This window comes from Myxococcales bacterium, from assembly GCA_016717005.1.
In the GTDB taxonomy this organism is placed as follows: Bacteria; Myxococcota_A; Polyangia; order Haliangiales; family Haliangiaceae; genus UBA2376.
Window position 1 is genome coordinate 418,356 of the sequence record JADJUF010000007.1, and the last position, 57,305, is coordinate 475,660.

Sequence of the window (57,305 nt, forward strand, 5' to 3'; positions counted from 1 at the left end):
CCAGGACACCGGCATCGGCATCGCCGGCGCGGACCAGCAGGCGATCTTCGAGGCGTTCCGCCAGGTCGACGGCACCGACGAGCGCGCCTTCGGCGGCGTCGGCCTGGGCCTGGCGCTGGTCAAGCGCCTGACCGACGTCCTGGGCGGCACCGTCGCGGTCACCAGCGCGATCGGCCACGGCTCGACCTTCACCGTGACCGTGCCCGCGACCGGCTCAGGCGGCGCGGCCGATGGCGTCGAGCTTGCCGGCGAGCGGTAGCCGGTAGAACCGGCGCAGCTCGACGAACATGTCGACCATGGCCCGCCGCGCCACGAACCGGCGCTCGAGCGACGCGGCGTAGCGCCGGGCGTTGTCGTTCGCGACCTGGTAGCGGTCGCGCTCGTCGGCGTCGAGGTCGGGCTCGTAGGTGCACTGCTCGAACAGCCGGGCCCGCCAGCGCGCGCTCGACGCGCTGGGCCGGCGTCCCCGGCCAGCAGGCAGGTCACGTACTTGTCGACCTCGGCCTGCAGCTCGAGCTCGAGCGCCGACACCGCCCGCGCCTGCTGCGCGCACACCGCGGCGTAGACGAAGTGCGACACGCCCTCGAGCGCGTACAGGAACGCCGGCAGGTTGCGATCGTCGAGGCCGCGCCCGGGGTCGTGGGCCGCCAGGCTGGCCAGGACCTCGCCGTCGACGAACAGCCCGAGATCGAGGCCGTCGTCGGACTCGACCACGACCAGCTGCTCGCGCGGCGCCCGGGCCAGCCCCAGCGAGGCGCGGCCGGCGGCGTCGATCAGGAACGCCTCGACCGCGAGCCCGGTCGCGACCCGGTACAGGCGCTCGAGCCCGCCCTGCAGCCGGCCCAGCACCGCGGTCGTCACTGGAGGATCGCCGCGTCGGGGTCGACCAGCACGCCCAGCGCGCGCAGCTTCTTCTCGATCCACGCGTCGCGGGTGCGCAGCCACTGCTCGTAGAGCTTCATCAGATCGGCGCTGGCGAAGTCGACCCGCCGCCGGACCTCGGCCAGCACCTCGACGAACTCCGGGAAGTTCTCGGCCAGCTCGCCGTAGACCTCGGTCAGCGAACCCGACAGCTGCCCGGCGAGCTGGGCGTAGGCGCCGCGGCCCAGCCCGACGTAGTAGTCGACGTCGACCAGCTTGCGCGACAGCGACTCGGCGAAGAACCCGGCCACGTAGAGCGAGGTGTCGCCGACCTCCTTGAGCGTCCGGACCCGCTCCGCGGGCGAGGCCACGCTGGCCTCGGCCAGGCGCAGCGCCAGCGGCGTGTCGGGCAGGCGGGCCCGGGTGAACTCGCCCATGAGCGAGACCAGGTACCAGCCCGCAGGCTCGGTCGCCTTGCAGCGGACCGCCTCGAGCGACTCGGCCAGGACCTCGTAGAAGTAGCCATCCACCGATGCGGCAGGTGTAACAGCGTCCATGATCCCGTTATCGTCGACATCCGCCCAGGTGCAAGTTCCTGTGGGACCTCAACACCTTGGAACACCTGCTGGAACCCGGTTCATCGCCGCGGCCCGTGTAGTGACCTGTCGCACCCGATTGGTCGACCACTCGCGAACGAAATCCGAGAACTAGCCCCTTGCGCGGTCGGCGACCGCGCTTAGTATGCGCCCGTTAGCACTCGCACGAGGTGAGTGCTAACAAACGAGCCCCGCCCGCACGGCGTCCGTGCGCGGGGCCACGAACCAACACGCTTTGAGGATCCAATGAACGTTCGTCCGCTGCAGGACCGGCTTCTGGTGCGCCGGGTCGAGGAACAGGAGCAGACCAAGGGTGGGATCATCATCCCCGACGCCGCCAAGGAGCGGCCGCTCGAGGGTCAGGTGATCGCCGTCGGCGCTGGCAAGCGCACCGAGGACGGCACGCTGGTCGCGCTCGACGTCAAGGCGGGTGATCGGGTGCTGTTCGGCAAGTACGCCGGCACCGAGATCAAGCTCGACGGCGTCGAGCACCTCATCCTGTCCGAGGACGAAGTCCTCGGCATCATCGGCTGAAGCAAGAGGAGTCCGGAACATGGCTGCCAAGGACATCATTTTCGACGAGCGCGCGCGCGCTGCCGTCGGCCGGGGCGTCGACGTCCTCGCCAACGCCGTCAAGGTCACCCTCGGCCCGCGCGGCCGCAACGTCGTGATCGAGAAGAGCTGGGGCTCGCCCACGGTCACCAAGGACGGCGTCACCGTCGCCAAGGAGATCGAGCTCGAGAACAAGTTCGAGAACATGGGCGCGCAGATGGTCAAGGAGGTCGCCTCCAAGACCTCTGACACCGCCGGCGACGGCACCACCACCGCCACCGTGCTGGCCCAGGCGATCTTCCGCGAGGGCGTCAAGCTGGTCGCCGCCGGGCACAACCCGATGGAGATCAAGCGCGGCATCGACGTCGCGGTCGCGACGGTCATCGACGCGCTCAAGGCGCAGTCGAAGGAGACCAAGAACCACAAGGAGATCGCTCAGGTCGGGACCATCTCGGCCAACGGCGACACCGCCATCGGCGACATGATCGCCGAGGCGATGGAGAAGGTCGGCAAGGAGGGCGTGATCACCGTCGAGGAGTCGAAGTCGCTCAACAGCGAGCTCGACGTCGTCGAGGGCATGCAGTTCGACCGGGGCTACCTGTCGCCGTACTTCGTGACCGACAGCGAGCGCATGGAGGTCGTGCTCAACGACTGCTTCGTGCTGACCCACGAGAAGAAGATCAGCAACATGAAGGAGCTGCTGCCGCTCCTCGAGCAGGTCGCCAAGAGCGGCCGGCCGCTGCTGATCATCGCCGAGGACGTCGACGGCGAGGCGCTGGCGACCCTGGTGGTCAACAAGCTGCGCGGCACGCTGCACATCTGCGCGGTCAAGGCGCCCGGCTTCGGCGACCGCCGCAAGGAGATGCTCAAGGACATCGCGGTCCTGACCGGCGGCCAGGCGGTCACCGAGGATCTCGGGCTCAAGCTCGAGGGCCTGACCATCAAGGATCTCGGCACCGCCAAGCGCGTCACGATCGACAAGGACAACACCACGATCATCGACGGGGCCGGCGCCAAGGCCGACATCGAAGGCCGGGTGAAGACGATCCGCCGGCAGATCGACGACACCACCTCGGACTACGATCGCGAGAAGCTCCAGGAGCGCCTGGCCAAGCTGGTCGGCGGCGTCGCGGTCATCCGCGTCGGCGCGGCCACCGAGGTCGAGCTCAAGGAGAAGAAGGCGCGCGTCGAGGACGCGCTGCACGCCACCCGCGCCGCGGTCGAGGAAGGCATCGTCCCCGGCGGCGGCGTCGCGCTGATCCGCGCGCTCAAGGCGCTCGAGGGCATCAAGCTCGACGAGGAGCAGCAGTTCGGCGTGGCGATCATCCGCCGCGCGATCGAGGAGCCGCTGCGTCAGATCGCGGCCAACGCCGGCATCGACGCCTCGATCGTCGTGTCGAAGGTCCGCGAGGGCCAGGGCTCGTTCGGCTTCAACGCCGCGACGCTCGAGTACGAGGACCTGCTGGCCGCCGGCGTCATCGACCCGACCAAGGTCGTGCGCACCGCGCTCCAGAACGCCGCGTCGGTGTCGGCGCTGCTGCTGACCACCGAGGCGATGATCGCCGAGCGTCCCAAGAAGGACGAGAAGGCGGCCGGCGGCGGCGGCGGCGGCGGCATGGGCGGCATGGGCGGCATGGGCGGCATGGGCGGCATGGGCGGCATGGACTTCTAGGTCCAGCCTCACACGCACGCGTCGACGCCGGCCTCGCGCCGGCGTCGGCATTTTCGGGTCGGCCCGGCCCCCGCGTCAGCGGCGGTCCTGTCCCCTGGGCGCGGCGCGGCGCCCCAACGGTCGCGGCGGCCCGGCCCCCGCGTCAGCGGCGGTCCTGTCCCCTGGGCGCGGCGCGGCGCCCCAACGGTCGCGGCCGCGGCTCAGCGGTGGTCTTGCACCCGCGGGCGCGGCGGCGCGGGCGGCGGCGCGGCCACGGTCGCGCTGGCGCCGACCGAGATCGTCACCCCACCGACGACCGCGCCGGCGACCGCACCGGCGACCGCGGCGGCGCCCGACGGCGGCGGCGGCGGCGCGGCCACGACGGTGGTCACGGTGGCGCCGGCCCCCGAGCCCAGCCAGTAACCCGGGGTCCACTGCCACGCGCCGGTGCGCCACTCCCAGTGACCGCTCGACCAGGCGTAGCCCGGCATCGGCGGCTCGCCGTAGAACTCGTCGACCGGCGCGGGCATCGGCGTGCGCACCGCGGCGCCGCGCGCGGTCAGCTGCGCGATCACCTGGGCGCGGGCGGCCTCGGCCTCGGCCTGCTGGCGGGCCCACGCGAGGTCAGCGGCGGCCCGGGCCGCCGCCAGGTCGGCGTCGGCGCGCACCCGCAGCTCGAGCTCGAGCGCGCGCTGGCGGTCGCGCAAGGTCAGATCGCCGCCGCGGGCGACCAGCTGATCGCGCACGTCGCGCCGGGTGCCGTGGCACTGGCCGGCGACCCAGCTCGCGTGGGCGCTGGCCTCGGCGGCGAGCCGGTACCGGAGGGTGCGATCGCCGCCGCGGAGCTCGAGCGACGCCACCAGCTCGCCGCGGATCGCCCGCGCGCGCTCGAGCTCGAGGGCGACCTGGCGCGCCGCCTCGGCCTGGGCCTGGGACCGCGCCTGCGCCGCGACCTCGGCCTGGGCCTGGCCCCGGGCCTGGGCCTGGTACCGCGCCTGCGCCGCGACCTCGGCGGCCCGCGCCCGGGCCTCGACGTCGCCGCCGCGGGCGATCAGCCGCGCCCGCAGATCGCTGCGGACGACGATCGCCTGGTCGCGCGCGCGGACGGCCTCCCACCGGGCGCTGTCGTCGAGCCGCGCTACCGCGAACGTCCCGACCAGGTCGCCGGCGAGCGGCGCCCGCGGCGCGAGCGCCATGGTGCAGGCGCCGGCGTTGGCCTCGGCCACCAGCAGGGTCGCGCGGCCGTGGCGGTTGCCGGCGCCGAGATCGCCGGGCGCCAGCGCGACGTCGGTCGACACCGTCGCCGCGCCCGCGGCCGCGCCCAGCGCCGCGCCGTCGACCGCGACGGTGGCCTGGGCGTCGGCGGTCGGGGTCGAGACCGTCGACGTCGCGGCCACCTGCCCCACCACCGCCTGGCCGACGACGCCACCGATCGCCGCCGCGGTCCGCTGGGCCCGCTCGCGCTCGGCCCGGAGCTCCGCCAGCCGCCGCGCGCGGTATGCCTCGAAGTCCTCGCCGACCACGCCCTGCGCCACGGTGGCGCCGCACTGGATCGTCCAGTCGATCTCGGTCGCCTGAGGCAGCCACACGTCGAAGTCGACCCGGTAGGTCGAGTCGCGGGCGTCGGGGGCCAGCGCGACCGCCGCGGCCATGCCGGCCACCGCCCCGCCGCCAGGGCCGACCGCAGGGGCGGTCCCGGTCACGACGGCCCGGGCGCTGCCCACGGGCTGGTAACGGACACCGGCGCCACAGGCGCTGGTCAGTGCGATCAACGAGACCAAGCGAAGCGAACCCATGCGGCGGAGTAGTGCAAGCCGGTCGCCAGCCCCGCCACCGTTCCCCGATGGCGCATCCCTTGCGATAGTCCGCCTCCATGACGCCTCGCTTCTGCCTCGACGCTGCGATCCAGCCCACTTGCTCGGCCACCCCGGGCCGCGATCGTGAACACCCGGCCACGGTCGCCTCCACCACACTGGGGCGCGCTCGCCTCGCCGCGCTGGCCCTGGCGCTGGTGCTCGGCGCCTGCGGCGGCCACCACACCGACAACTACAAGGCGGCGACCGATCGCCAGACCTCGTGCTGCGAGCACCTGGCCGGCGCCCCGCGCGATCAGTGCCTGGCCGAGATCGTCCGCGTCGACGATCCGGCCGTCGCCCAGGCCAGCGCCAACCAGCGCACGTACGCCTGCGTCCAGCGCCACTTCACCTGCGACCCAGCGACCGGGCGCGCCACCCCCGAGTCCAACCAGGCCCAGCTCGACTGCATCACCGATCTCGGCGAGTGACCGCGCGGTTTCGCGCTAGCCTTGGCCCATGACCATCGACGAACGTCGGCGGCGGGCCGGGTTCCTGGAGCAGTACCGATGGGCGCTGGCGTTCGCGATCGCCATCGCCACCACGTTCGTGGCGCTGCCGCCGCGGCCGCTGAGCGCCGGCCTCGCCTACGATCTGATCCCGGCCGGCGCGCTCGGCGCGGTGTGGCTGGCGACCGGCCTGGCGCTCGGGATCGTGGCGCGGCGCTGGGCCCGGGTCGCCGAGGACGAGGCGCTGCCGACCGCCCGCACGCTGCGCTGATCGAGTCCTCCGGCTCCGGTTCCCGCTCCGGTTCCGGCGCCCCCTCCGGTTCCGGATCCCGCTCCGGTTCCGGATCCCGCTCCGGTTCCGGCGCCCCCTCCGGCGCCCGATCCCGTTTCGGCTCCGAGTCCGGCCCCGATTCCGATTCCGATTCCGATTCCGCGTCCGACTCCCGCCCCTGTCCCCGCTCCGGATCCGGATCCGGTCACCAGGGCTTGCGGCAGGCCCGGGCCGCGGCCGCGGTGCGCGCGGCCTTCATGCACTTCACGCCCTCGAAGTCGCGCGCGGCCCGACACTGGCCGACCGCGAAGTCCAGCCCCTCCTTGATCTTGTCGTCGCGCTCGAGCAGCTTGGCCGCGCGCAGCTGCTCGCGCTCGGCCGGCGGCGCCGCGGCGATCTCGAGCTCGGCCTTCTCCCAGAACGTGAGCTGGGCGTAGTTGCGCAGCGCCTCCTCGCACGACTCGACCGACGGGCGCTTGCAGGCCGCGGTGACGGTCAGGGCGAGGACGAGGACGAGCAGGCGCGCGCGCATGGGCGTGACGTAGCACGCCGCGGTCATCGCTCCCAGGTCATCCCGGCGTAGATCAGCTGGCGGCGAAACGACGCGGCGTCGGCGCCGAGCGCGCCGACGTGGAGCGACCAGCGCAGCTCGGCCTGCCAGCCGCCGCCGAAGCCACGCCCCAGGCGCACCGCCGCGCTCGAGCGCGACTCGTCGTCGAGCGTCGTGAACAGCTGGTTGGCGATGTCGCGCGCCACCAGCTGCGGCTCGGGGTAGCGATCGAGCTGCCCGGTCACGGTCGCGGTCGCGAACACGTGCGCCGGCAGCGGCGTCGTCACCGACCCGATCAGCCGCTGCCGCACGAGCGAGCTGCCGAAGCTGGTCGAGTCGTCGACGGTCAGCTCGTAGGTGAGCGAGGCGGCGCGGACGCCGGCGTAGCTGACCCGGGCCGACGCCACCTGCACCAGGTCGACGCGGGCGCGATCGCCGGGGCCGAAGCAGCGGATGTCGGGCATCGCGCCCGGCGGGCAGCTGTTGCCGTAGGCGAGCCCGCGGTAGCCGCGTCGCTCGACGCGGTAGCCGGCGGTCAGATCGACGGTGCGGTCGTCGGGCCCGCGCCACAGCCGCTGCGCGAGCGTCGCCGTCAGCGTCGCCCCGGTCCAGTCGAAGTCGCGATCGGGCTTGTAGACCAGGCGCCGCAGGCCGACGGCGACGGTCGCGGTGCGGCCGCGATCGTCCGCCAGGATGGCCGAGAGATCCGCGCCGCTCGACGCGAACGCCCGGGCCGAGGTCGCGCCGTCGACCGGGAACACCTCGTAGTGGGTGGCGCGGGCGCCCAGCGCCAGCTGGTCGCTCGAGCGCCGCAGCGCGGAGGCGTCGACCGAGCCGGTGAGCGCGCTCTCGCTGGCGCCGGCGTCGGTCACCGCCGAGCGGGTGCCGCCGCCCAGGGCCACGGTCCAGCGCACCCGCCGGGCCCGGCCGCCGCGCACGTCGGCGCCGACCCGGGCCCGCAGCATCGGCGCCGCGACCGGCGGGGCGTCGACGCTGGTCTCGATCCGCCCGACGTTGGTGTCGTACTCGAGCCCGGCCTCGCCGGTGCCGCGCCAGGTCTCGGCGACGACCGGCGCCGGCGCGCTCACCGCGCCCGCCACCAGCACCGCCGCGACGACCTGCGCGCGCACGGTCACGGCCGGCGCAGCTCGCGCGCGCGGGCCTCGATGGCCTGGCGGCGCTTGCGCAGCGTGTCGAGCCGGGTGGCCACCGCGTCCTTGGCCTGGCGCGCGGCCGCGGCCCAGGTGCGCGGATCGTTCGAGCGATCCGACTGCCGCAGCACGTCGACGGTGCGGGCGTCGACCACCGCCGACAGCGCGGTCGCGAGCTCGCGGCCGCTGGGGCCCTCGGTGGTCACGCCGTCGGTCGGCGCCGCGGCGCCCGAGTCGACGTTCGCGAACGCGCCGCCCGCGCGCACGGCGACCCGGCGGACGTCGTCGTCCTCGGTCAGCGCCATCGCCTCGGCGCGCTCGTGTTGCCGGCGCAGCTCGGCGGCCTCGTCGAACTTGTGCGCGCGCTTGTCGAGGCGCGCGACCTCGCCCGCCAGCGCGGCCTCGGCCTCGCGCAGGGCCGCGACCTGATCGTCGAGCTCCTCGGGGTCGGCCAGCGGATCGAGCGCGTCGTCGGGCAGGACGATCTTCTTGGTCGGCACCGGCGCGGCGTAGGCGGCCCGGCGCCGCTCGAGCTCGGCCCGGAGCGCCGGCGGCGCGGTCGCGAGCGCGCGGTCGAACGCGACCACGGCCGCGGCCTTGGCGCGCGCCAGCTCGCCGTCGGCGCGACGGACCTGGTCGGCCAGCGCGGTGAGCGCCTTGGCGGTCTCGAGCGAGGCGGCCAGCTTGCTGCGCAGCGCCCGATCGCGCCGCCACGACGCCTTCTGGCGCTTGAGCTGATCGATCTCGCCGAGCTCGGCCTCGTAGCGCCGGGTCGACGCCGCGCGCTCGCCAGCGAGCCCGGTCAGGGTCCGCTGGGCCCGGGCGACCGCGGCGACCGCGACGTCGACCTTCGACGGCGCCTGGGCCACGCGCGGCCGCGGGCCGCCCGCCGTCGCCGCACGCGGAGCGGCGACCGCGAACGCGGCGACGAGCAGCCAGAGGGACCAGGACCGACGCACGCCTCGAGTCTAAGCAGCCCGTGTGCCACCGACAACCCCCGAGAACGACGCGCGTTCCGGCCCGCCGCCGCGGAAAAATCCTGGGCGGGGCGGGCGATCACTCAGAAAACTGTGGGCGCGGGGATCGGGCGCCGGTTCGCTGCCAGGTCCGGAAACGGCCAGACGGCGCGCCGGTCACCCGCTAGAACCGACCCGTGCTCCTCGATCCAGCGGCGTGTCGGCAGGCGGTCATGGCGCGCGATCCGCGCTTCGACGGCCGGTTCGTCGTCGCGGTCGCGACCACCGGGATCTACTGCCGCCCGGTGTGCCCGGCGCGGACGCCGCGCGCCGATCGCTGCGCGTACTTCGCGCTCGCGGCCCAGGCGGAGGCCCAGGGCTATCGCGCGTGCCTGCGGTGCCGGCCCGAGGTCGCGCCCGGCACCGCGGCGGCGGCGGTCGACGCGCGCGCGCAGCTCGTCGCCGACGCCGTGGCCGCGATCGATCGCGGCTTCCTGATCGAGCGCTCGCAGGAGGAGCTGGCCCGGGAGCTCGGGGTCACCGCGCGGCACCTGCGGCGCGTGGTCGTGGCGGAGCTCGGGGTCACGCCCAGCCAGCTCGATCGCACGCGTCGGCTCGCGGTCGGCAAGCAGCTCCTGCACGACTCGCGCGCGAGCCTGGCCGACGTGGCGCTGGCGTCGGGCTTCCGGCAGCGTCCGCCGCTGGAACGCCGCGTTCCGGACCCAGTTCGCGACCACGCCGTCGAGCTTCCGCAAGCGCGCCGCGACCGCCGCCGCCGACGTCCCGCTGACCGTGCGCCTCGACGCGCGCCCGCCGTTCGCGGGGCGCGCCCTGCTCGACTTCCTGCGCGGCCGCGCGATCGCCGGCGTCGAGGAGGTCGGCGCCACGACCTACTGGCGCACGGTCGCCGACGGCCCCGGCGGCTGGCTCGAGGTCGAGGTCGTCGACGACGCCGTCCGCCCGGGCGTGCGGCTGACGATCGCCGCGTCGCTGGCGCCGCGGCTGCTGGCGCTGGTCGCGCGGGTCCGCGCGCTGTTCGACCTCGACGCCGAGCCGATGGCGATCGGCGCGCACCTCGGGCGCGATCCGCGCCTGGCCGCGGCGCTCGCGGCGGCGCCGGGCCGGCGGGTGCCCGGCGCGTTCGATCCGTTCGAGGTCGCGGTCCGCACCGTGCTCGGCCAGCAGGTGTCGGTGGCCGCGGCCTCGACCCTGTGCGGCCGGCTGGTGGCGCGGTTCGGGCGGCCGATCGCGACGCCGCGCCCGGCGCTCACCCACGCCGCGCCCACCGCCGCCGCGCTCGCCGCCGCCACCGTCGACGAGCTGGCCGCGATCGGCCTGCCGCGGGCCCGGGCCGAGACCGTGCGCGCGCTCGCCCTCGCGGTCGTCGACGGCCGCGTCACCTGGGCCCGCCCGCGCGATCCGGTCGCGGCGATGGCGGCGCTGACCGCCGTGCGCGGCATCGGCCCGTGGACCGCCAGCTACCTGGCGATGCGCGCGCTCGCGTGGCCCGACGGCTTCCCGGCCGGCGATCTGGTGCTGCAACGCCAGCTCGGCGTGACCACCGCGGCGGCGGCCGCGGCGGCGGCCGCGCCGTGGCGACCGTGGCGCGCCTACGCGGCGATGCACCTGTGGGCCGGCGCCAGCGCCGGTCGCGCCCGAGGAGGATGATCATGCTCGCCCACGCCACCCTGCCCTCGCCGATCGGCCCGATCACCGTCGTCGCGTCCCCCGACGCGGTCGTCGCGATCCACCTCGGCGCCGGCCTGCCGCGCCTCGCCTCCCAGCCGACGCCAGGGCACCCGCTGCTCGACGCCGCGGCCCGCCAGCTGCGCGAGTACTTCGCCGGGGCGCGCCGGGCGTTCGAGCTGCCGCTCGGCGGCGCCGGCACCGCGTTCCAGCGGGACGTGTGGCGCGCGCTGTGCGCGATCCCGTTCGGCGTCACCTGCGGCTACGCCGAGCTGGCGGCGCGGCTGGGCCGACCCACCGCCGCCCGCGCGGTCGGCGCCGCCAACGGCAAGAACCCGATCGCGATCGTCGTGCCGTGCCACCGGGTCATCGGCAAGGACGGCACGCTCACCGGCTACGCCGGCGGCGTCGCGATCAAGCAGTGGCTGCTCGAGCACGAGGCCCGCGTCGGCCCGTGACCGTGGCGACCGCGCCGCGGGCCGCTCGATCGCGCGGCCGGCGGCGGCCCGCGGCGATCACGCCGCGGGCCGCGAAGTCGCGCGGCCCGCGGCGGCGCGTGACGCTGGTGATCACGCGGCGGCCGCGCGATCGCGAGGCTCGCGTCGCCGCGCGCGCTACTGGATGCCGTACTTCTCGAGCTTGTAGTAGAGCGCGCTGGTCTTGATGCCGAGCAGGCGGGCGGTCTCGGTCTTGACGCCCTTGGCCTTCTCGTAGGCCTTGAGGATGAGCTGGCGCTCGAGGTCGTCGAGGATGTCGGGCAGGCTGAGCTGGCGCGGCACGTCGAGGCGCTCGTCGTCGGCGGTGGCCGAGCCCTGCAGGAACGCCGGCAGCGCCGCGGTGCCGATGTCGACGCCCTCGGCGAACACCAGCGCCTGCTCGATCGCGTTCTCGAGCTCGCGCACGTTGCCGGGCCAGTGGTAGGCCATCAGCCGGCCGAGCGCGGCGTCGGACACCGCCCGCACCCGCGGGTTGGTCTTGGGCCCGAGCTTGTCCACGAAGTGCTGGGCCAAGAGCGGCACGTCCTCGCGGCGCTCGCGCAGCGCCGGCAGCCGCAGCGGCACGACGTGGAGGCGGTAGTACAGATCCTGCCGGAACCGGCCCTCGGCCACCTCGCGCTCGAGCTCCTTGTTGGTCGCCGACAGCACCCGCACGTCGACCTTGATCGGCGCCTCGCCGCCGACCCGCTCGAACTCCTGCTCCTGCAGCGCCCGCAGGAGCTTGACCTGCATCGACGGCGGCACGTCGCCGACCTCGTCGAGGAACAGCGTGCCCTGGTGGGCCAGCTCGAACCGGCCCAGCTTCTGCTTGACCGCGCCGGTGAACGCGCCCTTCTCGTGGCCGAACAGCTCGCTCTCGAGCAAGGTCTCGGTCAGCGCGCCGCAGTTGACCTTGATGAACGGCCCGTCGGCCCGCCGCGACAGCCGGTGGATCGCGCGCGCGACCAGCTCCTTGCCCGTGCCGCTCTCGCCGGCGATGAACACGGTCGTGTCGGCGACCGCGACCTTCTCGACCGAGCGCAGCACCGCGGCGATCTTCTGCGACGTGCCGATGATCTCGGTGAACCGGCTGTGCTGCTCGTCGCGCAGGTACGCGTTCTCGGCCTCGAGCTTCTTGCGTGCGCGCCGGGCCGCGCACAGCTCGAGCGCGCGCGCGACCTTGAGCCGGACCACCTCGGGCGCGAACGGCTTGGTCAGGAAGTCGAACGCGCCCAGCTTCATCGCCTCGACCGCGGTCTCGACCGTGCCGAACCCGGTGACGATCATGATCGGCACGTCGGGATCGAGCGCCGAGATCTGGCGCAGCACGTCGACGCCCGACAGGCCGTCCATCTTGAGATCGGTGATGACGAAGTCGAACCCGCCGGCGCGGGCCTTGTAGGCGGCGACGCCGGCGGCGCCCGACGGCGCGGTCACCGCCTGGTGGCCGAGCTTGCCGATCGTGTGGGCCAGCCCGTCGCGGATGGTCTCGTTGTCGTCGATGATGAGGATCGCGGGCATGCCTGCCCGGCAGCCTAGCCGATCCGCGCCGGCGCCGGTGCCGCCGCGGGCGCCGGCGGGCCGTCAGGCGGCGCGCGACCGCGGCAGCGCGATCCGGAACCGGGTCTCGCCGCGGGCGCTGTCGACGGTCACCGCGCCGCCGTGGGCGCGCACGATCTCGGCGACGAACGCCAGGCCCAGGCCGGTGCCCTTCTCGCGGGTGGTGAAGAACGGCTCGAACATCCGGGCCGCGACCTCGGGCGGGATCGTCGGCCCGCGGTTCCAGACCTCGATCGTCAGGCGCTCGCCGTCCGAGGCCACGGTCACCCGGACCGCGGCGCCGCGCTCGTCGACCTCGGCCGCGGCCGCCACCGCGTTCCCCACCAGGTTGAGCAGCGCGCGCCGCAGCTGGCCGGCGTCGGCGCTGATCGTCAAGGCCGGCGGCGCCTCGACCTCGAGCTCGAGGCCGGCGGCCGCGGCCTCGGGACCGGCCAGCTCGGCGACCTCGCGGGCCAGCGCCGCGACGTCGACCGGGTCCAGCTCGGGCGGCGGGCGGCGCGCGAAGTCGAGGAAGTCGCGGACGACCCGCTCGAGGTAGCCGACCTCGCGATCGATCTTGCCGGCGTGGGCCGCGCGCGGATCGCCGTCGAGCTCGTCGCGCAGGATGCCGGCGTAGAGCTGGATGCCGGCCAGCGGGTTGCGGACCTCGTGGGCGATGCCGGCCAGCATCTGCTGCATGTGGGCGTCGCGCTCGGCCAGCTGCCGGCGCATCGCGTCCATCGTGTCGGCCAGCACGCCCAGCTCGTCGCGCGACGCCCGCGCGACCGGCGCGGTCAGATCGCCGCCGCCGATCCGGGCCGCGGCCGCGGCCAGCTGCCGCACCGGCCGGGTGATGAACAGCGCCGCCAGGAACGTGGCCGCGAGCACGACCGCGGTCAGGCCGGCGCCCCACCACACCAGGCTGCGCCGCAGATCGCGCAGCCGATCGAAGTACGCGGCCGGCGCCTCGACCCCGAGCGCGAGGACGATCTCGGGCTCGGTCTCGGACGCGTGGATCGGGGCGTAGCCGGCCTTGTAGACCACGCCGCCGGCGCCCTCGAACGTCACCGACGACGCGGTCGCGCCCGCGAAGACGCGCTCGAGCTCGAGCCGATCGAGCTCGGCCCGGTAGTGGCGCCCGCCGATCGCCGCCGCGGGATCGCTGTCGGCCCGGGCCGCGAAGTCGCGATCGATCACGTACAGGTGCGCGCCGGTCGCCGCCGCCACGGCCTCGAGCTTGGCGGCCACGTTCTTGTACGCGCGATCCTCGGTGTCGCCGAGCGCCAGCTCGACCAGGTACTTGCCCCGCAGCTGGGTCGACGTCGCCGCCGCGACCGCCGCGAGCCGATGGCCGAGCTCGGCGTCGAGATCGCGGCGCGTCACCTCGAGCGCGATCACCGCGAACAGCGCGAACAACGCGAGCGTCGGCACGGCGAACGCGCCGAGCAGCTTGACCAGGACGGTCGCGCGGGGTCGCACCACGCGCCTACGCTACCACCGGCGCCGCCAGCACCGGCGCCGCCACCGCCTGCCACATTCGACCAGCGGCCGCGGCTTGCGACCCGCCGGCGCGGATGCGAACGTCGGGACATGACAGCTCGACCGGGACGGCCGTGGCCTCGGCTGGTGGCGATGTCGCGCAGCGGCCGGTTCGTGGCGCTGCGCGGCCAGGGGACGGTCGAGCTGGTCGACGCGCTCGGGACCGCGCCCCGGATCCCGATCGCGTGCCCCGACCTGATCGACTTCGCGTGCGTCGGCTCGATGCTGTGGCTGCTCGAGCCGGGCCGCATCCGGCGCGTGGCCCTCGAGTCGGGCCGCCCGATCGAGCCCGCGATCACGGTCCCCGACGGCGGGACCGCGCTGTCGGCCGCCGTCGGCGACACCGCCTACAACGCGGTCGTGCTGGGGCCGACGCCGGTGCTGGCCCACGGCCTCTACGATCGCACGAGCTGCGAGCCCCTCGCGATCGAGGACGCGCGCCCGTTCGCGCTGCACGGCCGTCGGGTCGCGGTGGCCGCGGCCGACGGCATCCACGTGATCGAGGCCGGCAAGGGCGAGCTGTTCCGGGTCTTGCCCGGCGACGGCGCGCAGGTGCTGCACGCGACCTCGCTGTTCTCGGGCCAGGCCATGGTGTGCCTGCAGCGCGGCGACGGCAGCGACATCTTCTGGGTGTGGCGGGCCAACGGCGCGCTCATCCACCGGATCCACGTGCCGACCGCCGAGCGCTGGGCCGTCGCCGAGAGCCGCGGCATCGGCGTGGTCCGCAACGCCGACAACGAGCTGGTCGTGGTCGACCTGCGCTACGGCCGGGTCCAGGGCGAGGCCACGGCGCCGATGCCGGTGGCGGACCTCGACGCCGACGCCGACGGCCAGTACGTGGTCATGGCCAGCGCGCCGGAGGCCGGGGCGCTGCCGCCGGTGCTGCACGTCCCGTTCACCGACCTGTTCAGCGCCGGCGCCGGCAGCCGCCGGGCCGCGCTGCACGCCGTCGCCGGCGGCCTCACGGCCCGCCCGAGCGACGACGACGACGACGACGACGACGACGATGATGTCGATGACGATGACGATGACGACGACGCGCCCCGCGGCGCCGGGCCGGCGCGGGTGCTCACGCTCAACGCGCCGCCGCTGGCGAGCGTCGGCCACGTGCTGTCCACCACCGTCGATCCGGAGGTCGCCGACGCCGCCGACGCCGAGCCACCGCCGCCGCCCGCCGACCTGCCGGCCCCGCCGCCGATCGTCGTGCCCGACCTGCTGCCGATCGCGCTCGGCACCCTGCCGCAGCCGCTCCACGTCGACGCCACCGGCGACTGGCCGCCGTACACCTCGCCGCGCGAGCACCTCGACGAGCTGCTCGATCTGGTCGCGGCCCGGGCCGCCAAGGCCATCGCCGACAACTGGAACAGCGGGCGGCTGAGCGTGCCGGCCGAGGACGGGCACCCGTTCGAGCGCGAGGTCAAGGCCATCCTCGGCCACGTCGGCGGCTACGCGGCGAACCTGATCGGCGACGCCGACCAGCGGCTCGCGGCGGTCACGGCGCGCGCCGCCGGCCGGGCCCGGGCGTCGCTGGCCCGCGGCCAGGCGCTGCCGTTCATCGACCTGTGCCGCGAGTTCAACCTGTCGTCGACCGCGGCCCAGATCCTGATGGTGGCGGTGGCGCCGATGGCGCGCGGCGAGATCGCGCGCCTGTTCGGCATCCTCGGCAACGACGAGAACCGGCCGATCGTCGACCGCTACCTGATCGAGATGGTGATCGCCGGCGACGAGCGCGACCAGCGGGCCGCGGTCGCCCGGGAGATGGCCGACGAGGCGCCGCTGTTCCGCTTCGGGCTGATCCGCGTCGGCGGCGGCGACCGCGCGGCCGCGCTGTTCGGCGCGGTCACGGTCGATCCGGTGCTGCTCGAGCGCATCCGCGGACGACCGTCGGATCAATCGAGCGTCGAGACCTCGGTGATCCGCTCGACCGACCGCACCCTGGCCGACCTGCACCTGCCGACCGAGTTCAAGCGCGACCTCGTGCTGGCCCTCGCGGCGCCGCGCACCGCCGACGATCCGGTCCGGGTCGTCCTGCGCGGGCGCCGCGGCGCGGGCCACCACACCGCGATCGCGGCGCTGGCGCGCCGGGTCGGACGCCGGGTCGCGGCGATCGACTGTCACCGCCTGCCGCGCGCCGGCAAGCTGATGGCGCTGGGCCTCCGCCAGGAGCTGTTCCGCGCGCTCCTGCGCGGCGCGGTCCCGGTGGTCAGCGGCCTCGAGATCGCCGACCCGTCCGACGCCGAGGGCCAGGATCTGATCAAGCAGGCGCTGCGCGGCCACCCGGGCCCGGTGATCATCCGCGCCGCCCCCGAGGCGTCGGTGCCGCTCGACCCTGGCTACGTCACGCTCAAGGTCACGCCGCTCACCGAGTCGCAGCGCGCCGAGTTCTGGCGCGCGGCGCTGGCCGAGGCCGGGCTCTACGCCGCCGACGTCGACGGCCTGGCCGCCCGGTACCGGGTCGGCCCGGGCGTCATCTCGCACGTGATCGCCCAGGCGCTGATCCGGCGCGGCAGCGAGCCGATCGAGCTCGACGCCGACGGCGTCGACGACGCCGGGCCGATGCTCGAGGAGGTGGCCCGCCAGCACATCGCCACCCGCCTGGCCCACATCGCGACCCACCAGACCCGCCTGGCCCGGTGGGAGCAAGTCGCGCTGCCCGACGACATCCACGACAGCATCCGCGAGTTCATCGCCCGGATCCGCCACCGCAAGACCGTCTACGAGAAGTGGGGCTTCGACGAGAAGATGGCGACCTCGCGCGGCCTGACCGCGCTGTTCTACGGCCCGCCCGGCACCGGCAAGTCGATGGTCGCGGGCCTGGTCGCGCGCGAGCTCGGGCTCGACCTGTACCGGGTCGACCTGGCCCGGATCGTGTCGAAGTGGATCGGCGAGACCGAGAAGAACCTGGCCGAGGTGTTCGACGCCGCCGAGGACGGCCAGGTGGTGATCCTGTTCGACGAGGCCGACTCGCTGTTCGCCAAGCGCACCGAGGTCAAGTCGTCGGTCGATCGCTACGCCAACCTCGAGGTCAACTACCTGTTGCAGCGCCTCGACACCTTCGAGGGCGTCGCGGTGCTGACGACCAACCTCGAGGGCTCGATCGATCAGGCGTTCAAGCGCCGCATCTCGCTGCGCCTGAACTTCCCGTTCCCCGACGAGGACATGCGGGTGCGGCTGTGGGCCGCGCACATCCCGACCGCGACGCCGATCGCCGGCGACTTCGACTTCAAGGACCTGGCGCGGCGGTTCCCGCTGTCGGGCGGCTACATCCGCAACTCGACCCTGCGCGGCGCGTTCCTCGCGGCCCAGGAGAACCGGCCGCTGGCGCAGGAGCACCTGCTGCGGGCGATCGCGCTCGAGTACCGCGAGATGGGCAAGCTCGCGACCAGCGGCCGCATGGAGTGACGCGTGGGCGGTGAGCTGGCCGCTGCGGCGCGCTGCCCGACAGCGCGCGGGCGCGCTGCGCCAGGCGAGCGCGGGCGCGATCGGGTCCGCGCGGGCCCGCTGGGATGGGCATCCGGGTCGAGCGGGACCCAGGTCGTGGCGGCCGGCGTCGGCGTGCCGCGCACTTGTGGGTGGCACGGGGCGTGAACAGGTGGGCGCGCAAGGAGTCACGCACATGAAGACCACGATCGCCCTCGCCACCCTCGCCACGCTCACCCTGACCGCCGCCGCGTGCGGCAAGAAGAAGGACGACGCCGCCGGCAGCAGCGCCAAGCCCGCCGAGGGCGGGGGCAAGGCCGCCGCGCCCGCCAAGCTCAGCTACAAGAAGGTCGGCGCCACCGGCCTCGAGGCCGAGGTCCCCGACGACGCCAACGTCGACGACAACAGCGCCAGCGCCGGCTTCCCGTCGGCGACGATCTGGGCCACGCCCACGACGTTCCTGACCGGCGCGTTCTCGGGCGACGACTGGGGGATGATCAAGGCGACCTTCGAGGAGTCCAAGACCGGCATCGAGAAGGACGCCGCGATGGTCGGCAAGCTGAAGGGCTTCACCAAGGAGGAGAAGACCGCCGACGGCTGGCAGTTCGAGTGGGAGGCGACCTCGATGACCGACTCGCCGGTGTTCGGCATCCAGATCCGCCTGGTCATCGACGGCAAGGCCTGGGACTGCGGCACCAACGCCGGCAGCCCGGCCGAGCGCGAGACGGCGATCAAGATCTGCAAGTCGGTCCGCAAGGCCAGCTGACCCACGACGTTCAGGCCGGGCGCAGCTCGGCGCGACCGCCCCGGGGTTGCGCGAGATCTCCGACCTGCTGGATCCCCGCGCCCGCGCGACCGCGACGACGTCGCGGTCGCGCGCCTCGGCGGCCCCCGGGGTGCCAGAGCGGCAGCGCGGTCAGCGCGGGCGCAGGCGCCACAGCTCGACCCGGTACTCCTGCGCCTCGCCGCCGACGCCGACCGCGCCGTCGGCCTCGCCGCGCTCGAGCTGATAGCGCCCGGGCGCCAGCGCGAGCTCGAGCACGTCGCGCTTGCGCGGCCTGGCGCCGCGGGCGGCCGCGTCGAGCAAGCGCGCGCCATCGGCGCCGACCACGAGCGTGCCCGGCGCCGCGGTCCAGCCGGCGCGGCCGCCACGGCCGAGCCGCTCGGCGGCGCCCAGCGCCGACGCCACCAGCTGGTCGCCGTTCAGGTGGCGCACCACGGCGCCGCCGTCGGGCGACGCCAGCCAGGTCGTCGGCGCCGGCCCGTCGAGGACCAGCGCCTGGGCCGCGGCCTTACCGGCGCCGACCGCGACCCAGGTCTGGCCGACGATCCGCTCGTAGTCGTTGGGCTCGCCGCGGGCGATCGCCGAGCGCCCCCGGGCGTCGAACACGCCGAGCCACGCCTGCGACGCCGCGTGATCGATCAGCAGCACCGAGGTCTCGGCCGGCGTGAGCCAGCGCAGCTTCTTGGCCTGGGCGACCTCTGCCCGCGACGCCTGGCGCACCGACGCGTCGACCGCGGGCCCGCCGCCGAGCGCCGCGCGCACGTCGGCGAGCACCGTCGCCGGGGTCGTCCCGGCGCGCGCGAACACCAGGCACTGGACCGCGAACCGGCCGACCGTGGCGTCGGCGTAGATGATCGCGTAGGTGCCGTCGGGGATCGCCGCCGGCAGGCTCCAGAACTCACCGTCGGCGCGATCGGCGCACATCGCGTACCCGGCGCCGGCGATCGGCCACGCGTCGACCAGCGGCGTCCAGGCCGCGATCGTCGTCAGCGCCTTCTCCGCGGCGACCAGCCCCTTGTGGGTGGCGGGCAGGAGCGCGGCCGTCGGCCCGCGCACCAGCACGCCGCCGCCCGGGTGCGGCAGCCACTTGCCGGTCAGCCCGCCGGGCAGGCACAGGAGCGCGGCGCCGCCGACGACGATGACCCGCGGGGCGTCGAGGCCGCGCAGCTGCCCGCGCAGCGGCGCCGCCTTGAGCCCCGCGGTCGCGGTGACCGGGCCCAGGACCATCGTCGCCGGATCGCCGCTGCCGCGCAGCCACGCGTGCCACTCGCGCTTCCAGGGCGGCTCTGCCATGCCACCATCGTACCAAGCCAACGATCGCCGCTGGCGCGCCCACGCTACGGGAACATCGGCGCGCCGTCGAGGCCCAGGGTCTCGGGCCAGCCGCGCACCAGGTTCAGGCACTGCAGCGCCTGCCCGGCCGCGCCCTTGACCAGGTTGTCGATCGCGCTCATCGCCAGCACCCGCCCCGAGCGCGGATCGTGGACGACCTGGACGTGGCACCGATTCGAGCCGCGCACGTACGCGGTGTCGGGGAGCTGGCCGGGCGGCAGCACGTCGACGAACGGCTCGCCGCGATACGCGTCGATCAGCGCGGCGCGGTAGGCGTCGGTGGTGCGGGCCGGATCGGTCGGCTCGGCGTAGACGCACGCGAGGATCCCGCGCGACATCGGCACCAGGTGCGGCGTGAACAGCACCGCCACCGACGCGCCGGCCGCGGCCCCGAGCTCCTGCTCGATCTCCGGCGTGTGCCGGTGGCTACCGCCGACCTTGTACGCGCGCAGGCCCTCGGCCGCCTCGGGCAGGTGCGTCGCCAGGCCCGGGCTGCGGCCGGCGCCCGACGCGCCGCTCTTGGCGTCGACGATCAGGCCGCGCGCGTGCACCAGCCCGGCCGCGAGCAGCGGCGCGATCGCCAGCGCCGTCGCGGTCGGGTAGCAGCCCGGCACCGCGACCAGCCGCGCACCCGGGAGCTGCGCGCGGTGGCGCTCGGGCAGGCCGTAGACCGCCTCGGCCAGCAGCGCCGGCGCCGGGTGGACCGGGTGATCGCCGCCGCCGTACCACTGGGCCCAGGTCGCGGCGTCGCGCAGCCGGAAGTCGGCCGACAGATCGAGCGTGGGCACGCCGCGGGCCACCAGCGCCGCGACCACCGTCGCCGACTCGCCGTGGGGCAGCGCCGCGAACGCGACGTCGGCCGCGGCCGCGACGAGGTCGGCGTCGAACGCCACGATCGGCAGGTCGAGCTTGCCGGTCAGGTGCGGGAACACCGTCGCCAGGCGCTGGCCGACCGCGCGCCGCGCCGCGATCATCGTGATCGTGACGCGCGGGTGGCCGAGCAGGAGGCGCACCAGCTCGGCGCCGGTGTAGCCGGACGCGCCGACGATGGCGACGCGGAGCGGACGATCGGGGGCGGACATCGGCCCGAGTGTACTCGCCCGGGCGTTGCGCGCCGCCGCCGGTGGTGCGATGAAGCGACGATGTCCACCGCCGACCTGGCGCTGCTCGCCGCGATGCTGGGCGCCGGCTTCTTCGTCGAGGCGGTCGCCGGGTTCGGCGGCACCGTGCTCGCGGTGTCGCTGGGGGCGACCCGGTTCCCGATCGCGACGGTGCTCGCGGTGTTCCTGCCGCTCAACCTGATGCTGTCGGCGTACCTGGCGCTGCGGCACCGCCACGCGATCGCCGGGCGCACGCTCGGCGTCCGGATCGCGCCGGCGATGGCGGTCGGCATGGCCGGCGGCACCGCGCTGGCCCTGGTCGTGGCCGCGGATCGCGCCAAGATCGGCTTCGCGGCGCTGGTGATCGTCGTCGCCGCCCGCGAGCTGGTGCGGCTGGCGCGCCCGAGCGCCACGGCGACCGTGCCGCTGCGCCCGACGATCGCCGCGGTCGTGCTCACCGCCGCCGGCGTGATCCACGGCTGGTTCGCCACCGGCGGCCCGCTGGTGGTCGCGGTGGCCGCGCGGATGTTCCCGGCCAAGGCGGCGATGCGCGCGACGCTGGCGGTGCTGTGGTTCTCGCTGAACCTGGTCGTGCTGACGCGCCTGATCGGCCACGGCGATCTGACCGCGACCACGCTGCGCGCGTCGCTGGTGATCGTGCCGGTCCTGGGCGTGGCGCTCGCCAGCGGCGAGTGGGTCCACCACCGCGTCAGCGAGCGCGGCTTCCGGTGGCTGGTCGCGGCGCTGTTGCTCGGCACCGGCGTGATCCTGTTCGCGCGCAGCCTGCCGCGGTGACGCGGCGACGCGGCGACGCGGCGCGCCGGGCACGACAGATCATGTCCACCCGGCCGCGCCCGGATCGGGCGATGCTCGGCCGATGCGCTCCCTGCCCTGGCTCGCGACCGCCACCGTGGTCCTGGCGTTCGGCTGCGGCCCGACCCAGACCGGCACCGGCGACGACCTCCCCGACGACACCGACGCCGCCGCCGGCGATCCCGACGCGGCCACCGGCGGCCCCGACGCCGGGTTCGACGACACCGACGCGTCGTGCGGGGCCCAGAGCGAGAACATCGCGGTCGAGAACCTCGGCGATCCGCCCGACCTGCTGATCGTGATGGATCGCTCGGGCTCGATGTCGGGGCCGATCCCGAGCTTCCCGCCCAACTTCACGCCCAAGTGGACGATCATGCGCGACGCGCTCAACAGCGTGGTCGCGCAGCGCGAGCACAACATCCGGTTCGGGCTGACGGAGTTCCCGACCAACGACGACTGCGCGGTCGACCAGGCCGCGGCCGTGCGCGTGCCGATCGATCTGGGCCAGGCGCCCGAGGTCGCGCAGTACTTCAACGTCCGCTCGCCCAACGGCAACACCCCGGCCGCGGCCGGGCTGCAGGCCGCGCTCACGCACTACAACAGCATCCCGGTCAACCCCGCCGGTCGCTACGTCCTGTTCGCCACCGACGGTGAGCCCAACTGCGCCGTCGACGACGCCACCGCCGCGGCCGACACCGTCGCCGCGGTCACCGCGCTGGCCCAGGCCGGCATCAAGACCTACGTGCTCGGGTTCGGCGGCGCGTTCACGACGGGCACCGTGCTCAACGACGCCGCGCTCGCCGGCCAGGTGCCGCGCCCGGGCGGCCCGCCCCACTACTACGCCGCCAACAACGCCGCCGAGCTGAGCGCGGCGCTGCAGGCGATCTCCGGCGGCATCATCGTGCCGTCGTGCAGCTACGCGCTCGCGACCCAGCCGCCGGTCCCCGACGACGTGACCGTGACGCTCAACGGCGTGCCGGTGCCGCGCTCGACCATGCACACCAACGGCTGGGACTACTTCCCCGACGCGATGACGATCACGTTCTTCGGCACCTACTGCCAGCAGATCACGTCGGGCGCGGTCGGCAACGTGGCGTTCGCCTACGGCTGCCCGGGCCCGGTCGTCGACTGACCCTGGCGCCGGCCGGGCCTCTGCCGGCCCCACCGCTCGCCGGCACCGCCGATCCGATCCGCGCCGCCGGTTGTGGGAGGTCGATGCGCGGCGGAGGTGGTCACCCGCGCCGACCCAGCGCGCATCCGACGACGCGATCGCGCACACGGCCGCGCAGCGGAGCCGGCGCGCCCTGGCGGTCAGGGCCACTCGCCGGTGGTCTCGTCGTCCCAGGTCCCGCTGCCGCGCGCGGCCCGGGGCGCGGTGGCCTTGACCGAGGGCGACGAGCCGGCGGCGAACAGCGGGTGGGTGCCGGACCGGCTGTGCCGCGGCTCGAAGAACCGCGCGACCTGGGTGGCGATGCCGTCGAGGTCGCGGGGATCGAGCAGGAGCGCGTCGATGCCGAGCTTGCCGGAGTGCACCGGCGCCTCGGGCCACGACGACACCCACAGCCGCGGCACCAGCGCCGGGCTGGCGTCGAGCATCGCGATCAGCTCGCGGGCCTGGACCCACGACGGATCGTCCATCACGACCAGGTCGATCGTGCCGTCGCCGATCGCGGCGCGGCCCTCGGCCAGCGTCGCCGCCGTCCGCACCGCCCACCCCCGCGCCACCAGCGCCGCTTGCATCGGCGCAGCGCCGTTGGGGGAATAGAGCAAGACAACGCGGGCCACGGCCTGCCACTATGCCCCAGGTCACCGTTTCGCACAATTCGCGTTCGCCGGCGATCTGCGCCGCCGAGCGCGATCAGCGCGGCGCCAGGCGCCAGATGTCACCGCCCAGCGACACCACGTACACCTCGCCGGCGTGGTCGACGCCGAAGGTCGAGATCTGGCTCAGCACTCCGTCGGGGTCGAGCGCCGCCTTCCAGTCCCAGTGGTCGCGGATGCCGGCCGCCGACCAGCGGAAGCTCCGCACCAGCGCGGTGCAGTAGTCGGCGTAGAAGTAGACGCCGGCCAGGACCGGCAGGGCCGGACCACGGTAGACCACGCCGCCGGTGATCGAGCAGCCCTGGGTGTGCGGGTAGTCGGTCACCGGCGCGGTGAACGGCGTGCGGTCACAGGTCTCGGCGTCGTAGCAGTGCCGGCCCTCGGCGACGTTCCACCCGAAGTTGTGGCCGGTGCGGTGGTCGGCCGGGACCACGTAGACCGACTCCCACTCGTTCTGACCGACGTCGCCGATGTACAGGTCGCCGGTGGCCGCGTCGAACGCGTACCGCCAGGGGTTCCGCAGGCCGATCGCGACGATCTCGGGCTTCGGCGCCGGCGCGTCGACGTCGAGGCGCAGCATCTTGCCCAGGAGCGCGGTCGGGTTCTGGCCGTTGCGCTTGGGATCGCCGGCCGCGCCGCCATCGCCGGTGCCGATCCACAGCGCGCCGTCGGGCCCGAACACCAGGTGCCCGCCGTTGTGGTTGGAGTACGGCTGCTCGATCCGCAAGAGCTCGCGCGCGCTGGCCGGGTCGACCGCGTCGCCGCCCGGCGCCAGCGTGTAGCCGACGACGTGGGTGTCGCCGTCGCGATCGGTGTAGTCGACGTAGAGCTGCTGGTTCTCGGCGAAGCGCGGGTGGAACGCCACGTCGAGCAGGCCCTGCTCGTTGCCCGAGGACACCAGCGCCGAGATGTCGAGGACGACCACGTCGGTGCGCCGGCCGCCCTCGATCACCCGGATGAACCCGGGCTGCTCGACCACGAACAGCCGCTGGCGCGGATCGCCCGGCGCCGCGACCAGCGCGACCGGCCGCTCGAAGCCGCTGGCGAAGGGCACCAGCGCGACCGCGCCGGCGACCGCGGCGGGCGGCGCCGACAGCGCCTCGGACGTGGGCGGCTCGGCCGCGGGATCGACCGCGGGATCGGCCGGTCGGGGCGCGGCGGGCGTGACCGGCGGCGGCGACGCGGACGGCGACGGATCCCGGCGACAGGCGAGGACGGTCAGGACGGCGAGGACGGCGACGCGATGCACGGTGGACTCCACGGCAGGGAGGACGCAGACGGGCGTCCGAGCGTGAACGAAGCGAGCGGCCAGGCGGCGCACGGGGCGGCCGGCTACGGGAGTTGCCGGCGGCGGCGGTCGTGAGTCTCCATCAGCGTAACCCCGCGAACGCTGGTCGCGCTGTGGATGGTACGCGATGTGCTCATGGGTTGAACATGCCCCAGCCGCGCGCCGAGACCAGCGTGTCCGACCTCCGCCACTTCTTCGAGTACTCGGCGGCCGGGGTGCAGGTGCTCGAGGACGGGCTCCAGGAGATCCCGTTTGGCGAGTTCCTGGTCGACCGCGGGGCCATCAACCGCTACCAGCTCCTCCGGGCGCTGTGGATGCAGGACCGCTTCCCCGGCGTGCGCCTCGGCGAGTGCGCCGCCGCGCTGGGCTACGTCCCGGTCGCCGACGTCGAGCGCCTCTACATCGCGTGGCGCGGCCTCTCGACCGTCGAGCTTCACTAGCTTCAGGGCACCTGTCGCCGGACGGCGGGCCGCCGTTCCAGAACAGGCGCGGACGCTCCGGGTCGGGTATCGTCGGGGCCGATGCGAGTCGTGGTCGCTGCGGGGCTGATGGCGTGCCTGATCGGAGGCGGGTGCAAGGCGGCGAAGGAAGCGGCGCGCCGTGAGCTGGCGCGCCAGCAGGAGCAGGCGGACGCGGCGCCGGTCGAGCCGACAGGGCCGACCGGGCCGACAGCGCCGACGGGGCCGACAGCGCCGACAGCGCCGACCGAGCCGGCGGAGCCGAGCGCGCCACCGTCCGCGCCGGGGCTGCGGCCGGGGCGCTACCTCGTGCGTGCGGTCGGCGTCAGCGCGCGGCCGCGCAAGGCGATGGGCCTGCCGTGGGACGTGGGCAGCCCACCCGACCTGCGCGTGACGATCGTCGTCGACGGCCAGCCGGCGGGATCGTGCGACGGCCCCAGCGACCAGCTGATCGCGAGCTGCGCGCCGGCGATCGAGCTCGAGCTCGGCGTCGGCACCCGGCTCGAGCTCCGGGTGGTCGATCGCGATCTGCGCAACGACGACAAGGTCGGCGACGCGCTCGCCCCGGACCTCCTCGGCGCCGGTCACGTCGACGCCAAGATCGCCCTGGCCACCTCGGGCCAGCTCGCGAGCGCGTGGGTCGAGCTGACGCCGGCGCCGTCGAAGTACGTCCACTACCGCGATCGGATCGTGGCCCTGGCGCTCGGCGCCGTGGCCGGCCTGGGGCTGGTGCTCGGCCTGCGGCGCCGCCTGGTGCGGATCATCGAGCTGCCGATCGGGCCCGACGACGAGTGGCCGTGTCGGTTCTGCGCGGCGACCAACCGCGGGCCGGTGCTGGTCTGTCACAAGTGTGGAGGTGCGCGATGAGCGGCGGCCCGCGGCGCGTCAACGCCAGCCGGTTGTTCCTGCTGGCCACGATCGTCGGGCTGCTCGGCTGCGTCGCCCAGCTCGCGGTCTCGCTCGATCTCTTGCCGCCGGCGCTCGATCCAGTGTCGACGGGCTGCGGCGCGTGCGCGCTGGTCGTGGCGATCGCCGGCTGGATCTTCGAGGGCCGCTGGCGGGTGCGCACCGCCGAGGCGCTCGGGGTCGCGATCGCCGCGCTGCTGATCGGACCGGTGGTCGCGCACCTGCACACCAGCGCGGTGGTCGTGGTCGTCGTCCTGTCCCTGGGGGCGCTGGTCCACGACCTCGACGTCGGCGAGTGAGCGCTACTGGACCCAGCCGCTGACCGCGGGCGCGCCGGTGAGATCGATCGTGTAGAAGGTGCCGCCGGGCGTCTGCCACGGCGTGTGGCCGGTCGGCACCACGGTCTTCCACTCGTTCGCCGCCGCGCCGTTGACCACGTGGCCCGCGACCCGCAGGCGCAGCGGGCAGCCGCCGAGCGCGGTCCACGGCACGCGCACCGACAGCTCGGCGGCGTCGCTCGACGCGAACACGTCGGTGCCCGGCACCAGCACGGTCGCGCGGGTGGCCCACGCGCCGGCCGGCGCGTAGACGCCGTCGTAGCTGCCAGAGCCGAAGTCGTCGACGCGGCGGATCGCGATCAGGTGCGTGGGCGTGAAGCCGAGCTCCGCGGTCAGCCCGCCGTACTCCTTGCCGGTGGCGGGCGTCGCGGTCGGCAGCGTGGTCGCCGCCTCGAGGTACAGGTGGTACGGGCGCGAGCCGTCGGCGAACACGGTCGAGTGCACCGTCAGGTACAGCGCGGTCGAGCTCCAGGTCAGGCGCACGGCGTCGTCGGCGGCGAACGGCGCGGTCACCGGCACGGCCTGGGCGGCGGGGTACGCCGCGAGATCGCCGGTGCCGTCGAGCGTGATCGCCGGGCCGCCGACGATCCCGCAACCGGCGTCGATCGGCGGCGGCGCGTCGGGCCCGGCCGCGTCGGTGGGCGCCGCGGCGTCGGTGGGCAACGCTGCGTCGGTGGGCATCGCCGCGTCGGGCGCGCTGGCGTCAGCGATCGCCGCGTCGGGCGGGATCGCCGCGTCGGGCGGGATCGCCGCGTCGGGCGTCGCCGCGTCGGGCGTCGCCGCGTCGGGCGTCGCCGCGTCAGCCGCGCCGCCGTCGGGCCGCGCGGCGTCGGCCACCGGCCCGTCGGTGGGGCTCACCATCTGGGCGGTGGAGCACGCCGAGGCGACGAACGCGAGAGCAGCCAGAGCACGCATCGCGTCCATCGGTAGCAGGGCGCGTGCCGTCGGTCGAGGCCGGCTCAGGCGCGCAACCGCGCGAGATCCGAGGTGCGCGGCTGGGCGCACGGGGCCCGACGTTGCGAAACGAAACGTCCGGAGACGCAGAAGGTCACGGCGTGCGGGTCTCGAGCGAGTCGACCGCGTGCACCGGCGGCCGGGCGCCGGCCAGCAGGTGCTTGATCGACGACAGCACCAGGCGCTGCTGGGCCAGCAGGCCCTGGCCGGCGAACACCGTCGAGGTCACCGCGATGCGATAGTGGCCGCCGCCGCCGGCGACCTGCACCTGCGCGTCGGGGATCGCGGCGCGGATCGCGGTGACGATGGCGTCGTCGATGGAGCCGACGAAGTCGGTCGAGTGATCAGACATGACGATGACTTCGCACGGGCCGGGGGCCGTGACAACTGGCGGCTACCAGGCCAGGAGCACCTTGCCGGTGGCGCCCTTGGTCTCGAGCAGCTGGTGCGCGGCCGCGACGTCGGTCGCCGGGAACACCTTGCCGACGTGGGGCCTGAGGCCGAGCGCCTCGACCTCGCCCAGCGACTGGGTCAGGCGCGTCACCCAGGTCGGGTCCTCGAGGACCTTGAGCGCGTTGAGCGCGAAGATGCCGCTGTTGGTGTCGAACAGCTTCAGGACCGAGATCCGCGGCGTCCGCAGCGCCGCCATGCCCATGCGCACGAAGCTGCGCTTGCCGTCCTTGACCCCCGAGGACAGGCCGATGCACACCATCCGCCCGGTGATCGCGAGGCGCTTGCGCTGCGGCTGGATCTCGGCGCCGCCCGAGGCGTTGAGGATGAAGTCGTAGCCAGTCGCGGTGGCGTCGGCCAGCCACTCGTCCTTGGTCAGCGCGCGCGCGCCCAGCTCCTCGATGAACGCCTTCTTGTGCGGGCTGGTCGTGAGGCCGGTGACCTCGGCGCCGACGTGGCGCGCCAGCTGGATCGCCAGCACGCCGACGCCGCCGGTGGCGCACTCGATGAGCACCTTGTCGCCGGCGCGGACCCGGGCCATCTCGGTCAGCGCCAGCTTGGCGGTGAAGTAGTTGACCGGCAGGGCGGCGCCGGCCTCGAGATCGAGGTGGCTCGGCAGCGCGAACGCCTGCCCCGCCGGGATGACCGCGCGCGAGGTGTAGCCGCCGAAGTACGTGCCGGCGACGACCGACTGCCCGACCGTCAGGCCGGCGACGCCGGCGCCGAGCGCCGCGATCGTCCCCGACACCTCATAGCCCGGGATGAACGGCTTCTTGGGCGCGTCGGGATAGAAGCCCAGGCGCATCTGGATGTCGGCGAAGTTGATGCCCGAGTACGCGACGTCGATCGCGACCTCGCCCGGGCCGGGCTCGGCGGACGGGCGCTCGCGCACCTTCAGGGTCGACGCGTTGCCGTAGCTCTCGATGGCGATCTCACGGTGGCTCATGGCGGCTCCTCTACAGTTTCAAAAATATCGAACAGAAAAGGCGCGGCGACGACGCCCGGGCGGGCGCGCCGCGGCAGGCAGGCGCGGGCCTACCGGGGGGCTTCGAACAGGGCGCGCAGCTCGCGCAGCGCGTCGGGGCGGACCGAGCAGATGAGCTGCTTGCCCTCGCGCTCGGTGTCGATCAAGCCGGCGTCGGCCAGCTCCTTGACGTGGTGCGACACCGTCGGCGCCGTGATGTCGAGGCCGCCCAGCAGCTTCGCGAGGAAGCAATCGTGGGTGCGGCCGCGGGCCAGGTCGAGCTGGCTCTCCTCGAGCAGGTTCATGAACAGCTGCAGGCGGTTGGGGTGCGACAGCGCCTTGAAGGCGCGCGCGAGCCGCTTGACGTCGGGCTGGTCCACGCCGGAGTCAATACGACGGTTGTCGAACTTTGTCAAGCCCCATCCGTGGCACGGCGCAGCCCAGGCGGCGCGCCCGCCCGGGCGGTGAGCCCGCGGATCGGGCCAGCGCTGCGCCGCGATGATGGGTGCCGAGCGCGATCTCGGTGAACCCGATCGCCTCCTGGGTCACATGACGAGCATGACCCTGCCCCTGCCCCACCGCCTGGTCGCGCACGCGCGTGCGCTGTCGACCGGCGAGCGCCCGCCGACCGACCTGGGCCCGCCGACCTTGTTCGACGAGCTGGTCGCCGGCCTGCAGCTCGATCCGCTCGACCGGGCGATCGTCGCGCTCACCGTCGGCGCGGCGCTCGATCCCGGCGTCGCCGACGCGATCCTCGCGCGCACCGGCGAGCGCGCGCTGACCATCGGCGCGGCCGGGCAGCTCCTCGCCGCGCTCTACGAGGTGACGCCGGCCGAGGTGGTGCTGCGCGGGGTCGGCGACGGGCGGCTGCGGCGCTCGGGGCTGGTCGATCTCGCCGGGGGCGGCGCGCCGGTGCGCGCGCCCCTGCTGCCGTCGCGGCGCCTGCTCGGGCTGGTGCAAGATCGCATGGAGCTGCACCCGCACGTCGCCGAGGTCGCGGCGCTGATCGCGACCGATCGCGACGCCGCGATCGGCGTGGCGCTCTTGCCGCCGATCGAGGAGCTCGCGGAGCTGTGCGCGGCGCTCCAGGCCCAGCGCCGCGGCCGCGGGCCGGTCGCGATCGTCGGCGAGGCCCGCACCGGGCGCCTGCGCGTCGCGCTGGCGATCGCGGCCCGGCTCGGGCGCCGACGGGCGCTGGTGGTCGACGCCGCGCTGGTCGCGCCGGACCCGGTGACCTGGCGCGGGCTGGCGACCGCGCTCATCGCCGACGGCGCGTTCCACCTGGCGCCGGTCGTGATCCGCGAGCCGGGCGCGGCCGGGCTGGCCGCCGCCGAGCGCATCGCCCAGGGCGGCGTGGCCTGCTTCGTGACCGCGCCCGAGGAGCCGCCCGACGGGCGCTGCCGGATCCACGCCCGCGTGGTCCGGCCCGACGAGCCCCAGCGCCTGGCGGCGTGGCGCGCCGAGACCGCTGGCCAGCCGTGGGCCGACGACGACTCGCTCACGCGCCTGGCCCGGGCCACGGTGCTGGCCCGCTCGGACATCGCGGTGGCCGCCGGCATGGCCGCGACCCCGCCGGCCAGCGGCCCGATCGAGGCCTGGGTCGAGCGCACCACGCACAGCCAGCTGCGCAGCCGGCTCGATCGGTTCGCGCAGCTCGTGACCCGGCGGGTGCGGCTCGACGAGCTGGTCGTCGGCGACGAGCTGGCCGCGCAGCTGCGCGAGCTGGTCCGGGCGCTGCGGGTGCGACCGCAGCTGGCCGAGCGCTGGCCGCTGGCGCGCGCGCTCGACGGGCTCGGCGGCGTCGCGACCCTGTTCGACGGCCCGCCCGGCACCGGCAAGTCGATGTCGGCGGCGGTGATCGCGACCGAGCTCGACGTGCCGCTGTACCGCATCGACGTCGCGACGATCGTCGATCGCTACGTCGGCGAGACCGAGAAGAACCTGCAGCGCCTGTTCCGCGAGGCCGCGGTCAGCCGCGGCGTGCTGCTGTTCGACGAGGCCGACTCGCTGTTCAGCCGCCGGGTCGAGACCAAGGACGCGATGGATCGGTTCGCGAACATGCAGGTCAACCAGCTGCTGACCTTGATCGAGGAGTTCCCCGGCGTCTCGATCCTCACGACCAACTTGAAGCAAGGCCTCGACGTCGCGTTCGCGCGGCGGTTCGCCTACAAGCTGCAGTTCGCGCTGCCCGAGCTCGACGAGCGGATCGCGCTGTGGCGCATGTACCTGCCGCCCGGCCACCTGCGCGACGACGAGGTCCAGGCGCTGGCGAGCCGCTACGATCGCGTGTCCGGCGCCGACGTCCGCAACGCGGTCGTGCGCGCGGCCTCGGCGACGTTCGCCACCGGGCGGCTCGGCGTGGACGACCTCCGCCGGGCGCTGGTCGCCGAGCTCCAGGCCGGCGGCAGCGTCGTCAGCTCGTCCCTCTGATCCCGGCGCGCCGCGCCCACCCACCGCAGGAGTCACCGATGTCCACCGGATACCTCGCCTCGTTCAAGCCAGACTCGTCGACGCTGTACGCCGCCAAGGACGCCGACGCCGCCGCCAGCGCCGATCACGTGCTGATCCCGCCGGCGATCGCGCTGACGACCGACTACGCGCTGGCGCAGCAGGACCGGTTCGCCGAGCTGATGCGCGAGGGCCGGCCCGGCGCCGACGACCTGCACCAGGTCTACGTCGACGACGAGCGCCTCCAGGACGCCGCGGGGATCGACTACGACGACTTCGTCGCGGCCGCGCGGCTGGCGACCCGGTCGGTGGTCCGCTACGACTTCTTGCTCAAGCGCTACGACAGCGACGGCGACCTCGCCAACAACTTCGCGCTCGACCCGACGACGGCCGCGCTCACGACCAGCGCGCTGCAGCACAGCGGCGCCGATCGCGGCGGCGACAGCCTGACCAAGGCCCTGGCCGACGCCCGGGCGTCGAGCCGGACCCTGGCGTCGACCGGCAAGAAGCTGCGGGGCGCCGCCCAGCGCATGCGCGCCACGGCGGCCCTGGCGCAGGTCGATGAGGACCAGGGCGCCCGCGACGACGTCGACCACACGATCGAGAAGTTCGGCGCGATCGCCGCGCTGGTCGAGGTGGGGGTCAAGGCCGCGACCGGCTCCGCTGACGTGTCGATGCTCACGGACGTCGCGAAGACCGGCACCACCCTGGCCACCGACGGCCAGGGGCCCGGGCTGGCGACCGACCCGAGCAGCCTGGCCGAGACCGGCGCCCGCCTGTACTACGCCAAGGAGATCCAGGCGCTCGAGGCCCAGATCGCCGGCGGCAAGAAGATCGCCGCGACGCTCACCGACAGCGCCGCCCAGGCCGAGGTCGACGCGCTGCTCGACGATCTCATGACCCAGGTCGCGCACCACGCGGCGATCACCAAGCACGCCGAGGCCGTGCTCGAGGACCGGCGCAAGGACTACGCGCAGGCCGGCACCGAGGTCGACGCCAGCGCCGACAGCGCCGGGACCGAGGAGGGCGAGGTCAGCGAGGCGCTGCTCCTGGGCGCGGCTGCGTCCGAGGCGCGCGTGCTCCTGACCTACGCCGAGGACGCCGCGACCGGCGCGTCGGCCTCGGTCGGCGCCGCCGTGACCAACAGCAGCGGGCGCCGCAAGTCGTACTTCACCGCCGACGACACCTTCGAGATCAACGGCCACGACCAGTACCTACCCCGCGGCCGCAGCGACGACCTGGGCGACGATCCCGACCTCGCGACCTTGTACACGATGACCAAGGCGATCGAGCGCTGGCAGGACGCGGTGCCGCAGGCGAGCGCGCACCTCGACCTGGCGACCGGCCTGTTCCAGCAGCACATCGTCGAGCCGTCGGGCGGCTCCGACACGTACTGACCGCGCCCCGCGCTCACTTCGCGGTGACGCGGACCGCGACGCGCCGGTGCTGCGCGCGGCACGCGTCGGTGTCGTTGGCCGGGCACGCCGCCGCGCCGAGGCCCTCGGCCTGGAGCCGCGCCGCGGCGACGCCGAGCCCGACCAGCGCCCGGACCACCGCGTCGGCGCGGCCCCGCGCCGCCCTCGTGCCGCCGGCGCTGGCGTCGTCGGCGTAGCCGCCGATCGTGAGCCGCAGGCTCGGGAACGCCTTCAAGATCTCGGCGAGGTTGCCGAGCTGATCGCGCGAGCCCGCCGGCTCGAGCTCGGCCCCGCCGGCGACGAACACCAGCCGATCCAGCTCGAACCAGGAGGTCTGGTCGACCGGCCGCGCGGCGTCGCCGATGACCGCGAGCAGCTGGCGCTCGACGCCGCGGGTCGCACCCTTGATCTCGACCCCGGTCGAGAGCGTGGCCGCGAACCCGGCCTGGGCCCGGGCCGCGACCTCGAGCTGCGCGAGCGCGCGCTCGGTGGTCGCGAGGTCGTCGCCGACCTCGACCAGGCCGGTGGTCACCGTGGTCGAGATCTGATCGAGCACCGCGGCGACCGGCGCCCGCTTGCCGGACTTGATGGCGTCGGTGGTCTGGCCCGGCAGCTGCGCGACCTGCTCGGACAGCGACGCCAGCGCGCCGTCGGCACGCGCGAGCGCGGCGCCGACCGGGGCGTGGCCGGGGACGTCAGGCGGGATCGCCCGCCACCGCGCCGCCAGCACCGCGGCCTGGCGCCGGAGCTCGGTGACCTGGGGCGCGTACTGCGCGGCCATCGACAGCGCCTGCTCGCGGTAGCGCGCGAGATCGGGCGCGCGGTCGCACGCGCCCGCGGCGACCAGCGCGCAGACGACCACCACCAGCGACGCGACGAACCTTGGACGCACGAGCAGCTCCTGGGACCGGGTGCTAGCCGGCGAGCGCGCGGATGACCGCGTCGGTGTACGTCCGCGTGTCGGCCTGGCCGCCGAGATCCCGGGTCCGGGTGGTGGCGTCGGCCAGCGCCACGTCGATGCCGGCGCGCATCCGCGCCGCGGCCTCGCCCTGCCCGACGTGGTCGAGCAGCATCGCCGCCGACAGCATCAGGCCGGTCGGGTTGGCGACGCCCTGCCCGACGATGTCGGGCGCGGTGCCGTGGACCGCCTCGAAGATCGCGCAGCCGACGCCGCCGCTCTCGGGCCCAGCGCCGAGGTTGGCGGCCGGCGCCACGCCCAGCCCGCCCACCAGGCCCGCGCACAGATCCGACAGGATGTCGCCGAACAGGTTCATCGTGACGATCATGTCGAAGCGCTCGGGCGCGACGACCAGCTTCATCGCGGTCGCGTCGACGATCATGTCGTCGAAGGCGATGTCGGGGTAGCGCTTCGCGACCTCGCGGCCGGTGTCGAGGAACAGGCCGTTCGACATCTTCAGGATGTTGGCCTTGTGGACCAGCGTGATCCGCTTGCGGCCGTGGCGGCGCGCGTACTCGAACGCGTAGACGATCACGCGCTCGGAGCCGTAGCGGGTGATGATCGCGATCGACTCGGCCGCGGTCCGCCGCGGGTCGACGTAGTGCTCGACCCCGGCGTACAGGTCCTCGGTGTTCTCGCGGACCATGACGATGTCGACGTCGGTGTAGCGCGACGGCACGCCGGCGATCGTCCGCACCGGCCGGACGTTGGCGTACAGATCGAACTGCTGGCGCAGCGCGACGTTGACCGAGCGGAAGCCCGACCCGATCGGCGTGCCCAGCGGGCCCTTGAGCGCGACCTGGTGGGCCTCGATCGACGCGACGGTCGCGGCCGGCAGCGGATCGCCGAGCTCCGCGGCGGCGGCCATGCCGGCCAGCTGGCGCTCCCAGGTGATCGTGCCGCCGGCGGCGGCGATGACCTCGAGCGTGGCGGCGGCGATCTCGGGCCCGATGCCGTCACCCTCGATCAGCGTCACGGTCGGTCGCGGTGCGAAGGACATGCGCCGAGGTGTACCATCGGGATACGGTCCCGACGTGCGGATCCCGCTCGCGATCGCCCTCGCCGTCACCGCCTGTGGCCACGCCGCCGGCCCGCCGTCGATCGGCAACACCGTCGAGGTGGCGCCGCCGGCGTGTCCGCCCGACGCCAACCCGTTCGCGGAGCTCGCCGGCGCCACGGCCGCCGACGACTGCGTCCGCGGCGAGCCGGCGCCGCTGCTGACGGCCTCGGCCGCGCCCCCGACCTGCCACGCCTACCAGGTGACCGGCGCGACCAGCGCGGTCGAGGCGGTCACGCTCGCCGACGGCCGCCGGGTGTGGCTGCACCAGGGCGGCTGCGCCCACGCGACGATGCGGTTCCGGGCGCGCCCGACGCGGGCGGGCGCCCCCGACGATCGCGCGGGCCTGCTCCGGGCCGCCGCCGCGCTGCTGCGCGACCTCGATCCGGTCGCCGGGGAGCTCGGGTTCGGCGGGTTCGCGACCGACCTCGAGGCCGCCGCCACCGCGCGCCCCCTCGGGAGGTTTCCGATCGGCAGCGGCGACTGGTTCGCCGAGATCGAGGTGGACGACGGCGCGATCACGGTCGAGCTCGACTTTCCGCTGTAGCCCTCCGCCGCCGCGCGGTTCGCGCTGGCATTTGCGCGCGCGGTTCAGCCATACTCCCCGCCGAGGAGGAACCTGATGTCCAAGCTTCGCCTATCGATCGCCGCGGCGATCACGATCGCGGTGGTGGGTGGGTGTGGTGGCGGCAACTCCGATGTCCCCGCCGGCCCCGACGCGGCGCCCGACGGCAGCTTCACGACCGGCACGTACACGGCCACCTGGGGCCCGTACACCGTCATGCCCGGCGAGGAGAACACCAAGTGTGTCGAGGTCAAGCTCGGCAACACCGACAACATCCAGGTGCACGAGATCAACAACGTGCTGGGCCCGGCCTCGCACCACTTCATCGTGTACCGCAAGGCCACCGGTGACGAGCGCACGACGCCCTACGACTGCAACCCGTTCACCGGGACGCTCGATCCGGCCAACGGCGCGCCGTTGATGATCACCCAGCGCTCGGACGAGACCCTGACCCTGCCCGACAACGTCGTGTTCACGCTCAAGCCCGATCAGCTGATCCGGCTCGAGCTGCACTACGTGAACCCGACCGATCAGCCGGTGTCGGTCATGGCCACCGCCGAGTTCCGCACCGTCCTGGGCGCCAACCAGGAGGCCGACTTCATCTTCGCCGGCACGCCCGACATCGATCTCGCGCCCGGGCCCCAGACCCAGACCGTGGGCCCGGTCTACCTGCCGCTGGTCGGCCTCGAGGGCGCCAACGTGTTCGCGATCACCGGCCACACCCACCAGCTCGGCAAGAGCGTGACGGTGGCGACCGCGACCAGCAGCACCGACACCGGCACCGAGGTCTACGGCCCGGCCTCGTTCAACTGGGACGAGCCCGAGACGACCTACCACACGCCCGCGTTCCAGATCCCGACCAGCGGCGGCTTCCGGTTCAGCTGCACCTACGTCAACGACACCGGCGCGCAGGTCGGGTTCGGCGAGGGCGTCGCCGACGAGATGTGCTTCTTCTGGCTGTACTACTACCCGAGCCAGGGCGCGAAGGTGTGCGCGCACAGCGACCAGTTCAACCAGCCGACCGGCATCGACGTGTGCTGCCCCGCGGCCGAGGGCGACGTGGTCTCGGCGGCGGCGTGTCGCTACCTGATGAACGGCGGGTTCTGAATTACCAGAGGGTCTTTCGCAAAGACCCTCCCCCGGCATGCGCCGGGGCCCCCACCCGAAACGGCCCTGATCGTTCAGCGCGGCTACGGAACCAAACGTTCGGCGCGGGGTTGAGATCGTGGTCCCCACCCGAGACGGCCCTGATCGTTCAGCGCGGGGTCGCGGGTCCGCGCCCGCGATGCAGTGGCGCTCGGCGGTCGGTCTTCCACGCCGGCACGTCGATGGACTGGTCGGGTGAAGCGGCCCTCACCGTTCCGCTCACCGGCTCCGGCATGGCCCTGATCGTTCAGCGCGGGTTGGGATCGTGGCGGGGTCCAGCGGCGGGGGCGCAGGGCGTGCGCGGCGGTGCGCAACAGTGGCGCAGTGAGTTGATCGGGGGCGCGGGCGCGTCGATGATGCCAGCTCACCAACGGGGGGCTCTCGCAATGTCCGAAGACACCATCGTCGCCAACCAGGCGATCATCATCGCGCATCAGGAACGGATCATCGCCAACCAGGAGAAGATCCTGGCCAACCAGGGCAAGCTCGACGCCGTCCTGGCCAACGGCAAGAAGATCGACGCCATCCTCGCCAACCAGGGCAAGCTCGACACCGTCCTGGCCAACGGCAAGAAGATCGACGCGATCCTCGCCAACCAGGGCAAGCTCGACACCGTCCTGGCCAACGGCAAGAAGATCGACGCGATCCTCGCCAACCAGAAGAAGATCGTCGGCAATCAGGGCAAGCTCGACGCCGTCCTGGCCAACGGCAAGAAGATCGACGCCATCGTCGCCAATCAGAAGAAGATCATGGGCAACCAGGGCAAGCTCGACGCCGTCCTGGCCAACGGCAAGAAGATCGACACCATCCTCGCCAACCAGAAGAAGATCCTGGCGAAGAAGTAGATGGACCTGCTGGCGCGGGCGCGCGCGCTCGCCGCCACCCGCGTGCTCGCGGAGGTGTCGCCGCCGGCGCTGGTCGCGCTGGCGGCCCGGGTCCGCGTCCACGCGCTGGCGCCGGGCGCGGCCGCGTCGACCCGCCGCGACGGCAGCGACGCCGTGCTGGTGGTCGCGCGCGGTGAGGTGCGGCTCGGCGACGCCGTGCGCGGCGCGGGCAGCCTGCTCGGCCTCGACGGCGCGCTGACCGGCGCTGACCCGCTCGGGCTCGTCGGCGTCAGCGACGCCGTGCTGCTCGAGATCGCCGTCGACGACTTCCTCGACGTGCTGGCCGAGCACGCGGTCGCGACCACCGCGCTGGCGCAGCTGCTGGCCGCGCGGGTCCGAGGAGCCGACGCGTGAACCGTCCGGCCTTCGGGCTCGCGGTGCTGATGATCTTCGCGGTCAACGTGGCGGCGATCGCGCTGCGCTCGTACGCCGAGGCCGCGTTCCTCGCCAGCTACGGCGCCGAGTGGATCCCGGTCCTGCTGGTGAGCCAGGCCGTGGCGTTCGCGATCGGCACGCTGGCCTACGACGCCATCACCGGCCGCGCGCCGTCGGCGACGGTCGACGTCGCGCTGGGCGTGGCCCTGACGGTCGCGGCGGCGACCGCCCCGACCCTGATCGCCTACGGCGGCGCGTGGCCGTTCGTGGTCGCGCTGTCGACGACGACCCTGGCGTCGGTCGCCAACGTCGCGCTGTGGAACACGGTCGCGGCCACGGTGGCCGGACGCGACGCGCGGCGCATGCTGCCCCGCGCCGGCGCGGTGCTCACCGCCGGCGGCGCGCTCGCTGGGTTCGCGGCGGCCGGCGCGGCCGCGAAGCTCGGCGCCGCCAGCGTGCCGCGGCTCTCGGCCGGGTTCGCGGTGCTCACGGTGATCGCGGCGATCGGCGCCCAGCGCGCGCTGGCCCGCGGTGGCGCGCCGGGCATGGCGGCGCCGCCGGGCGCGTCGCCCGAGCTGTCGGTCGATCACCGCGCGCTCTTGCGCTGGCTCGCGATCGCGGCGATCGCCGAGTCGGCGGTGGCGACCGCCCTCGAGTTCCGCTTCGGCGCCGCGCTCAAGACCCACTGGCACGGCGGCGACCTCGCGACCGCGGTCGGCCTGTTCCACGGCGGCACCCACACGATCCAGCTCGTGCTGCAGGCCCTGGTGATCCCGCGCCTGCTGACCAGCCAGCGGCTGCCGGTGACGGTGTCGATCCACCCGACGCTCACCGCCGTCGGCGCGCTGGCGCTGATCGGCCTGCCCGGGTTCGCGGCGCTGGCGGTGCTGCGCACCGGCGAGAAGGTGCTGCGCTCGGCGACGTCGCGCACCGGCCAGGAGCTGACCTTGTCGGCGCTGCCGCCGCGGGCGCGGGCGCGCTGGAAGGTGCTGCTGCGGGGCCTGTTCACGCCGCTGGGCGCCGCGCTCGCGGCGGCGGTGTTGATCCTGTTCCGCGCGAGCGTGCTGATGCGACCGCTGCGGTTCGGCGCCGCCCTGGTCGCGGTCACGGTGGTGCTGGGCGTCGCGATGCGGCGCGCGGCGCGCCGGTTCGTCGCGGCGCTGGCGGCGCCGCTGGGCATGCGCGGCGTGGCCATCGGCGAGCGGGCCCGCGAGCGGCTCGATCTCGACGAGCTGCGCCGCCTGGTCGACGCCACCGGCGACGCCGACGGCGCGCTGGCCCGGGCCGCGCTCGTGCGCTCCGGCGGCCGCGCCGACGACGTCAGCCCGCACCTGGCGCACGACGAGCCGACGGTCCGGCAGGCGCTGTACGAGATCGCCGCGCGGCGCCCGAGCCCGGCCGCCGCGACCGACCTGATCGCCGCGGTGCAGATCGAGGACGACCCCGACGCCCGCTACGCCGGCCTCGCCGCGCTCGCGGCCCACGGCGCGCGCGACGCGATCGGCGAGCTCGACCCGGCGCTGGTGGCCGACGCCGACGTGGCGCGCGCGCTGCGGGCGGCCCGGGCCGAGGTCAACCTCGCGACCCCAGCGGAGCGGGCCGCCGCGGTCGCGGAGTTGATCGAGCGCGACGGCGCGTGGGCCGCGCGGATCGCCCGCCCGTGCCCGCCCGAGGGCTACGACGACGCGGCGCTGGCGGGCCTGGCCGGCCCGGGCCGGGCCCAGGCGATGATCGCCGCGACCGCCGGCGGCCCGCGCGCGCTCGCCGCCATGCTCGACGCGTTGATCGCCGGCGATCCCGACGCCAGCGCCGCCGTGGCCGCGCTCGAGGACGGTGACGCCCTGGCGATGGTCGCGCGGCTCCCGACGATCGATCGCAGCGGCCGCGCGGCCCTGGCGCGCGCGCGGGCCGCGGCGCCGCACCCGGGCCCCCTGCTCGATCAGCTCGCGACCGATGACGACCCCGACGTGCGCGCGGCGGCGCTGCGCAGCCTGGCCAGCCACGCCCGGGCCGGCGGCGCGCCGAGCGCCGCGCTGGCGGCGGCGTGCGTCGAGCGCGAGCGCGCGGCGCTCGCGGTGCTGGTCGCGGCCCGCGCGACCGACCATCCGGCGCTCCACGCCGCCGAGCTGACCCGCTCGATCCGCCGCGCGACCCGGCGGCTGGTGCTCGCGGTGGCGCTCGGCACCGCCGCCGCCGGCCGCGATCCGCTGCCCTTGCTCGCCGCCGGGCGCCGCATGCTCGACGCACCCGAGCCGCTGCGGCGCCGCGCGCTCGATCTGCTCCAGGAGGTCGCGACCGCGCCGCTGCCGGTGCTCGATCTGCTCGAGGCGTCGCTGCGGCCGCCCAGCGGGGCCGCGGCGCCGGCCGACGTGGCGCGGGTCGACCCGTGGCTGGCCGAGCTCCTGGCCGGCGGCCGCCGCGACCACGAGGCCGGCCTGGCGGCGCTGCGCCAGTGCCAGTTCTTCGACGACCTCGCTGGCGACCACGTCGACGAGCTGGCCGCGGCCGCGCCGCGCCGCGCCGTGGCGGCCGGCGCCGCGCTGGTCACCGCCGGCGAGCGCGGCGACGCGCTGTACGCGGTGCTGGCGGGCGAGCTCGTCGGCGAGGGCGCGCCGCCACCCCGGTTCGGGCCCGGGGCGGTGCTCGGCGAGCTGGCGCTGATCGACGACGCGCCGCGGGCGATGACGCTGCGCGCGGTGACGGCGGTCGAGGTGCTGGTGATCGAGCGCGCCACCTTCGCGCGCGCGCTGGCCCGCTGGCCCGAGCTCGGCGGCGCGCTCTTGCGCACGCTCGCGGCCCGCGGGTGAACCGCGGTTCGCCCGCCGCAACCCCGGTCGCGCTCGACGGGGACCGACCCGCGCCTACATGTGCCCTCGCCGTCGCTTGCAGCATGCTCCTTCGGGCTCTCAGCACCTGGTGTTTGCGCCTGTCAGCCGCGGTCGATTGTGACCAGGGCCGCGGCTCTGGCATCACGCTGGGACACGGAGGTCGACATGACGCGCTCACCTGTGGTGTCCGGAACTCTCGCTCTCGTCCTCGCCGGCTCGGCGTTTCAGCTCGCCGACGCGCGCCCGCACGGCGCGACGTCGAGCGCGCTGGTCGCCGCGACCGAGCATGAGGTCGAGGTCGCCGATGGCGCGCCGTTGCGCCCCGCGCGCGCGATCGCGTCGACCGCGCCCCTGGGCGCCAAGGCCGCGTGGGACGGCTTCGTCGGCCGCCACGGCAGCTGGGACGCGACCTGGGACGCCGCGACCGGCGTGCCGCTGCGCGTGTTCGGCGAGGGCATCGCCGCGCCGGGCTCGATCGCGTCGGCCGACGTGGCCGCGGACGCCGCGTGGCGGCTGCTCCAGGAGCAGCTGGCCCTGCTGGCCCCGGGCGCGCGCCTGGACGACTTCGCGCTGGTCGCCAACACCGTCCACGGCGGCCTGCACGGCAACCTGCCGATGCGCACGGTCGCGTTCGCGCAGCACCACGACGGCGCGCCGGTGATCGGCGGCAGCGTCGGCTTCCTGTTCAAGAACGATCGCCTGTTCGTGATCAGCTCGACCGCGGCGCCGCGGCTCACCGGCGGCACCCCCGCGCGACCGTCGGCCTGCCGCTCGCGACCACCCGCGCGATCGAGTGGCTGGGCCGCACGACCGGCGTCGCGGTCGCGGCCCGCGCCAGCGATGACACCGTCCGCTGGTTGCCGCTCCACCGCGCGACCGGTGCGCTCGACGCCCGGGCCGTGATCTCGGTCGAGGTCGAGGCGATCGCCCCCGCCACGCCCGGGCGCTGGCAGGTCTACGTCGACGCGATCACCGGGACCCCGGTGGCGCGCGCGTCGCTGCTCCGGTTCGCGACCGGCACCGTGACCTACCGCGTGCCCACCCGCAGCCCGCAGCGGCCGCGGGTCGACGGGCCGGTGCCGTTCACCAGCTTCCGGATCGGCGCCACGACGACGCCGTCGAACGCCGCCGGCCAGATCACCTGGACCGGCACCGCGTCGGCGCAGGTCACGACCGCGCTCACCGGCCCGCTGGTGGCGATGACCAACCGCGCCGGCGCGCTGGCGACCGCGACGCTCACGCTGGCCCCGGGCGGCACCGCGTCCTGGGACCGCTCGACCGTCGCCACCGACGACGCCCAGCTGTCCACCTACCTCTTCACGCACACGGTCAAGGCCTACGCCAAGGCCAACCTCAACCCGTCGCTGGCGTACCTCGACCAGCAGATCTCGGCGTCGGTCAACGAGAGCGGCAACTGCAACGCCTACTCGACCGGCGACGACATCCACTTCTACCGCGCGTCGACGCAGTGCGAGAACACCGGCCGCATCGCCGACGTCGTCTATCACGAGTTCGGCCACTCGCTGCACAACCAGTCGATCATCCCCGGCGTCGGCAACTTCGACGGCGCGCTGTCCGAGGGCGTGTCGGACTACCTCGCGGCGACGATCACCAACGACTCGGGCATGGGCCGCGGCTTCTTCTTCAACGACAACGCGCTGCGCGAGCTGCAGCCCGCCCGTGACCTGCGCTGGCCCGACGACGTCCAGGGCGAGGTCCACGCCGACGGCGAGATCATCGCCGGCACGCTCTGGGACGTGCGGGTCGCGATGATCGGGGTCTACGGCGCCACCGCCGGCGTGACCAAGGCCGACGACATCTACTACGCGATCATCCAGCGCGCGACCGACATCCCGTCGACCTACGCCGAGGCGCTGGCCGCCGACGACGACGACGGCAACCTCGCCAACGGCACCCCCAACCTGTGCACGCTGCGCGAGGTGTTCGGCCGGCACGGCCTCGCCACCGGCGGCGGCGCGGTCGGCTCGGGCCTGGGCGCGCCGGTGCGGTCGGGCTTCCAGGTCCGGGTGCCGATCGCGGCCCCGACCAGCGGCTGCGCCGCCCCGACGCTCGGCGCCGCGACCCTGTCGTGGAAGGTCCGCGGCGCCGGCGCCACCGCCGACGTCCCGATGACCCAGGTCGGCAGCGATCTGGTCGGCACGATCCCGGCCCAGGCCGACGGCTCGGTGGTCCAGTACAAGGTCGCCGTCGCGGTCAACGGCAACCCGGTCCGGTACCCGGACAACCTGGCCGATCCGCTCTACGAGTTCTTCGTCGGCACGATCGAGCCGATCTACTGCACCGACTTCGAGACCGATCCCAGCTGGACCCACGGCGCGACCGCGGGCGCCGACATCTGGCAGCGCGGCGTGCCGGCCGGCACCGGCGGGGATCCCGCGGCGGCGGTCTCGGGCACGCAGGTGTTCGGCATGGACATCCGCGGCGGCGACGGCATCTACGCCGCCAGCAGCAACGGCTGGACCAAGTCGCCCGTGATCGACACGACCGGCTTCACCAACGTGCGCCTGCAGTACAAGCGCTGGCTCAACGTCGAGGACGGCTTCTTCGATCAGGCCACGATCACCGCGGACGCGGCCACGCTGTGGTCGAACTTCAACAGCAACCAGGGCAACAACTCGTCGACCAGCCACACCGACAAGGAGTGGCGGTTCCACGACGTCGACCTGAGCGCGCAGGCCACGGACGGCTCGGTCCAGATCGGCTTCACGCTCAAGAGCGACCAGGGCCTCGAGCTCGGCGGCTGGACCCTCGACGACGTGTGCGTCGTCGGCTACCGCGCCGGCGCCACCGCGTGCGGCAACAACGTCGTCGAGGCCGGCGAGCAGTGCGACGACGGCAACACCGTCAGCGGCGACGGCTGCTCGGCCACCTGCCAGACCGAGGGCCCGCCCCCGGTCGACTGCGGCGACGGCGTGCTCGACGCCGGCGAGCAGTGCGACGACGGCAACACCGCCGGCGGCGACGGCTGCTCGGCCACCTGCCAGACCGAGGCGCCGCCGGCCGGCTGCGGCGACGGCACCCTGGGCGGCGCCGAGGAGTGCGACGACGGCAACCTCGTCGGCGGCGACGGCTGCTCGTCGGTGTGCACGCTCGAGGACGACGGCACCCCCGGCGACGGCAGCGCCACCGGCGGTTGCTGCTCGACCGGCGGCGGCCCGGGCGGCCCGCTGACCGCGGCCGGCCTGGCGATGGCGGTGGCGGCGGTGACGCGGCGCCGGCGCGCGCGGCGCTGATCGCTCCGCGCGTCAGCCCGCGGCGGTGACGTCGAGGGTGACGCCGGCGGCGCGGAGCCGCGGCACCAGGGTCGGGGCCAGCGCCACCGCCGGGGTCAGCACCCCGCCGCCGCTGGCCGGGGGATCGAGCGCGAGGGTCAGCGCCGCCTCGCCGAGGAGCTTGGCGGTGCCGTCGTAGCCGGGGTCGAGACTGTCGGCGAAGGTCGCGACCAGCGTGGTGCCGTCGACGGCGCCGTGCAGGCGCGCGCGGTAGCGGCCGCGCGCGCGCTGGCTCGCGCTCGGGCCCTCGCCCGGCTTGGGCAGGCGCGCCTCGAGCGCGCGCCGCAGCCGCGGCACCTGGGTGGCCGCGACGAAGCCGGCCAGGCCGCCGGTGATCGCGAGCGCGAGCGCGGCGCCGCGCGGCGAGCCCGGCAGGCCCATCCGCTCGTCGTAGCGCCAGCCGCGGCCCCAGGGCTGACCGCGCAGCGCGTGACTGCGCCGCACCACCCGGGCGTTGACCGCCGCCATGACGAACGGCGCGGTGAACGAGCCGAGCGTCCGGTCGAAGCCGGGCCCGCGCACGTCCTGATCGTCGCCGCGCGGGGTGCCGGCCGGATCGAGCGCGTAGGGATCCAGCAGCAGCCGCCGGGTCGCGCGATCGCGCGCGGCCGCGTCGACGAGGCCGAACATGCTCGCGATGGTCCCGCCCGAGGCCGCGCCCTTGACCTCGAACAGCGCCGTCACCGCCGGCGCCCCGCGTCCGCACCGGGCCTCGAACTCCCGTTGCAGCAACCACACGCCCAGGTCCGAGGGCATCGAGTCGAAGCCGCAGCAGTGGACCAGGCGCGCGCCGGACGCGACGGCGGTGGCGTGGTGGCGATCGATCGACGCGCGCACGAACGGCACCTCGCCGGTGAGATCGCAGTAGCCGGTCCCCGCCTCGGCGCACGCGGCCACCAGCGGGCCGCCGTGCTGGAGGTACGGGCCGACGGTCGTGCACACCGCGGTCGCGGTGCGGGCGAGCGCCAGCATCGCCGCCGGATCCTGGGCGTCGGCGACGACGATCGGCAGGGTCGCGGCCGCGGCGTCGATCGCCGCCAGCTCGGTCCGGACCGCCTCGACGCGCGCGCGACTCCGGCCGGCCAGGGCCCAGCGCAGATCGGTGCCGGCGGCGCGGCCCGTGAGGTACTCGGCCACCAGCCGGCCGGTGAAGCCTGTGGCGCCGAACAGGACGAGATCGTACGCGCGGTCGCGAGCCATGGCGCCAGCCTACTGCGCCGGGCGCTCGCGCACGCGCCCGGGACCGACTATCGTGGCGCGATGCTCGGTCGCGCAGTCCTCGGCGTGCTCGCGTGCGCCGGGTGCGCGCGCTCCGACGCCCCGGCCGCGCCGCCACCGCCCGCGCCGGCCGACGCCGCGGTCGACGGACCCGCCGCGGCCGCCGCGCTCGACGCCGGCGGCGTCGTCAGCACGTCGATCGCCAGCGACACCGCCGCGCCCGCGGGCGCCCCGGCGACGGCGCGCGTGATCGGCGGTGTGCGCTGGCGCGACCGCGCCGGCCACGGCGAGCTGTACCTGCTCGAGGTCGAGACCTACCAGCGCACGACGATCGCGCTGCAGGCGCGCCTGTACCGCGGCGCCGCGCTGGTGCGGGTCGTCAACGACCGCGCCGACGCCTGCGCCGACCAGAACCTGACGGCGTTCGCGCCGCCGACCGCGACCGTGACCGACCTCGACCACGACGGCGTCGCCGAGCTCGGCTTCGGCTACCTCGTCGGCTGCACCGGCGCGCGGGTGATCGCCAAGCAGCTGGTGCTGATCGACGGCGCCAAGTACATCGTGCGCGGCTCGACGCCCGACGGCGGCGAGCCCGAGCCCGAGGCCGCGGCCTGGCCGCCGGGGACGCTGGGCCTGGCCGAGGCCGGGTTCCGCGACAACGCCGGCGCGCTCGACGTGACCGACGCCGTCGCCGCGCTGCCCAGCGCCGAGCTGTACACCGTCGACAGCGAGGTCGAGCGGGTCGAGAACCAGACCACGACCGGGGCCGCGACCGTGACGTGGTCGTACCCGCGCCTCGCGATGATCGGCGCCGCCCAGGGGGCGCAGCTCACCGCCCGCATGCGCCGGTTCGCGATCCCGACGCGGCGCCCCCAGGCCGGCGACGTCGGCGACCATGTCGGCCGCTGCGATCTCGGGCTGGTCACCGCCGAGGTGGTCAGCGTCGCGTGCACGCGCACGTCGACGCTCGGGCGGCCAGGCGCCGCGCCCCGGCCCGGGCCGATCGCGCTCGGCCTGACCGTGTGGCGCACCGGCGATCGCGCCGACCTGACGCCGGCTGAGCTGGGCCTGGAGGCGGCGCGCGGCTGCGCGTGGGCGCTGACCGCGACCGGGGTGGCCTGGCGCCCGGCCGACGCCGACGCCACGTGCGGACCCGACCGCGCGTGGGCCGAGCTCACCCCGACCAGCGCCCGCGCGCGGGCGCTGATCGCCCGGATGGGGGCGTCATGATCCCGCGCTGGACCCGCCGCCGCGTCGCGCTGGCGATCGCGATCGCCGCGCTGGGCGCGTGCATGATCTACATGACCGTGACCGGCACGCTGACCGCGCGCGGCGTCAAGGACTGGCTCGACTCGCTCGGCCCGTGGGCGCCGGCGCTGTTCGTCGGCGCGTTCGTGGCCGGCTCGCTGGTCGGCCTGCCGGGCATGGCGTTCGTGGCCGGCGCCCGGCTCGCGTTCGGGCCGTGGCTGGGGTTCGCGCTGGCCTACGGCGGCGGCGTGCTGGCGGTGACCGTGCCGTTCGTCGGGGCCCGGGCGCTGCGTCGCGCCGACGTGCCGCCGTGGCGGCCGAGCGGCAAGCGGCTCGGCCGGCTGTTCGCGCAGCTCGAGGCGCACCCGCTCGCGGTCGTCATCGCGCTCCGCTTGATCCTGTGGTTCAACGCGGCGCTCACCTACGCGCTGGCCCTGTCGCCGATCCGCACGCGTCACTACGTGCTCGGGTGCGCGATCGCGCTCGCGCCGGTGGTCGCGCTGGCGACGTTCGTCAGCGGCTGGTTCGCCTGACCGGGCGCACGCGGCGCCGCCCCGTCACTGGTACGCGTAGGTGACGCGGCCCTCGACCGAGCCGGTCGAGTCCATGCCCGCGACCTTGCCGCTGAGCGTACCGATCAGCGTCATCTCGATCGGCCGGCTGTGGGCGACGTCCACCTTGACCGTCATCCGCATCGGCGACTCGACCCGCCCCTCGGCGTCGTCGCGCGCCAGGGTCAGGTCGAACTCGAACGTCGCGACGCCCGCGACCACGCCGACGAGGAGCGCGGCGCCGGCGACCGGTTGCATCATCGGGTTGCGCCCGAACGCGTCGGCCAGCTCGGGAGGGGTCAGGGTCACCGGCTCGCCGCTGCGCCAGGCGTGGGAGGTGAGCAAGGTCGTGAGCGGCGGGACCTTGCCGATCGCGCGGCCGAGATCGACGACCAGCGCGGCCTGCTCGGCGGCGGTCGCGGCGCTGCCGTCGGGGTGGACCGCCGTCAGCTGGTCACCCTCGGCGGTGACGACGTAGGTCTGGCCCTCGAGCGGGCTCGGCTTGGTCTCGTCGACGCCGTCGCGGGACTGCTCGACGTGGTGCTGCCGGAAGTGGACGCGCGCGCTGGTCACCACGCCCTCGGGCGTCACCGCGAGGACCTCGAGGTCGAGCTCGCGCACGCGGTGCGTGACCAGGTCGGTGGCCTTGCCCGGCTCGGCGATCACCCGACTGTTCGAGTCCAGGCGGTCGGACAGGGTCTGGCGCTCGCCCACGACCGGCGGATGCCGGGCGAGCTGCAGCTCGGTGGGCGCGGCGCGCTCGGCGCGCTTGCACGCGACGCTGCTCGCGCCGAGCGCGAGCACCAGGACGGCGGTACGGACGGGCCAATGCCAGGGCACGGCGGCAGTCTACCTTGCGCCGCGCGGGCGACAGGCCGTGGCGCCGAGAGTTCGGGCATCCGCTGCGCGCTCGGCGGGCCCCGACGCATGAATTGCCGGATCACCGCGCCGTGGACGCAGCCACGCAGGCACGGGCGATGCACGCCCGACAGACATCGCGAGGTGCGATCATGGACGCCCTGACACGCCGACACCCCGGCGCGCTGCCTCCCCGGCGGCGATCGTCGCGAGGTCGGACACCGGGCCCGTCGCGCCGTCGCGCCGGAGGTCGCCATGACACGTGCTCGCGCCATCCTCACGCTCCCAACCGTGGTGCTCGCCGTCGCGCTCGGGTGCACCGGGACCGACGGCGCCGCCACCGACGCGCCGCCCCCGACCGCCGACGCGAGCGTCGACGCCGCGATCGACGCCGGCGTCGACGCCCCGCCAACGCCGTGCGACATGGCGCCGATGTCGACCGGGGTCAGCACGCTGGCGGGCTGCCCCGGGTCCGGCGCCGTCGACGGCCCGCGCGGGACCGCGCGCTTCGCCAATCCCGTCAACGTCCTGGTCGACAGCGGCGGCGACGTCCTCGTCGCCGACTTCGACAACGACCGGATCCGGCGGGTGACCCCCGACGGCGAGGTCACCACGCTGGTGATGCGCGCCGACCTCCGACGACCGTTCGGCCTGGCGCTGCTCGCCGGCGCGCTGTACGTGTCGACCGACGACAACGACCGCGGTCAGCACTCGACCACGACCGGCACGATCTGGCGGATCGATCCCGTCACCGGCGCGGCGGTGGTCGTGGCCCGCGACCTCGGCCGGCCCCGGGGCCTGCTCGCGCTCTCCGACGGTCGGCTGGCGATGGCTGACTACCTGCACCACACCGTGTCGGTGCTCGATCCGGCGACCGGCGCCGTGGTCGCCCTCGCCGGCGCGCTCGACCAGGCCGGCTTCGCCGACGGCCGTGGCGCCGCGGCGCGCTTCAGCGCGCCGTACGATCTGGCCCGCCTGGCCGATGGGCGCATCGCCGTGACCGACCTCGGCAACCACCGCGTGCGCGCGATCACGCTCGCGGGCGACGTCACCACCCTCGCCGGCACCGGCGCGCGCGGCGGCGCCGACGGACCGGCCACGGCGGCCACCTTCGGCGCGCCCCAGGCGCTCGCGAGCGACGCGGCCGGGCGCCTGTTCGTCAGCGACCTCGACGGGTTCACGATCCGCATGCTCGCCGACGGCAAGGTCACGACCGTGGCCGGCTCGGGCGTCGGCGGCTGGCAGGACGGCGCGCTGCGCGACGCGCAGTTCTGGGGCCTCGAGGGCATCGCGCTGTCGCCCGATGGCGCGACCCTGTGGGTCGCCGACGGCAGCCGCGGCGAGGACGTGCCGTTCCATCGCGTGCGTCGCGTGCTGCTGCCGTAGCCCCCCGCACGATCAGCGGGAACGCCGCGCCCGCGCTGGTGTCTACCTCGACGGTCGGGCGCACGAGCTCGACGGAGGTGCGCAATGAGCAGGATCCGAGCGCGCGCGCGCGCTGGGCCGGCGCGATGGGCCTGTGCGCCCTGGTCGCGGCCAACGACGGTCGAGCCACCGGCGCAGCCGCGCCCGCGCCCGACATCACCGAGGGCCGGCTCACGACCCGCGACCACGCCCGGGTCGTGGACGTGCCGCTCGAGCACACCGAGGTCGTGATCCACGCGACCGCGCACCTGGCCGAGGTCCAGGTCGCGCAGACCTTCACCAACCCGTACGACCACAAGATCGAGGCCGTCTACCTGTTCCCGCTGCCGACTGGCGCGGCGGTCAACGCGCTCGAGATCCGGACCGGCGACCGCGTCATCCGCGGCGAGATCGCCCGGCGCGCCGACGCGCGCGCGACCTACGTCAAGGCGGCGCGGCGCGGGTTCGTCGCGGCGCTCCTGACCCAGGAGCGCCCCAACCTGTTCACCCAGCGCGTCGCCAACCTCGAGCCCGGCGCCCAGGTGATCGTGCAGCTGACCTACGTCGAGCCGCTACGCTACGACGACGGCGGCTACGAGCTGGTGTTCCCGATGGTGGCGGGGCCGCGCTACCTGCCGGCCACCGCGACCGCGGCCGACGCCGACCAGGTCCAGCCGACGGCGCTGCCGCCGGGCACGCGCTCGTCGCACGACGTCGGCCTCACGGTCACGCTCGACGCCGGGGTCGCGCTCAAGGACGTGCGCTCGCCGTCGCACCAGCTGGTCCGGACCGCCGGCGCGACCGCCGCGCGCGCGACGATCACGCTCGCGCCCGGCGACACGATCCCGAACAAGGACTTCGTGCTGCGTTACGACGTCGCCGGCGCCGCACCCGAGGCCGCGGTGCTGGCCCACCGCACCGGCGCCGGCCCCGGCGCGTTCCTGCTGACCGTCACGCCGCCGGCCGCGGCCGCGCCGGCGCAGGTCACGCCCCGCGAGCTGGTGTTCGTGCTCGACACGTCGTCGTCGATGCGCGGCCAGCCGCTGGCCAAGGCCCGGGCGCTCGTCCGCGCGATGCTGACGTCGCTCGCGCCCGACGACACGTTCCAGATCGTCCGGTTCGCCGACGTCGCCAGCGCGCTCGGCGATCGCCCGATCGCCAGCAAGCCCCGCAACGTCGAGTACGCGCTGGCGTGGCTCGACGCGCTCGAGGCCGGCGGCGGCACCGCGGTGACCGAAGGCGTGGCCGCGGCGCTCGACCTCGCCCACGATCCGCTCCGGCTCCGGCTGGTGGTGTTCATCACCGACGGCTACGTCGGCGACGAGGACGAGATCCTCGCGACCGTGCGCGACCACCTCGGCCCGTCGCGGCTCTACTCGTTCGGGGTCGGGACCGCGGTCAACCGCTACCTGCTCGAGGAGATGGCGAGCTTCGGGCGCGGCGCGGTCCAGATCATCCGACCCGACGAGGACACCGCGGCCGCGGTCGCGCGGTTCCACGACCGGATCGCGCGGCCGGTGCTCACCGACATCACGATCGATTGGGGCGGGCTGGCGGTCGCCGACGTGACGCCCGCGGCCGTGCCCGATCTGTTCGTCGGTCAGCCCGTGGTGGTCGCGGGCCACTACCCGCGGGCCGGCGCCGGGACCGTCGTGATCCGCGGCCAGGCCGCGGGCCGCCCGGTCGCGATCGAGGTCCCGGTCGAGCTGCCCGCCACCGCCGACCAGCCGGCGATCGCGACGGTGTGGGCGCGCGCGCGCATCGCCGAGCTGACCCGCGCCGAGGTCCGCGGCGCCACCGAGGCGACCCGTGGCGAGATCACCCAGCTCGCGCTCGATCACCACCTGCTGTCCCGGTACACCGCGCTGGTCGCGGTCGACCGCGCGCGCACGACCGCCGGCGGCGACGCGGCGCAGGTCGTCGTGCCGGTCGAGGTGCCCGAGGGCCTGCACGCCACCAGCGGCGGCGGCTGGGGCGTCAGCACCGGCGGGTTCGGCGCGGTGGGCTACGGCGCGGGCGGCGGCGGCAGCGGCTTCGGGACGAGCTCCGGATCGGTGAGCGTCCACCTGTCCGCCGCCGGGGCGCCCGCGCGCGTGCTGTCGCCGCCGACGCCGACGCCGGTCGCCCAGCGGGTCGTCGCCGACGACCCCCACGAGCTCGAGCTCCTGCGCGCCGCGCTGCGCACCGAGCTAGCCGCGACGCTCGCGACCCGGCCGGCCGTGGCCGGCACCTACCGCGTGCGGGTGGTGATCACGGCCAGCGGCACCGTGCGGCTGGTGGCGATCGTCGCGTGGCCGGCCGGCGCCGACGCCGCGCTCCGCGCGCGGATCCGCGCGGTGGCCCGGGACTGGGCCTTCGGCCCGGCCAGCGCCGAGCGCACGCTCGAGACCACGGTCGAGATCGGGGGTGGACCGTGAGACCGGCCGCCGCGCTGGCCGCGGCCGCGGTCGCCGCGCTGCTCGGCTGCCGCGATCGTTCCGGGCCGGCGGCAGCGGTCTCGCCACCCGAGCCCGCGGCGCCGCGCCCGGCTCCGGGCGCCGACCTCGCCGGTCCGATCGCCCCGCCGACGCGGATCGCGGCGCACCCCGAGCGCGGCGCGACCACGGTCGACCTCGGGATCGACCGCGCGGCGGTGGCGATCGAGCTGCCGACGCCCCCGCGCGGCGGCGCTGCCGCGTTCACGTTCGGCGACGATCGCCGCGGCTGGGTCACGCGGATCCCCGAGACCAACCAGCTGCCGTCGGTCGCGTACGGCGACGGCCGGATCTTCGTGTCCGGCGGCTTCGAGTCGATCAGCTTCTACGCGCTCGACGCCCACGACGGCCACGTCGCGTGGGCGGCGCAACAGCTCGAGGACAACGGCCCGACCGCGCCGATCTACGAGGACGGGCGGGTCGTGTTCAACACCGAGAGCTGCACGCTGTTCGTGATGGACGCGGCGACCGGCACGAAGCTGTGGTCGAAGTACCTGGGCGATCCGACGCTGGCGCAGCCCGCGGTCGCCGACGGGCTGATCTACGCGTCGCACCCGTGCCCGACCGGCCAGTGCCTGTCCGCGTACCGGCTCCGGACCGGCGCGGTGGCGTGGTCGCGCGCGATCGCGGCCGAGCTGCTCGCGGCGCCGGTGGTCGCCGGCGACGCGGTCTACGCCACGGCGCTGGGCGGCCGGGTCTACCGGTTCGATCGCACGACCGGGCGCCGGGTCTGGAGCAAGCCGCTCCGCGCCACCACCGCGCCGTGGATCGACGGCGACCGGCTCTACGTCGCGCGCCGCGGCCGCCGCGTCGAGCAGCAGATCGTGGTGGCGACCGCCGACGGCGCGGTCCTGGCCGAGCACGCCTCGGTCGCCGCGCGCTACCTCGGGGACGTGCCGACCAACCTCGATCGCTGGAAGCAGGTCTGGGCGTTCGAGGGCTCGCGCCCGGCCGTGCTCGACGGCGTGAAGTACGAGGCGATGGCCGGCTTCGTCCAGGCCTCGGATCCCACGACCGGCGCGGTCCTGTGGCGCCGGCGGTGGGCCGCGGCCGCGGACCGCCGATCGCTCGGCACGGTCGCGGTCGCCGGCACCCAGCTGGTCGTGTCGACGCGCGGCGGCGAGCTGTTCGGCCTCGACCTCGACACCGGCTACACCGTCTGGGCCTACGCGCTCGGCACGCCGATCGCGGCCCAGCCGATCATCGCCCACGGCTGGGTCTACGCGGCCACCGTCGACGGCGCGGTCGTCGCGCTCGACGTCGGCGACGCGTCCCTCGACGGCTGGCACATGTGGGGCGGCAACCCGCGCCACAACGGCCCGGTCGCCGCGACGCCGAGCGTGCCCCTGTGATCCCCGACGTGCGCGCCGGCGCGCGATCTCCTCAAGCCCAGTGCGCCCGACGGACCTCGCGCAGCCACGCGTCGAGGTCAGCCTCGGCCGCCGCCGACGGGGCCTCGGGCAGCGGCGACACCGCGACCGCCGCGTCGAGCGCCGCCACCGCCGCGGTCAGGGTCGCGCGCCAGTGATCGAGCTCGGCGCCGGTCAGCGCGACCCGCTCGCCGGTGCGCTTGCGCGCGCACAGCTCGGCGATGTCGAGCCCGTAGCGCGGCGCCAGCACCGTCAGGTCGGTCTCGAGCTCGCCGGTGCGCAGGAGGTGCAGGCCGGTGTGCGCGGTCCGCAGCACGTACAGGACCCGCTTGGCGGTCGGCGCCTCCTCGGCGGCGCGCCGCTGCCCGTGGGCGAACCCGGCGTAGTGGCGGACGACCCGACGCGACAGCGCCGCCCGCACCAGCGGCCGCACCGCCGCGAGCAGCGGCTGATCGCACTCGAGCACCAGCGCCCCGAGCAGCCGCTCGAGGTAGTTGCCGTTGCCCTTGAGCACGCCGCGGAGCACGCCGCCGAGCTCGTTGGACCCGTAGTCGACCTCGACGCCGTCGATCACCGTCATGACCTCGGCGCCGCCCCCCGGCGGGGACCAGGCCGACCAGCGTACCGGTCGGCGCGACGTGGACGCACTTGAGGTCGAGATCGGAGTCGGGGGACGGGAAGCCGTAGGCGTGAGCGCCCGACAGGTACACGACCAGGTGGTGGCGCTCGCGCGCGCGCTCGGCCAGGTAGGCGCGCGCGACCGCGGCCTGATCGGGCGTGATGACGTCGTAGCGGGCGGGGATGGTCATGGGGGCTCCTCGTCGAAGCGCGCCGCCGGCGGCGCGGGCGCGTCGGCGCCCCACGGCCCGGGCTCGCCGGCGATCGCCCGCCGCGCGGCCTCGTGGCGGATCGCGCGCAGCGCCGCCTCGATCGGCGCGAGGTCGGCCTGGCGAGGCAGCCGGCTGTCGGCGCGCGCGGCCTCCAGCGCCGGCGTCATCGCCCGCGCCATCGCGAGCACGTCGACCATCGGCACCTCGCCGCGCTTGATCGCCCGCAAGGTCGGCGCCAGCTCGTCGGGCACGCGCAGGCGCGGCGGCGCGGCCGGATCGCCCGCCAGCCACCGGGTCGCGACGTCGAGCAGCCGGATCAGGTTGTAGGCGTTCTTGGGCCGGAGATCGCGCGGCGCCGCGAACGCCAGGCCGGCGCGGGCCGCGGCCACCAGCCCGGCCCACGACGCCTCGGCCAGCTGACCCTGATCGTAGAGCGACCGGTAGAGCTGCTTGACGTAGTCGCGGGCGCGCTGCGCCGCCAGCGCCGCGGTGTCGCCGCGGACGGCCGCCGCCTCGGCCAGCCGCGCGGCGACGTCATCGAGGGTCAGCGTCGGCGCCGCCGCCAGCCACGCCACGACCTGGCCGCGGTGGTCGGCCAGGCGCTGGTTGTGCTCGAGCCGATCGAGCTGCGACAGCGCGTAGCGCCCGAAGCTGCCGTAGATCTCCTGGGACACGAACGCGTCGCGCACCTCGAGCAGGCGCGCGCCCATCGGATCGCGCACCGCCGCGACGTCGGCCACGAACAGCATCTCGAGCGTGTTGGGATCGGCGCGGAGCGCCTGGCGCACCGCCTTGCCGACCTCCCAGTACGCGCCGGTGCCGTCGGCCGACGCCAGATCGAGCGGCGGGTCGACCAGGCCGGTGGTCCAGGCCAGCGGCGCGACGAACACGCCGCGGTGATCCTCATCGCTGCCGGCGTCGGCCAGGCCCCAGGCCCGCGACCCGACCACGACGTCGAGCACCACCGTCGGCGCCAGCGCCTGCCAGGCGTCGTCCCGACGGCGCGCGTAGCGCACCTGGCCGAGCTTGCGGGGCGCCAGCTCGTCGCGGGCGTACCGGGCCCGGGCGCCGCCGACCACCTCGACGTCGAGCCCGTCGGCGTGGACGCCGACGACGCGCCCGACCGCGCCGGCGGTGATCACCCGCGCGCCGACCGCGCGATCGACCCGGGTCGCCACCTCGGTGCCCAGCGGCAGCGGCGCCGCCCGTGGATCGACGTCCGCGAGTCCACCCAGACGCAGCGCCATCCCGCGAGTCTACGCTGACCTCGACCGGCGCGGTGCGGAGACCGCGCGGTCGACCAGCTACCCCGGCAGCGCGATCTCGAACAGCTCCGACAGCTCCTGCCCGTGGCTGTAGGCGTACGAGCCGTCGGCGGCGACCGCGACCGCGTCGACCGCGCGCAGCCCCAGCGCCGGCGGCGTCAACGTCCAGCTCGGCGTCCGGGCGCCGGTCGCGACGTCGACCTGCGCCAGCTCGACCGGCGCGGTCGTGGTGCGGACCTGGACCGCGGCGCCGGCCCAGCCGCACACCACCTGATCGCGGTACCCCGCCCGCGGTGGCGCCAGCGGCGCGCCGACGGGGTCGATCACGCGCAGCTGATCGTCGGCGTCGACGAACGCGATCGCGCCGGTGGGCGCGACCGCGACCACGCCGTGCTCACCCTCGGCGGTGATCGGCGTCGGCGCGGGTCCGGCGATCGCGACCCGCCACAGCCGCGGCGCGCGCCCGACCTCGGCCCCGACCACGACCAGCTCGGCGTCGCCGCGCCACGCGGCCGCGCGCACCCGCGCGATCGGCGCCAGCGCGATCGCGCGCGGCTCGCCGCCCGCGGTCGTGTACACGACGCCCTGCGGCGGACCGTCGTCGACCCGCGCGAACCCGGTCGCGAACACCAGCGCCCCGTCGGGTGACAGCGCCCAGGCCGCGCCCGGCCCCAGCCGGAGCCGGGCGCCGCCGTCGGTCGGCACCGCGTAGACGCCGTTGACCTCGTCGACGTCACCGAACTCGCTGACCGCGAGCGTGGCGCCGTCGGACGACAGCCCCGCGGCCAGCGCGAACTCGGTCAGCGAGCAGTCGCGCGGGGCGCGGCCCGCGCCGGCCACGCGCGTGCGCAGCCGCCAGACGTCGCGGCTCACCAGCAGCCGACGCTCGTCGATCAGGTCGTGCAACCGCAGCCGGCCCAAGGTCGCGTACTCCTCACGCACCCGACCGTCGAGCGTCGCCGACCACACCGCGCTGACGGCGTCGGCGCGACCGCCGGTGAACCACAGCCGATCGCCGCGCGGGCTCCACGCCAGCCCCGCCAGGCTGCTCCACCCGGCGGTGATCGTCCGCACCGCGCCGGTGGCGAGCTCGACCACCGCCACCTCGCCCTGATCGTCGTTGCGGTCCGGGTGCAGCATGCACGCGACCCGATCGCCGCGCGGCGCGACCCGCACGTCGGAGATCCAGCCTGGCACCTCGAGCACGGTCCGGCCCAGCGGCGCCTCGAGCCGCATGCCCCGGCCGGCCCGGGTCACGATCGCCAGGGTCTGGCCGTCGGGGAAGAAGTCGGCCTGCTGCACGTCGTCGGCGAGCAGCCGCGGCTGACCACCGTCGATCGGCGCCAGCGCCAGGCGGCCGGTGGCGCACTGGCCGTCGACGTGGCGGCGCTCGAGCGCGATCGCCAGCGCGGTCGACGACACCGCCAGCACGTCGGCCGACGGGAGCTCGAGCGCGCGCACGACCCCGCCGGCGAGGCGCAGGCCGTAGGCGCGCAGCGGCTCGTCGTCCCACGCCGCGCCGAAGTAGACCGACGCGCCGTCGCCGGCAGCCCGGGCCGACCACACCCGGCCGTGGCGGAAGGTCAGCGGGTGCAGCGCCGGCGTCGCGCGCGCAGCGCCGCGCCCGCGCCCACGTCGACCGAGGGCCCAGCCCAGCGCGCCGACGCCGGCCGCGGCGGCCGCGCCGAGCAGCAGCGCCCGTCGGGTCGGCCGTCGACCGGGCGCGCTCGGCGCCAGCCGCTCGAGGGTCCACGCCAGGTCCGCCGCCGACTGGAAGCGCCGCGCGGGCTCCTTCTCGAGGCAGCGCGCCACCACCGGCGCCAGCCCGCCCAGCGCGGCCCGCGCCGACGCGACCGGATCGTCGCGCAGGAGCGCGCCCAGGCGATCGGCCGCGGTCGCGCCGTCGAACGCGCGCCGCCCGGTCGCGAGCTCGAACAGGATCGCACCGCACGCGAACACGTCGGCCCGGGCGTCGACGCCGTCGCCGCGGGCCTGCTCGGGCGCCATGTACCCGATCGTGCCCAGCACCGCGCCGGGCTCGGTGGCGTCGAGCGGGCTGGCGTCGTCAGCGCGCTTGGCCAGGCCGAAGTCGAGGATCTTGGGCTCGCCCCCAGCGCCGATCACCACGTTCTCGGGCTTGAGGTCGCGGTGGACCACGCCGGCCGCGTGGGCCGCGGCCAGCCCGCGCGCCAGCGCGATGCCCAGCGCCCGCGCCCGCGCCGGCGGCACCGCGCCCGCGGCCATCGCCGCGCGCAGGGACTCTCCGACCACCAGCTCGCTGACCACGAAGGTCACGCCGTCGACCACGCCGACGTCGTGGACCGCGACCACGTTGGGGTGCGCGATCGCCGCGGCCGCCC

General features: G+C 75.2%; 48 protein-coding genes and 3 pseudogenes (2 of these 51 cut by a window edge). 28 read left to right on the forward strand and 23 right to left on the reverse strand.

Annotated elements, in window-relative coordinates:
* Positions 1-259, forward strand: partial view of a HAMP domain-containing histidine kinase gene (locus tag IPL61_08680; protein MBK9031398.1) — the 3' portion only. It extends 1,088 nt beyond the left edge of the window; only the last 259 of its 1,347 coding nucleotides appear in the window; the start codon falls outside the window, past its left edge; it ends in the stop codon at positions 257-259.
* Here IPL61_08680 and IPL61_08685 read toward each other — a convergent pair.
* Together IPL61_08685 and IPL61_08690 are read right to left on the reverse strand one after the other, a co-directional pair.
* Positions 215-553, reverse strand: coding sequence for a hypothetical protein (locus tag IPL61_08685; GenBank protein ID MBK9031399.1), 339 nt, complete (start codon positions 551-553; stop codon positions 215-217). The two genes, IPL61_08680 and IPL61_08685, sit on opposite strands and share 45 nt — an antisense overlap.
* Positions 554-857: 304 nt before the next feature.
* A complete protein-coding gene (locus tag IPL61_08690; GenBank protein MBK9031400.1) occupies positions 858-1,391 on the reverse strand; it encodes a hypothetical protein in 534 nt (177 codons plus the stop codon).
* Between the two features lie 312 nt (positions 1,392-1,703).
* Here IPL61_08690 and IPL61_08695 point away from each other — a divergent pair, with 312 nt between their 5' ends.
* Positions 1,704-1,991: a co-chaperone GroES gene (locus IPL61_08695; GenBank protein ID MBK9031401.1), complete on the forward strand. Its 288-nt coding sequence runs from the start codon at positions 1,704-1,706 to the stop codon at positions 1,989-1,991.
* Positions 1,992-2,010: 19 nt separating this feature from the next.
* Positions 2,011-3,681, forward strand: a complete 1,671-nt coding sequence (groL, locus tag IPL61_08700; GenBank protein MBK9031402.1) for a chaperonin GroEL — start codon at positions 2,011-2,013, stop codon at positions 3,679-3,681.
* Positions 3,682-3,881: 200 nt separating this feature from the next.
* Here groL and IPL61_08705 read toward each other — a convergent pair whose 3' ends face one another.
* The gene (locus IPL61_08705; GenBank protein ID MBK9031403.1) at positions 3,882-5,384 is read right to left on the reverse strand and encodes a YXWGXW repeat-containing protein; all 1,503 of its coding nucleotides are present in this window, start codon (positions 5,382-5,384) and stop codon (positions 3,882-3,884) included.
* A 149-nt stretch (positions 5,385-5,533) separates the two neighbouring features.
* Between IPL61_08705 and IPL61_08710 the strand changes: the two genes are divergently transcribed.
* Both IPL61_08710 and IPL61_08715 read left to right on the forward strand, forming a co-directional pair.
* Positions 5,534-5,944 carry a hypothetical protein gene (locus tag IPL61_08710; GenBank protein MBK9031404.1) on the forward strand — a complete coding sequence of 137 codons (411 nt, stop codon included), beginning with the start codon at positions 5,534-5,536 and terminating at the stop codon, positions 5,942-5,944.
* A gap of 28 nt (positions 5,945-5,972) precedes the next feature.
* On the forward strand, positions 5,973-6,233 hold the full coding sequence (locus IPL61_08715) for a hypothetical protein (GenBank protein ID MBK9031405.1): 261 nt from the start codon (positions 5,973-5,975) through the stop codon (positions 6,231-6,233).
* Between the two features lie 205 nt (positions 6,234-6,438).
* On the opposite strand, the gene IPL61_08720 is transcribed toward IPL61_08715, so the two are convergent.
* Genes IPL61_08720 through IPL61_08730 form a run of 3 tightly spaced genes read right to left on the reverse strand, consistent with a single transcriptional unit; the run spans position 6,439 to position 8,893 of the window.
* A complete protein-coding gene (locus IPL61_08720; GenBank protein MBK9031406.1) occupies positions 6,439-6,792 on the reverse strand; it encodes a hypothetical protein in 354 nt (117 codons plus the stop codon).
* Positions 6,789-7,919 carry a hypothetical protein gene (locus tag IPL61_08725; GenBank protein MBK9031407.1) on the reverse strand — a complete coding sequence of 377 codons (1,131 nt, stop codon included), beginning with the start codon at positions 7,917-7,919 and terminating at the stop codon, positions 6,789-6,791. The genes IPL61_08720 and IPL61_08725 overlap by 4 nt, the downstream gene beginning before the upstream one ends.
* Positions 7,916-8,893 (reverse strand): hypothetical protein, encoded by a 978-nt coding sequence (locus tag IPL61_08730; protein ID MBK9031408.1) that lies wholly within the window; start codon positions 8,891-8,893, stop codon positions 7,916-7,918. The genes IPL61_08725 and IPL61_08730 overlap by 4 nt, the downstream gene beginning before the upstream one ends.
* A 230-nt stretch (positions 8,894-9,123) precedes the next feature.
* Between IPL61_08730 and IPL61_08735 the strand changes: the two are divergent.
* Both IPL61_08735 and IPL61_08740 read left to right on the forward strand, forming a co-directional pair.
* Positions 9,124-10,558: pseudogene (locus IPL61_08735) on the forward strand (DNA-3-methyladenine glycosylase 2 family protein).
* 2 nt (positions 10,559-10,560) lie between these two features.
* Positions 10,561-11,034, forward strand: a complete 474-nt coding sequence (locus tag IPL61_08740; GenBank protein MBK9031409.1) for a methylated-DNA--[protein]-cysteine S-methyltransferase — start codon at positions 10,561-10,563, stop codon at positions 11,032-11,034.
* A 156-nt stretch (positions 11,035-11,190) separates the two neighbouring features.
* Here IPL61_08740 and IPL61_08745 read toward each other — a convergent pair whose 3' ends face one another.
* Complete coding sequence (locus tag IPL61_08745; protein ID MBK9031410.1) at positions 11,191-12,573, reverse strand: sigma-54-dependent Fis family transcriptional regulator; 1,383 nt, start codon at positions 12,571-12,573, stop codon at positions 11,191-11,193.
* A gap of 63 nt (positions 12,574-12,636) precedes the next feature.
* Positions 12,637-14,073, reverse strand: a complete 1,437-nt coding sequence (locus tag IPL61_08750) for a HAMP domain-containing histidine kinase (GenBank protein MBK9031411.1) — start codon at positions 14,071-14,073, stop codon at positions 12,637-12,639.
* Positions 14,074-14,217: 144 nt separating this feature from the next.
* Here IPL61_08750 and IPL61_08755 point away from each other — a divergent pair, with 144 nt between their 5' ends.
* Entirely contained in the window at positions 14,218-17,532 is a 3,315-nt protein-coding gene (locus tag IPL61_08755; protein MBK9031412.1) for an ATP-binding protein, read from the forward strand.
* Between the two features lie 214 nt (positions 17,533-17,746).
* Positions 17,747-18,316: a hypothetical protein gene (locus tag IPL61_08760; protein ID MBK9031413.1), complete on the forward strand. Its 570-nt coding sequence runs from the start codon at positions 17,747-17,749 to the stop codon at positions 18,314-18,316.
* 150 nt (positions 18,317-18,466) lie between these two features.
* On the opposite strand, the gene IPL61_08765 is transcribed toward IPL61_08760, so the two are convergent.
* On the reverse strand, positions 18,467-19,627 hold the full coding sequence (locus tag IPL61_08765; protein MBK9031414.1) for a hypothetical protein: 1,161 nt from the start codon (positions 19,625-19,627) through the stop codon (positions 18,467-18,469).
* Between the two features lie 44 nt (positions 19,628-19,671).
* Positions 19,672-20,748 (reverse strand): N-acetyl-gamma-glutamyl-phosphate reductase, encoded by a 1,077-nt coding sequence (locus tag IPL61_08770; protein ID MBK9031415.1) that lies wholly within the window; start codon positions 20,746-20,748, stop codon positions 19,672-19,674.
* A 60-nt stretch (positions 20,749-20,808) separates the two neighbouring features.
* Here IPL61_08770 and IPL61_08775 point away from each other — a divergent pair, with 60 nt between their 5' ends.
* Together IPL61_08775 and IPL61_08780 are read left to right on the forward strand one after the other, a co-directional pair.
* Positions 20,809-21,561 (forward strand): sulfite exporter TauE/SafE family protein, encoded by a 753-nt coding sequence (locus IPL61_08775; protein ID MBK9031416.1) that lies wholly within the window; start codon positions 20,809-20,811, stop codon positions 21,559-21,561.
* Positions 21,562-21,643: 82 nt separating this feature from the next.
* A complete protein-coding gene (locus tag IPL61_08780) occupies positions 21,644-22,711 on the forward strand; it encodes a VWA domain-containing protein (protein ID MBK9031417.1) in 1,068 nt (355 codons plus the stop codon).
* Positions 22,712-22,890: 179 nt separating this feature from the next.
* Here the strand turns inward: IPL61_08780 and IPL61_08785 are convergent, their stop codons facing one another.
* On the reverse strand, positions 22,891-23,364 hold the full coding sequence (locus tag IPL61_08785) for a hypothetical protein (GenBank protein ID MBK9031418.1): 474 nt from the start codon (positions 23,362-23,364) through the stop codon (positions 22,891-22,893).
* A gap of 73 nt (positions 23,365-23,437) precedes the next feature.
* Complete coding sequence (locus tag IPL61_08790; protein MBK9031419.1) at positions 23,438-24,661, reverse strand: PQQ-dependent sugar dehydrogenase; 1,224 nt, start codon at positions 24,659-24,661, stop codon at positions 23,438-23,440.
* A gap of 173 nt (positions 24,662-24,834) precedes the next feature.
* On the opposite strand from IPL61_08790, the gene IPL61_08795 reads away from it, so the two are divergent.
* The 3 genes and pseudogenes from IPL61_08795 to IPL61_08805 all read left to right on the forward strand — a co-directional run bounded on the left by IPL61_08795 (position 24,835) and on the right by IPL61_08805 (position 26,351).
* Complete coding sequence (locus tag IPL61_08795; GenBank protein ID MBK9031420.1) at positions 24,835-25,128, forward strand: hypothetical protein; 294 nt, start codon at positions 24,835-24,837, stop codon at positions 25,126-25,128.
* 195 nt (positions 25,129-25,323) lie between these two features.
* A pseudogene (locus IPL61_08800) lies at positions 25,324-25,431 on the forward strand (flagellar biosynthesis protein).
* Between the two features lie 578 nt (positions 25,432-26,009).
* The gene (locus IPL61_08805; GenBank protein MBK9031421.1) at positions 26,010-26,351 is read left to right on the forward strand and encodes a hypothetical protein; all 342 of its coding nucleotides are present in this window, start codon (positions 26,010-26,012) and stop codon (positions 26,349-26,351) included.
* 3 nt (positions 26,352-26,354) lie between these two features.
* Here the strand turns inward: IPL61_08805 and IPL61_08810 are convergent, their stop codons facing one another.
* The 4 genes from IPL61_08810 to IPL61_08825 form a co-directional block, all read right to left on the reverse strand.
* On the reverse strand, positions 26,355-27,305 hold the full coding sequence (locus IPL61_08810; GenBank protein MBK9031422.1) for a hypothetical protein: 951 nt from the start codon (positions 27,303-27,305) through the stop codon (positions 26,355-26,357).
* A gap of 133 nt (positions 27,306-27,438) precedes the next feature.
* Positions 27,439-27,696: a BolA/IbaG family iron-sulfur metabolism protein gene (locus tag IPL61_08815; GenBank protein MBK9031423.1), complete on the reverse strand. Its 258-nt coding sequence runs from the start codon at positions 27,694-27,696 to the stop codon at positions 27,439-27,441.
* A 42-nt stretch (positions 27,697-27,738) separates the two neighbouring features.
* Positions 27,739-28,740 carry a zinc-binding dehydrogenase gene (locus IPL61_08820; GenBank protein MBK9031424.1) on the reverse strand — a complete coding sequence of 334 codons (1,002 nt, stop codon included), beginning with the start codon at positions 28,738-28,740 and terminating at the stop codon, positions 27,739-27,741.
* A gap of 89 nt (positions 28,741-28,829) precedes the next feature.
* Entirely contained in the window at positions 28,830-29,138 is a 309-nt protein-coding gene (locus tag IPL61_08825; protein ID MBK9031425.1) for a helix-turn-helix transcriptional regulator, read from the reverse strand.
* 178 nt (positions 29,139-29,316) lie between these two features.
* Here IPL61_08825 and IPL61_08830 point away from each other — a divergent pair, with 178 nt between their 5' ends.
* Positions 29,317-31,188 carry an AAA family ATPase gene (locus IPL61_08830; protein ID MBK9031426.1) on the forward strand — a complete coding sequence of 624 codons (1,872 nt, stop codon included), beginning with the start codon at positions 29,317-29,319 and terminating at the stop codon, positions 31,186-31,188.
* 38 nt (positions 31,189-31,226) lie between these two features.
* Positions 31,227-32,603 carry a hypothetical protein gene (locus tag IPL61_08835; GenBank protein ID MBK9031427.1) on the forward strand — a complete coding sequence of 459 codons (1,377 nt, stop codon included), beginning with the start codon at positions 31,227-31,229 and terminating at the stop codon, positions 32,601-32,603.
* A gap of 13 nt (positions 32,604-32,616) precedes the next feature.
* On the opposite strand, the gene IPL61_08840 is transcribed toward IPL61_08835, so the two are convergent.
* Together IPL61_08840 and IPL61_08845 are read right to left on the reverse strand one after the other, a co-directional pair.
* Positions 32,617-33,513 carry an OmpA family protein gene (locus IPL61_08840; GenBank protein MBK9031428.1) on the reverse strand — a complete coding sequence of 299 codons (897 nt, stop codon included), beginning with the start codon at positions 33,511-33,513 and terminating at the stop codon, positions 32,617-32,619.
* Positions 33,514-33,535: 22 nt separating this feature from the next.
* Positions 33,536-34,579, reverse strand: coding sequence for an NAD-dependent isocitrate dehydrogenase (locus IPL61_08845; GenBank protein MBK9031429.1), 1,044 nt, complete (start codon positions 34,577-34,579; stop codon positions 33,536-33,538).
* Positions 34,580-34,613: 34 nt separating this feature from the next.
* Between IPL61_08845 and IPL61_08850 the strand changes: the two genes are divergently transcribed.
* The 7 genes from IPL61_08850 to IPL61_08880 all read left to right on the forward strand — a co-directional run bounded on the left by IPL61_08850 (position 34,614) and on the right by IPL61_08880 (position 43,688).
* Positions 34,614-35,183 (forward strand): hypothetical protein, encoded by a 570-nt coding sequence (locus tag IPL61_08850; GenBank protein ID MBK9031430.1) that lies wholly within the window; start codon positions 34,614-34,616, stop codon positions 35,181-35,183.
* 75 nt (positions 35,184-35,258) lie between these two features.
* Positions 35,259-36,308, forward strand: a complete 1,050-nt coding sequence (locus tag IPL61_08855; protein MBK9031431.1) for a hypothetical protein — start codon at positions 35,259-35,261, stop codon at positions 36,306-36,308.
* Positions 36,309-36,733: 425 nt separating this feature from the next.
* Entirely contained in the window at positions 36,734-37,192 is a 459-nt protein-coding gene (locus IPL61_08860) for a hypothetical protein (protein MBK9031432.1), read from the forward strand.
* Entirely contained in the window at positions 37,193-37,585 is a 393-nt protein-coding gene (locus IPL61_08865; GenBank protein ID MBK9031433.1) for a hypothetical protein, read from the forward strand.
* On the forward strand, positions 37,582-40,413 hold the full coding sequence (locus IPL61_08870) for a cyclic nucleotide-binding domain-containing protein (GenBank protein ID MBK9031434.1): 2,832 nt from the start codon (positions 37,582-37,584) through the stop codon (positions 40,411-40,413). Before IPL61_08865 ends, IPL61_08870 begins: the two co-directional genes overlap by 4 nt.
* Before the next feature lie 186 nt (positions 40,414-40,599).
* Positions 40,600-41,337: a hypothetical protein gene (locus IPL61_08875; protein MBK9031435.1), complete on the forward strand. Its 738-nt coding sequence runs from the start codon at positions 40,600-40,602 to the stop codon at positions 41,335-41,337.
* Positions 41,338-42,203: 866 nt separating this feature from the next.
* Positions 42,204-43,688: a DUF4215 domain-containing protein gene (locus IPL61_08880; GenBank protein MBK9031436.1), complete on the forward strand. Its 1,485-nt coding sequence runs from the start codon at positions 42,204-42,206 to the stop codon at positions 43,686-43,688.
* 12 nt (positions 43,689-43,700) lie between these two features.
* On the opposite strand, the gene IPL61_08885 is transcribed toward IPL61_08880, so the two are convergent.
* Positions 43,701-44,927: a saccharopine dehydrogenase NADP-binding domain-containing protein gene (locus IPL61_08885; GenBank protein MBK9031437.1), complete on the reverse strand. Its 1,227-nt coding sequence runs from the start codon at positions 44,925-44,927 to the stop codon at positions 43,701-43,703.
* Positions 44,928-44,987: 60 nt separating this feature from the next.
* Between IPL61_08885 and IPL61_08890 the strand changes: the two genes are divergently transcribed.
* Together IPL61_08890 and IPL61_08895 are read left to right on the forward strand one after the other, a co-directional pair.
* Positions 44,988-46,175: a hypothetical protein gene (locus tag IPL61_08890; protein ID MBK9031438.1), complete on the forward strand. Its 1,188-nt coding sequence runs from the start codon at positions 44,988-44,990 to the stop codon at positions 46,173-46,175.
* The gene (locus IPL61_08895; protein MBK9031439.1) at positions 46,172-46,726 is read left to right on the forward strand and encodes a TVP38/TMEM64 family protein; all 555 of its coding nucleotides are present in this window, start codon (positions 46,172-46,174) and stop codon (positions 46,724-46,726) included. Before IPL61_08890 ends, IPL61_08895 begins: the two co-directional genes overlap by 4 nt.
* A gap of 24 nt (positions 46,727-46,750) precedes the next feature.
* On the opposite strand, the gene IPL61_08900 is transcribed toward IPL61_08895, so the two are convergent.
* Positions 46,751-47,548 carry a hypothetical protein gene (locus IPL61_08900; GenBank protein MBK9031440.1) on the reverse strand — a complete coding sequence of 266 codons (798 nt, stop codon included), beginning with the start codon at positions 47,546-47,548 and terminating at the stop codon, positions 46,751-46,753.
* 345 nt (positions 47,549-47,893) lie between these two features.
* Between IPL61_08900 and IPL61_08905 the strand changes: the two genes are divergently transcribed.
* The 3 genes from IPL61_08905 to IPL61_08915 all read left to right on the forward strand — a co-directional run bounded on the left by IPL61_08905 (position 47,894) and on the right by IPL61_08915 (position 52,832).
* A complete protein-coding gene (locus IPL61_08905) occupies positions 47,894-48,988 on the forward strand; it encodes a hypothetical protein (protein MBK9031441.1) in 1,095 nt (364 codons plus the stop codon).
* Between the two features lie 77 nt (positions 48,989-49,065).
* Complete coding sequence (locus IPL61_08910) at positions 49,066-51,423, forward strand: VWA domain-containing protein (GenBank protein ID MBK9031442.1); 2,358 nt, start codon at positions 49,066-49,068, stop codon at positions 51,421-51,423.
* Positions 51,420-52,832, forward strand: coding sequence for a PQQ-binding-like beta-propeller repeat protein (locus tag IPL61_08915; protein MBK9031443.1), 1,413 nt, complete (start codon positions 51,420-51,422; stop codon positions 52,830-52,832). The genes IPL61_08910 and IPL61_08915 overlap by 4 nt, the downstream gene beginning before the upstream one ends.
* Positions 52,833-52,863: 31 nt before the next feature.
* On the opposite strand, the pseudogene IPL61_08920 reads toward IPL61_08915, so the two are convergent.
* The 3 genes and pseudogenes from IPL61_08920 to IPL61_08930 all read right to left on the reverse strand — a co-directional run.
* Positions 52,864-53,659, reverse strand: a pseudogene (locus tag IPL61_08920) (nucleotidyltransferase domain-containing protein).
* Entirely contained in the window at positions 53,656-54,927 is a 1,272-nt protein-coding gene (locus IPL61_08925; protein ID MBK9031444.1) for a nucleotidyltransferase domain-containing protein, read from the reverse strand. Before IPL61_08925 ends, IPL61_08920 begins: the two are co-directional and overlap by 4 nt.
* Positions 54,928-54,984: 57 nt before the next feature.
* Positions 54,985-57,305, reverse strand: the 3' portion of a protein-coding gene (locus IPL61_08930) for a serine/threonine-protein kinase (protein ID MBK9031445.1). Its footprint extends 325 nt past the window's final position; only the last 2,321 of its 2,646 coding nucleotides appear in the window; the start codon falls outside the window, past its right edge; its stop codon occupies positions 54,985-54,987.

What these genes read in the sequence shown, in the direction of transcription:
- IPL61_08695 (MBK9031401.1), top strand. Translation starts at nt 1,704, where the DNA reads ATGAACGTTCGTCCGCTGCAGGACCGGCTTCTGGTGCGCCGGGTCGAG.
- groL (MBK9031402.1), top strand. Translation starts at nt 2,011, where the DNA reads ATGGCTGCCAAGGACATCATTTTCGACGAGCGCGCGCGCGCTGCCGTC.
- IPL61_08710 (MBK9031404.1), top strand. Translation starts at nt 5,534, where the DNA reads ATGACGCCTCGCTTCTGCCTCGACGCTGCGATCCAGCCCACTTGCTCG.
- IPL61_08715 (MBK9031405.1), top strand. Translation starts at nt 5,973, where the DNA reads ATGACCATCGACGAACGTCGGCGGCGGGCCGGGTTCCTGGAGCAGTAC.
- IPL61_08720 (MBK9031406.1), bottom strand. Translation starts at nt 6,792, where the DNA reads ATGACCGCGGCGTGCTACGTCACGCCCATGCGCGCGCGCCTGCTCGTC.
- IPL61_08740 (MBK9031409.1), top strand. Translation starts at nt 10,561, where the DNA reads ATGCTCGCCCACGCCACCCTGCCCTCGCCGATCGGCCCGATCACCGTC.
- IPL61_08745 (MBK9031410.1), bottom strand. Translation starts at nt 12,573, where the DNA reads ATGCCCGCGATCCTCATCATCGACGACAACGAGACCATCCGCGACGGG.
- IPL61_08760 (MBK9031413.1), top strand. Translation starts at nt 17,747, where the DNA reads ATGAAGACCACGATCGCCCTCGCCACCCTCGCCACGCTCACCCTGACC.
- IPL61_08765 (MBK9031414.1), bottom strand. Translation starts at nt 19,627, where the DNA reads ATGGCAGAGCCGCCCTGGAAGCGCGAGTGGCACGCGTGGCTGCGCGGC.
- IPL61_08770 (MBK9031415.1), bottom strand. Translation starts at nt 20,748, where the DNA reads ATGTCCGCCCCCGATCGTCCGCTCCGCGTCGCCATCGTCGGCGCGTCC.
- IPL61_08775 (MBK9031416.1), top strand. Translation starts at nt 20,809, where the DNA reads ATGTCCACCGCCGACCTGGCGCTGCTCGCCGCGATGCTGGGCGCCGGC.
- IPL61_08780 (MBK9031417.1), top strand. Translation starts at nt 21,644, where the DNA reads ATGCGCTCCCTGCCCTGGCTCGCGACCGCCACCGTGGTCCTGGCGTTC.
- IPL61_08795 (MBK9031420.1), top strand. Translation starts at nt 24,835, where the DNA reads ATGCCCCAGCCGCGCGCCGAGACCAGCGTGTCCGACCTCCGCCACTTC.
- IPL61_08805 (MBK9031421.1), top strand. Translation starts at nt 26,010, where the DNA reads ATGAGCGGCGGCCCGCGGCGCGTCAACGCCAGCCGGTTGTTCCTGCTG.
- IPL61_08810 (MBK9031422.1), bottom strand. Translation starts at nt 27,305, where the DNA reads ATGCGTGCTCTGGCTGCTCTCGCGTTCGTCGCCTCGGCGTGCTCCACC.
- IPL61_08815 (MBK9031423.1), bottom strand. Translation starts at nt 27,696, where the DNA reads ATGTCTGATCACTCGACCGACTTCGTCGGCTCCATCGACGACGCCATC.
- IPL61_08820 (MBK9031424.1), bottom strand. Translation starts at nt 28,740, where the DNA reads ATGAGCCACCGTGAGATCGCCATCGAGAGCTACGGCAACGCGTCGACC.
- IPL61_08830 (MBK9031426.1), top strand. Translation starts at nt 29,317, where the DNA reads ATGACCCTGCCCCTGCCCCACCGCCTGGTCGCGCACGCGCGTGCGCTG.
- IPL61_08835 (MBK9031427.1), top strand. Translation starts at nt 31,227, where the DNA reads ATGTCCACCGGATACCTCGCCTCGTTCAAGCCAGACTCGTCGACGCTG.
- IPL61_08845 (MBK9031429.1), bottom strand. Translation starts at nt 34,579, where the DNA reads ATGTCCTTCGCACCGCGACCGACCGTGACGCTGATCGAGGGTGACGGC.
- IPL61_08855 (MBK9031431.1), top strand. Translation starts at nt 35,259, where the DNA reads ATGTCCAAGCTTCGCCTATCGATCGCCGCGGCGATCACGATCGCGGTG.
- IPL61_08860 (MBK9031432.1), top strand. Translation starts at nt 36,734, where the DNA reads ATGTCCGAAGACACCATCGTCGCCAACCAGGCGATCATCATCGCGCAT.
- IPL61_08865 (MBK9031433.1), top strand. Translation starts at nt 37,193, where the DNA reads ATGGACCTGCTGGCGCGGGCGCGCGCGCTCGCCGCCACCCGCGTGCTC.
- IPL61_08875 (MBK9031435.1), top strand. Translation starts at nt 40,600, where the DNA reads ATGACGCGCTCACCTGTGGTGTCCGGAACTCTCGCTCTCGTCCTCGCC.
- IPL61_08880 (MBK9031436.1), top strand. Translation starts at nt 42,204, where the DNA reads ATGATCGGGGTCTACGGCGCCACCGCCGGCGTGACCAAGGCCGACGAC.
- IPL61_08885 (MBK9031437.1), bottom strand. Translation starts at nt 44,927, where the DNA reads ATGGCTCGCGACCGCGCGTACGATCTCGTCCTGTTCGGCGCCACAGGC.
- IPL61_08890 (MBK9031438.1), top strand. Translation starts at nt 44,988, where the DNA reads ATGCTCGGTCGCGCAGTCCTCGGCGTGCTCGCGTGCGCCGGGTGCGCG.
- IPL61_08895 (MBK9031439.1), top strand. Translation starts at nt 46,172, where the DNA reads ATGATCCCGCGCTGGACCCGCCGCCGCGTCGCGCTGGCGATCGCGATC.
- IPL61_08925 (MBK9031444.1), bottom strand. Translation starts at nt 54,927, where the DNA reads ATGGCGCTGCGTCTGGGTGGACTCGCGGACGTCGATCCACGGGCGGCG.